The sequence below is a fragment of the Deinococcus radiopugnans ATCC 19172 genome (genome assembly GCF_006335125.1).
Taxonomy (GTDB): Bacteria; Deinococcota; Deinococci; order Deinococcales; family Deinococcaceae; genus Deinococcus; species Deinococcus radiopugnans.
The window spans coordinates 230,687-287,998 of record NZ_VDMO01000001.1 but is presented as its reverse complement, the minus strand read 5'-3'; the positions used below and the strand labels follow the sequence as shown (position 1 = coordinate 287,998).

Genomic DNA, 57,312 nt, shown 5'->3' with positions numbered 1-57,312 from the left:
GGCCCTGGGCGCACCGGGAACCGTGACGGTGGCGCTGTCTGCTGGGCCGCTGAGCTTGCCTCCCGCCTTCTCAACAGCCTCTTTCAACTGCTGGAAATCCAGATAGCTGGACGCTCCGTAGTTTTCCGTGCGACTGTAGATGCTCTGCACCTGCGCCAGCCCCTGCGGCAGCGCGGAAAAGACAGCGGTGGCCAGCAGCGCGCTCAGCACCCCGGCCTTGCCCAGCGCCGGAGCGACATGCACGTCCAGCATCCCGCCGCTGACCTGCACGGGCGCGCCCAGTTCACGCAGGGTCTGACGCTCGGCTTCCTCGGCACTCAGGCCCGCAAGCCGAAACTCCTGGCAGCGCTCGGCAATGTGGCCTTCCAGCTCCACCCGTAGTTCCCGACGTGCCCGGCCCCACAGCCCGCGCGTGGCCTGCCTGACGTACTGTTCCGTCTGGTTCATGTCCTGCCTCCACGCAGGGTCCACAGCTTGCCCAGTTGCTGCGCGAAGGTCTGGAATTCGGCGCGGCGGACTGAGAGCTCACGCCCGCCGCTCTCGGTCAGGGTGTACGCCTTGACTTGGTTGCCGCTGCGCGGGCCGCTGGTGAACTCGCTGCGGACAAAACCCGCCTTTTCCAGCCGGTGCAGCGCCGGGTACAGGCTGCCGACCTTCAGGTCAAAGTAGCCGTCGGTGGCGGTCTGGGCCAGTTTGCTGATCTCCAGACCGTACTTGGGGGTGCCCTGGATGATGCTCAGCAGGATCAGGTCAAGGTGACCGCGCAAGAGATTGGCGTCGGGTGAGGCGGGGGGCAGGCTGTTCATGGGTGGGCCTCCTGTGTATTGGATTGCTCTATCGCGTTTCTATACATTGAATGGGCAACCCACCAATGTCAAGCGCCACGGTCCTGCGTAACCCACTTCACGGTGCTGCACCGAATTCGTGCAGTACAAACTCACTTATGGCCCGCCCCCGCACCATTACCGATGAACAGATTGTGGAGGCCGCCCGCGAAGTGTTTCTGGAACAGGGGTTTGCCGCCACCACGGCCGAGATTGCCCGCCGCGCCGGGATTTCCGAGGGCACGCTGTTCAAGCGCTACGGCAGCAAGGAGGACCTGTTCGAGGCCGCCGTCGGCCTGCACGATCACGCCTACTGGCGCGCGGAACTGCTGGAGCGGCTGGGCCAGGGCGAGGTCCGGCGCAACCTGGAAGGGGCCTTCATGGCCCTGCTCAGGGAGGCGGCCGCGATCATTCCCAACCTGATGACTGTGCTGTCACGCGGTCACGATCCCGAACACAACCGGATTCTGGAGCGCCTGGGTAACCCGGTGCGCCAGGACGCCGACGTGATTGCCCAGTACCTGCGCGCCGAGCTGGAGCTGGGCCGGGTGCGCCCGCTGGACGCCGAGGTCACGGCCTTGAGCATCATGGGGGCCCTGACCACCTACGTCCATCAGGAACACATGATGCCTCAGACCGGACGCGAACCGATGGACGCCGGACGCTTCGTGCGCGGGCTGCTGGACCTGCTGTGGCCGGGGATGGCGCCATGAGGAACTTGCATCTGGCCCGGCCGCCAGGCCCACGGCGGCTGTCTGGAAGCCTCCTCCTTTGGAGGGTGGTCCGCCGGACGGGCAGGGTGTAGCATCTTGCCCGAAAGTAAGTGACCACTGCACAAACCTCGCTGACCGCTCGACCCGCCCGCCCTGCCTCCGCCCTCTGTTTGTTCGAGGTTCATTTCATGACACGACGTTTTCCCGCACTGTTTCTCACGGCGCTTCTGAGCCTGGGCCTGCCCACCACGGGACAGGCCCAGACCGCGCCGCCCCCCGTTCCCAGTCCCGCGCCGCCGCCCCTTCAGCAGACCCTTTCAGAGGTGCAGGAGCAGGCCGCGCCGCTCACGCTCAGCAGCGTCCTGACCCTGCTGCGGGGGTCACCCGGCTGGCAGTCGGCGGACCTGACGTACCGCGCCGCGCAGCTCGCGCTGGACAGCGCCCGCACCCGCGCGGGCCTGTCGCTGAGCGTGGGGGCCGACAGCAGCGTGGTTAAGGTGCCGTGGGACACCGGCGAGTGGCAGGGCAGCGCCACCCTGAATCTCGGCGCGTCCCTGAGCGTGCTGCCGTGGTCCCCCGCGCGTGAGGCGGTCCGCAGCGCCGAGCGGGCGCTGGCGGCGGCGGCCGTGGACCTGCGCAACAGCCGCGCCACGCTGACCATTCAGGCCACGCAGGCCTTTGCCGGGGCGCGCAGCGCCGTGACCGGGCTGGCCGGGGCCGAGGCGCAACTGGCCCTGAGCACCCGCCTGCGGGCCGTGGCCGACGAGCAGCGCGCCCAGAACCTGATCACCGTGGAGGCGGTTCTGGAGCGTCAAGCGGCCCTGGAGTCGGCGCAGGCGGCGCGCGATCAGGCGGCGCGAGGCGTCACGCTGGCGGCGGCCCAGCTGACCCGCGTGCTGGGCCGTCCCCTGGCCCTGCCCACGGACCCGGGCCGCGTGGGCGGCCTGCCCAACCTGACCCCCTCCGGTGACCTGGACACCCTGCTGGCCCGCGCCCTGAAGGCCCGCCCGGAGATCGCCCGGGCCGAGGTCTCGCTGGCCGACGCGCAGGCCGCGCTGGCCGCCGCCCAGCGCAGCGCCCGCCTGCCGGACCTGACGGCCGGCATCCGCGCCGGACAGCTCAGCGACGGCCAGGGCGGCTCCGGCAAGGTGGTCAGCGGCAGCCTGAACAGCAAGACCGGCGTGCTGGGCGTGCAGGCCAGCGTGCCCCTCAAGGACACCGGCGAGATCCCTGGTGGCATCGCCCTATCGCTGAGCGGCACCTACACGCTGCTGGGCGGCGCCGGGGCCGGCGAACTGGCGCAGGCTGTCCTGGGCGTGCAGCAGGCACAACTGGGCCTGAACACCGCCCGGCAGGGCGTGGAACTCGATGTTCGCACCCGCCTGTCGGGCTACCAGGATGAGCTGGGCGGCCTGACCAGCCTGGGGACCGCCCTGACGCGCGCCCAGACCGCGCTGGACAGCGCCCGAGCCCGCGTGGACGCCGGACTGGCGACGCCGCTGGACGTGGCGCAGGCCGAACTGGCCGTGACCCAGGCCCAGAACGCCGTGGAGGCCCAGGGGGCGGCGGTAGAGCTGGCCGCGCTGCAACTGTTGCAGGCGACGGGCGAGCTGGACCCGGTGCTGCTGGGCCAGCTTCCGGTGCTGCCCACGCCGACTGCGCCGCCAGCGGACGTCCAACCCACGCCAGCCCCCCTTCCCACCACACCATCCATCCCCGAATCCACCCCACCCACCGATGTCCCCGGAGGCCAACCATGACCACCCAACACCCCGTCCAGGCCCACGCGGCCCGTTTCCTGAGCGTGCTGCTCGCCCTGGGCCTGTCCACCACGCTGGGCCACGCCGCTGCGCAGGACGCCACCAAACTGACCCTGCAGGGGGCCGTGACCCGCGCCCTGGCGAGTGGGCCGGACGTGACCACCGCCCGCGCCAACCTGCAAAAGGCCCAGGCCAACCTGCGGGCGGTGCGGGCCGATCCCACCAGCATCATCACCACGCTGACCCAGGCCGAGCAGGACAACGCGGCGGCCGCCGTCACCCTGGACGGCACCAAGCTGAACGTCGCCCAGACCGTGATCTCGCAGTACCTCGCCGCCTACGAGGCTGGCGGACGCATTGCCCTGAACAGCGCGCAGGTGGCGCTGGACAAACGTAACCTGCAGATCGCCCAGGCGCGGCTGGCTGCCCGGGTGGCCACCCAGCTGGACGTCAACCGCGCCTCGACCAGCCTGAACAGCGACACCCAGGCCCTGACCGACGCGCAGGCGCAGCTGCCCGTCCTGAAAGCCGGACTGGCACGCACCCTGGGACTGCCCACCGGCACGGCCCTGACGCTGGTCGATCCGCCCGCACTGCCCAAACTGGACGTCAGTCTGGCCACCTTGCAGGCGGGACTCGAAAAACGCCTGCCGTCGCTGAGTCAGGCGGCCAGTGGCCTGAGCTTCGCCGCGCTGCAGGTCCGGCTGGCCGACAACGATTACACGCCGGCCCGCACCCTGGAAGACGCCCGCACAGCACAGGCCAACGCGCAGCGCAGCCTGGACGACGCCGTCAAGGCCGCCTCCACCGGCGTGCGTGACGCCTACCGCGCGGTGCAGAACGCCCAGGAACAGGTCGATATCGCCCGTCAGCAGAGCACCAACGCCCAGACCACCCTGACCCAGGCCCGTGCCCGGCTGAAGGCCGGCACCGCCGCCGCCGTGGAAGTGCAGCAGGCCGAGGTTCAGGCGCAGCAGGCCAGCTTCGCCGTCACCCAGGCACAGGGCGGCCTGTGGCGGGCCCTCGCGGCGCTGGGGGCAGCCTCCGGCGTGGACGTGACCGGACTGGCAAAATGAGACGGCTGACTGTCTTTCTGACGCTGCCCCTGCTGCTGGCCGCGTGTTCGCAGCCGGCCGAGGAGGGCAAGCCCGCCGGCAACGACCTGACCACCGCCCCGGCCAAGTCCACGGTGCTGAATGTGCAGGTGGTCGCGGCGAAAAAAGGCACCCTGAACGTCCAGCGCAGCGCCAGCGCGATCATCACGGCGCAAAAGGATTCACAGGTGGCCACCCAGAGCGGCGGCACGGTGACGCGGGTGCTGGCCGAGGAGGGCGAGCAGGTGAGCGCCGGGGCCGTGGTGGTGCAGCTCGACGACACCGGGCAGCAACAGGCGCTGGACAATGCCCGCCTGCAGCTGCAGCAGGCCCAGATCAACCTGCAGCAGACCCGCGACGCCACGGCCAACGCCAGCGCCTCGCTCACGGCGGCCGTGACCTCTGCCGAGGCCACACTGGCCCAGGCGCGGCAGAACGCCCAGAGCGCCGAGACGCTGTACGGCCTGGGGGGCATCAGCCTGGCCGACCTGCAGGCGGCGCGGGCCACGCTCGCGCAGGCCCAGTCGGGCCTGTCGGCGGCGAGGAACAACCTGGAGCAGAACGGACGCAGCGCCCAGGGCAGCGTGCCCCTGCAGCAGGTGGCGCTGGAAACCGCGCAGGCGGGCGTCCGGCAGGCCGAGGAGAATCTGGCCCGCACCGCCGTCAAGGCGCCCTTCGCGGGCATTGTGGCCAACATCAGCGCGAAGGTAGGTGAATTCGCCGGACAGGGCACCCCGGTGTTCCGGCTGGTGGACCCCGGCAGCATCCGCGCCAAGTTCAGCGTGCCCAGCAGCGACGCCTTCGCGCTGACCGACGGCACCAAGCTCAACCTGGGCTACGGCGGCGTCAACTACGTCGCCACCGTGCAGGGCAGCCCCGGCATTGCCGGCACGGACCGTCTGGTGCCCATCACCGCGCGCATTCAGGGCGGCGAGCAGTTGCCGGTGGGTGCGGCGGCGCAGGTGCGTTACCGCGCCGATCTGGGCAGCGGCGTGCTGGTGCCCAGCAGCGCTGTGCAGGTGGACGGCGGCGAGACGGCGGTGTTCGTGGCCGCCGGCGGCAAGGCCGAGCGCCGGGTGGTGGGCGTGATCGCCGAATCCGGCGGCCGGCTGGCCATCAGCGGCATCGACCCCGGCCAGAGCGTGATCGACCCGCTGCCCGCCAGCCTTCAGGACGGCGCGGCCATCACGGTGGACGGGGCGGCCAGGCCGGAGGCCGGCGCAGCGGAGGACAGCGGCGCGCAGGGTGACACGCCATGAGCACCCACGAATCCGGCGAGCTGAACGCCCCGCGCGGCACGCTGCCCGACGGCACGCCCGAGCCGGTGATCAATCCCTTCGTGCGCTTCAGCGTGCGCAACTACGTCTTTTCCATCGGCATCTTCGTGCTGGTGGCGCTGCTGGGGCTGGTGTCGGTGTTCCGGCTGGGCGTGGAACTGCTGCCCAATTTCGAGGTGCCGGTGCTGGCCGTCAGCACGGCCTACCCCGGCGCGAACCCCGATCAGGTCGACCGTGAAGTCAGCCGCAAGATTGAGGACGCGGTCAGCACCCTGGCAGGCGTGGTGGACATCAACACCACCTCGGTCAGCAACCAGTCGGCGGTGATCATCACCTTCTCGGACGAGACCGACATCGACTCGGCGGCCAACAGCGTGTCGCAGGCGGTGGCCGCCATCCGCGGCGCCCTGCCCGGCAGCGCCGAGGCGCCGGTGGTGCAGAAGTTCGATCCCAACGCCACCCCGATCCTGTCGCTGGCCCTGCTGGGCGGCAGCGCCCGGCCCGACGACGTGACCGCCTACGCCGAGGACACCCTGGTTCCGCGGCTGGAGCGCGTCGAGGGCGTGGCCGACGTGAATCTGTCGGGCGGGCCAGAGCGCAAGATCCAGGTGCTGCTCGATCCGGCCCGGCTGCAGAGCTACAACCTGAGCCCCGCGCGCGTCACCGGGGCCATCAATGGCTCCGCGCTGGACCTGCCGGCCGGCACGCTGACGCAGGGCGGCAGCACCACCGGCTTCAGCACCCGCAACACGCCGCGCAGCGCCGCCGACGTGGGCCGCATCATCGTCGATCCGGCCAGCGGCCTGCGCGTCAACGACGTCGCCAGCGTGCGTGACGGCAGCGCGTCGGCCACCTCGTTCGCGCGGGTCAACGGTCAGCCGGCTGTACTGCTGTCGGTGCGCAAGGCCTCGGGCACCAACTCGGTGGCCGTGACCGACAATGTGCTGGCGGCCATGAAAGAACAGCGGCTGCCGGACGGCTACAGCCTCAAGCTGGCCAGCGACACCACCCGCGAGACGCGCGCCACCGTCTCGGACACCTTCAAGGAATTCCTGATCGCGGTGGGCGCGGTGGGCGTGATCTGCCTGCTGTTCCTGGGCCGCCTGAACACGGTCTTCGCGGTGATTCTCGCCATTCCCATCTCGATCAGCGCCGCGCCGCTGCTGTTCGGAGTGCTGGGCTTTACCTTCAACATCATCTCGCTGCTGGCGATCATCGTGGCCATCGGCATCGTGGTGGACGATTCCATCGTGGTGGCCGAGAATGTGCAGCGCTACCGCGACATGGGCTACAGCCCGGTGCGCAGCGTGCTGCTGGGGGCCAGCGAGGTCTTCTCGGCCGTGACCGCCGCGTCGTTCTCGCTCCTGGCCGTGCTGATCCCGCTGAGCTTTTTCCCCGGCATCCTGGGCCAGTTCTTCAGCCAGTTCGGGCTGGGCATCGCGGCGGCCATCACGCTGTCGTGGCTGGAGAGCCTGCTGTTCCTGACCGTCCGCATGACCTACACCACCGAGACCAGGCCGGTGGCGTGGCGCGATCTGCCGGGCATTTTCGCGCGCCTGCCGGAGCTGTTCCGCCGCTCGCTGGTGGGGGTCCGGACGCTGCCCGGCCTGCTGGCCCTGGCGCTGGGCGGCGCCCTGGCCGCGGTGGCCCTGTCGCGCACGGGCCTGCCGCTGCCCGTGACCCTGGCGCTGTCGGTGGTTCTGGCACCCGTCTTCCTGACCCTGCTGCGTTACGTTCTGACGGTGCTGTACGCCGTGCTGGAAGCACTGACCGGCACGCTGCACGGCGTCACCATCAATGCCGTGATGCGCACCGCCCGCGCCTACGCCCGCAGCCTGGGCGCGGCGCTGCAACGGCCCTGGCTCGTCATGCTGGCCGCCCTGGCCTTCATGGGCAGCGTCGCGCTGATCGCCCCCAGACTGGGCTTCGCCTTCGTGCCGCAGACCGACAGCGGCATCCTGAACGTGGACCTGAAACTGCCGGTGGGCACCGATCTGGCCACCACCAACGCCCTGACCCGCCAGATCGAGAACACGCTGCTGGCGCGCGACGAGGTCCGGCTGGTGCAGACCAGCGTGGGCACCGGCAGTCTGGTGGGCGGCAACAGCGCCAACACGTCCAGCCTGACGCTGACCCTGGTGCCCAAGGAGGAGCGGCCCGGCATCGACGCCCTGAGCGCCGGGTACCGCAAACAACTGGCGCCGCTGGTCGCCAACCGCCCCGGCGCCGAACTGACGGTGGCCTCCCAGCAGGCCGGTCCCGGCGGCAGCGCCGACATGACGCTGGCGCTGACCGCCCCCAGCCAGGCCCTGCTGCTGGACCGCAACCGCGAGCTGGTGCGCCTGCTGCGCCAGGACCCGAACATCCGGACCGTGGGGAGCAGCCTGAGCGCCACCACCCAGGAACGCACCTTCGTGCCCGACGCCACCCGCCTGTCCGGCACCGGCCTGAGCGCCAGCGACGTGGCCCAGGCGCTACGCACCTACAACGACGGCGCGGTGGCGGGCAGCGTGCGTGACGGCGATCAGAGCGTGGACATCGTGGTGAGGCTGGACCCTGCGCTGATCCGTGACGAGCAGAGCCTGCTGTCCCAGACGGTCTACTCGCCGGCGCTCAACGCCAACCTGCCGCTCAGCGGGCTGGGCACCTTCCAGGTGGGTCAGGCTCCGGCCACCCTGAGCCGGCTGAACAAGGCCTACACCGCCACGCTGGACATCAACCTGATCCAGGGCGGCCCCAACCCGTTCGCGTACCAGGCGGAACTCGAAAAGCGCGTGGCCGACGCCGGACTGCTCTCGGACGGCGTGACGCTGGGCAACGCCAGCGCGTTCGGCAGCGCGGGCCTGACCCAGGATCTGGTGTTTTTCGGGCCGATCATCATGATCGCCTCGGTGCTGCTGACCTATCTGGTGCTGGGCAGCCAGTTCAACTCGTTCCGCTACCCCATCTACCTGCTGCTGCCGGTGCCGCTGGCCGTGGTGGGCGCGCTGTGGACGCTGGGCCTGTTCGGGGTCAACCTGGACGTGATCACGGTGCTGGGCATGGTGATCCTGCTGGGCCTGTCCACCAAGAATTCCATCCTGTACCTGGAATTCGTCACCGAGCGCGCCCGCAGCCTGCCGCTGCGCGAGGCGCTGATCGAGGCCGCCGAACTGCGCTTTCGCCCCATCCTGATGACCACCCTGACCGTGCTGGTGATCAGCATCCCGCTGATTCTGGGCCAGGGCGACGGCGCGGAGTTCCGCCGCGGCCTGGGCATCGTGATTCTGGGCGGCGTGGTGACCAGCACGCTGCTGACCTTCTACGTGGTGCCCACCGTGTTCTGGCAGTTCGAGCGCCGCCGGGTCCGGCCGGACGCCACGGCGGCGGTGAGCGGCACGCTGGCGCACGGCGACTGATCCCCCTTCAAAGTTGAGAGGCCCCTTCCGGCAAAGAAGGGGCCTCTCGCTTTCCCAGGTCTAGCGGATCGGGTCGATCTCCGACAGCGAGGTGGACGCCGACTCGATGCGCTGCGAGCGGGCCTGCCCCACGATCTTGCCGTCCAGCGAGTGCTGGGCCATCACGATGGTCTGGCACAGCAGCAGCAGCGAGGCGCTGACGCTGGGGCTCAGCACCCGTAGTCGGCCCGCGCGCAGCAGCACGCCCTGGTCCCCGTCGGTCAGGATCAGGACGTGCGGCCCCACCAGCAGCCCGGCGCTGTGCGGGTACGGCCAGGACCGCGCGCGGCAGGCCATCAGTTCCTGCCGCCAGGCGTCGGTGTTCTCGGCGTGTTCCTCGCCCTGGCCCGCCCGTTTGGCCCCCTGGCTGAGCTGCGTGATCAGGGTGCGGATCAGTTCCCCGGAGTCGTCGGTTACCCGGCGCAGGGCCGAGACCAGTTCCGTGCGGCCCACGTCGCCGCCGTGCCAGTTTTCCGTCAGCGTCAAGAGCGTTTGCATGTCCTGTGATTCGTCCATAGGCTGACCTCCGGGGTGCCAGACCAGGTTGCGGCCCGTCCGGCGACTCTAGAGTATCTGCAACGGGCCGCGCGCGCAGCCGGCGGGATCGGTCCCCGCCTTGCCGGCTCCTTTGCCGTAGAGTCTGACTGACCTATGCCCTTCCCCGACCTCTTCGACGCGGCCACCAACGACGCCTATATGCCCAGCCGCCGCGTGCCGGACGCCGACGCCCTCGTCGCGGCCTGGGCGCGGAACAGCGCCGCCGTGCGCGAGGCGTGCGCGCCCCAGCAACTGGCCTACGGTGCGGGCGAACACGAGCGGCTGGACGTGTTCAGCCCTGAAGGCGCGGTGCGGGCCACCTTGCTGTTCATTCACGGCGGCTACTGGCAGGCGTTCTACAAAGACACCTTCTCGTACCTGGCCCCGCCGCTGCTGGGGGCTGGTCTGCGCGTGGCGATCATCAGCTACGACCTGACCCCGGCGGTGACGCTCTCACGCATCGTGGATCAGGCCCGCCGCGCCACGGCGTTTGTCGCCGCACAGTTTGCGGGGCCGCTGGTGGTGGCCGGACATTCCGCCGGGGGCCACCTGGCCGCCATGATCCACGCCACCGACTGGGCCGCCGAGGGCCTGCCCGGGGTCACGCTGGCGGGGGGCGTCGGCATCAGCGGCCTGTACGATCTGGGGCCGCTGCGCCGCACCGAGTTGCAGCCGGCCCTGCAGCTCTCGGAGAAGGAGGCGCGTGCCCTGAGCCCCGCGTTCCTGCATCCCACCAGCGCCGCACCGTTTATCGCGGCGGTGGGGGCAGACGAATCGGCAGCCTTTCTGGGACAGTCGCTGGCCCTGGCCCAGGCCTGGCCCGGCGTGGTGGGGGGCGTCCGGCAGCTGCCGGGCCGTCATCATTTCGATGCGCCGGACGAGTTGCCCCGACTGGCCCTGGAGCTGCTGGGCCAGAACGGAGGCACGCCAGACCCCTGAATCAGCCCGGAAGACTGAGCCAACCCAGCCTCCCCAGACCAGCCCTGGATGGTCCTGGACGCCACCCACGAAATAGCACCCCCTTTGACAGTCGCGCAGGCCTCCGGTGCCCAGACTGGGGGCAGGAGAGTCCATGACCATTCCACCCGCATCGTCCCCGGCCCCGCCGGACCCCCAGCGCTACGGCTGGGCCATTCCTCCCGAGACGGGCCACACGCCCCTGAAAGCCGATGTGGCGGTCATCGGCGCCGGGTCCGCCGGCCTGACCGCCGCGCTGCTGGCCGCCACCAACGGTCAGCGCGTCGTGCTGATCGAGCGCGAGCGGACGGGCGGGGAGTGCACCTTCACCGGCTGCATTCCCTCCAAGACGCTGCTGGCGCTGGCCCGGCAGGTTCACGCGGCCCGGCAGAGCGCGGCGCTGGGCCTGAGCGTCAGCGGCGAGCCGGACTGGACCACCATCCGGGCCGAGCTGCACCGGGTCATCGACCGCTTCAGGGACGTGGACTCGCCGGAGTCCATCGAGGCGCGCGGCGTGCAGGTCATCGGCGGTCAGGCCGCGTTCGTGTCGCCGCATGTGCTGGAAGTCACGCGCGGCGGCCAGACCCGCACCGTCATGGCCGAGCGGTTCGTGCTGGCGACAGGCGCCGGGGCCACCGTCCCGGACATCGAAGGCCTGCGGGACCTTCCTTTCCTGACCCACGAGACGGTCTTCGACGTGCCGGAGCGCCCCGCGCATCTGCTGGTGCTGGGCGGCGGCCCGGTGGGCTGCGAGCTGGCCCAGGCCTTCGCCCGGCTGGGCAGCCGGGTCACGCTGCTGCATTCCGGAGAGCGCCTGATCGACCGGGACGAGCCGGAAGCCTCGGCGGCGCTGCTGCGGGCGCTGCGGGCTGACGGCGTGACCGTTCACCTGAAGGCCGACACGGTCCAGGCTGCGCGCACGGAAACCGGGGTCCGGCTGCTGCTCAGCGGCGGTCAGACGGTGGACGGCTCACAGCTGCTGGTGGCCGTGGGCAAGGCGCCGCGCGTGGAGGGTTTGGGGCTGGAGGTGATTGGGGCCGAGTTCAACCGCCAGGGCCTGAAGGTCCGGTCCAACATGCAGTCCGTCACCTGCCCTTACCTGTGGGGCGCGGGCGACGTGGTGGGCGGGCCGATGTTCACGCACGGGGCAACCGAGCGCGGCACGCTGGCCGGGCTGGGCACCCTGGCGTGGTGGGGTCAGGGGGTCGCGGCCCTGCGCGCGCCCGCCGCCCGGGTAGAGGACATTCCCTGGGTGACCTACACCGACCCCGAGATCGCCCACTGGGGCCTGACCGAGGCGCAGGCGACGCAGCAGTACGGCGCGCGCGTGACGGTGGTGGAGTACGATTTTGCCCGCCTGGACCGCGCCCGCACCGAGCAGCAGCCGGGCTTTGTCAAACTCGTCGCCTTGCAGGGGTGGTTCGGCTCCCCGCTGGGCCTGCGGGTGGTGGGCGCCCAGGTGGTGGGTCCACGTGCCGGCGAACTGATCCAGACCCTCAGCCTCTCGCCGCGCCTGCACATTCATCCGGTCAGGCTGGCGTTGCTGCCGGTCTCCTACCCCACCTTCAGCGAGGCCGTGCGGCAGAGTTATCTTGGGTTGCTGGCGGACAATCCGGCATTCGGCAGGCGCCGCCCCGGACGGGCTGCGGGGCAGGCCCAGCCTTCCGAACACCCGCGCGGTGCCGCAACCGCCACGTCCAGCTGAATGCACGGCCCTCTTCTGGACGCCGTGGTCATCGGGGCCGGAACAGCGGGGCTGGCCGCCGCCTACTGGTTGCAGCGGCGCGGGCTGACGTTCACGGTGCTGGAGGCGGGTGACACCGCCAGCGGCTCGTGGCCGGCGTATTACGACAGCCTCACCCTGTTCACGCCCGCCCGCCACTCCGCGCTGCCCGGACTGCCGTTTGGCGGCGATCCAGAGCACTACCCCTCTCGCGGAGAGATGATCGCCTACCTGCAAACCTACGCCGCCCACTTTGGTTTTCCGGTGCGGCGTGGGGCTGAGGTGGTGGCGCTGAGGCACGAAGACAGCGTGTTCCGGGTACAGGCCAGGGAGGGCCGGGCCTGGACGGCGCGGGCGGTGGTGTGTGCCACCGGCACCTTCCGGCAGCCCCACTGGCCTGAGCTGCCGGGGGCGAGCCGGTTTAGAGGCCAGGTCCTGCACTCCTCGCAGTACCGCCGCCCCGGCCCCTTCAGCGGGCAGCGCGTGCTGGTCGTCGGGGCCGGCAATTCCGCCGCCCAGATCGCCGCCGAACTGGGCCGGGTGGCGCGCGTGACGCTGACCTCGCGCCGTCCGCCACGGCTGGTTCCGCAGCGCCCGCTGGGCCATGACCTGACCGACTGGCTGGACTGGACCGGGGTGGAGTGTCTCCCGCTCGGCGCCCTGGGCCGCGTGCCAGACGTGCAGCCCGTCATCGCGGTGCCAGGGCTGCGGGCGGCGCTGCAGGGCGGCAATCCAGACCTGCGCCCGCTGTTCGGAACCTTTACGCCTGCGGGTGTCCGCTGGCCGGATGGGCAGGAGGAAGCCGTGGACAGCGTGATCTACGCCACCGGTTACCGCTGGAACGGAGGGTATCTGCCGCGTGCGGCCCTGAATCCGCGCGGCGAACCGCGGCAACGCCTGGGGGTCAGCACGGCCCTTGCGGGCCTCTTTCTGGTGGGCCTGCCGGGGCAGCGGACCGCCGCGTCCGGTACCATTCGCTCAGCCGGGCCGGACGCCGAATTCGTCGTGGCACGGCTGAGCCGATTTCTGGAGACCTCCCTTGTCTAAAGTGCTGACCGCCATCCTGACCGCCGCCCTGCTGTCCACCACCAGCCTGGCCACCCCGCTGGACGACGCCCAGGCCGCCCTGAACCGTGGGCAACCCGGCGTGACCATCGCGGCGCTCAGGGGCCGCATGGACGCGCCGGCCCTGAACCTGCTGGCCCGCGCCTACGTGGGGCAGTCGGTGCTGGTGAACAGCGTGACGGAGCGGAGCAGGCTGTACGCCGCCTCCGAGACGGCGGCGCGGTCAGCGATCGCCGCCGACGCCAGTTCCGCCGAGGCCCACGTGGAACTGGCGAACGCGCTGGCCCTGCAGCTGCAGGGGGCGGGCATGGTGCGCGCCACCCGCACCGGGCTGGAAATCCGGCGGCTGTTCGAGCAGGCCCTGGCCCTGGACCCCACGCAGGCCCGCGCGTGGATGGGGCTGGGCACCTGGCACGCGCAGGCGCTGGGCCTCGGCCCGCTGGTGGTGCTGGCCACCGGGGCCAGCGAGGAAGCCATGCGGGCCAGTCACCGCAAGGCCATCGCCCTGGCTCCGGGCGAGGTCTTCTTCCGCCTCAGCTACGCCGACAGCCTGCTGCTGCTGGCCGGCCACGACGCCCGCCGGGCCGCCACGCTGCGCGCCGAGGCCCGGCAGCTGCTCGGAGAGGCGCTGGCCCTGAAGCCGCAGACGTACTGGCAACGGCATGACCAAGAACAGGTTCGCGAGCGGCTGCGGGGGTTGCCATGAGCCGTCTCACTTCGGGACAGGTCGCGAACGGCGGCGGGCGGGGCGTCACCGCTCAGGTGCCCACGCCCCAGAGGTCCACGGCGGTGCGGGCATGACCGGCGCGCCCGGCGCGGATCCCTCGCAGCGTCAGCCGCCGCTGGACGCGCTGGCGCAGCTGACCACGCGGCTGGCACAGGTCACCGAGCGCTCAGCGCAGCTGGACATCGTGGCGGGGGTATTGAGACAGCTGCTGGGCGACGTGACGGTCACCTTCCTGTCGCTGCAGGGGGGCTGCTGGCACCCGGAACCCTGGCCTGCGGCGGCGCCGGGATCAGGGGCAGGCAGCCCGCTGGCCGCAGACACGCCCGCGCTCAGGCAGGTTTTCGAGGGTCAGCAGCCGGTCTTCTTCGGCCCGGACCAGCCGCAAGCTGAGCTGAACGCGCTGGGGCTGGCCGGTGGCGGCGCGCTGTATCCCTACGTTCAGGACGAACAACCCTGTGGCCTGCTGAGCGTCTCACTGTGGGCCGGACGCGGCTGGAACGCAGAGCAGCGCGCCCTCTTCCGCACCGTCGGGGGGGCGCTGGAGCTGGCGCTGAGCCGCTGCGCCGCACGCGGCCACCACGAGACGCTGCTCCAGCGTCTGGAAGAGCAGGCGGCGGCCCTGGAGGTCCTGACCGTGTTTACCGAGCGCGCCGCCGCCGAGGCCGACGTGGCGGCCCTCAGCCGCGAGGCCTACGCGGTGATGGACGCGCATTTTGCCGAGCACAGCAGTGCGTATTACGAGATCCGGGACGGGCGGTGGAAGGCGCTGACCTGGACCACGGACATGACCGCCGAGCAGATTGCCCTGATCCAGGCGGGACTGCCGCTGGACGTGCCCTCCTTCGCTCGGGCACTCCAGACCCGGCAGCCGGTGTTTATCGATGGCTGGGACGCGGCACGCGAACAGGTCCGGCACACCGAGGTCTTCGGGCCGGTGTGCATCTATCCCCTGGTGACCGGTCAGGAGGTGCGCGGCATCTTCACGGTGGGCCTGCGGGTGGGCGAGCAGTGGCAGGACCGGGACCGGGGGTTGATGCGGGCGCTGGGGCGCAGCCTGAACCTGGCGCTCGGGCGCGGCGAGGGGGCGCGCCAGCAGGCCGAGCAGAACGCCGAACTGCTGGCCCGGACGCGGGCGCTGGAGGCCTTCGAGACGCTGTCGCAGGAGCTGGACGGTGATCCCCACCGGCTGATTCAACGGGCGCTGGAAATCATCCTGGCCCAGCTGCCGCCGGGCTTCGCGCTGTACTACGAACTGGAGGATGCCGAACGCGGCGGCGTGTTCCGTCCCCGGGTGCAGGTCGGCTCGCTGGGCAACGACGACCTGCAGCGCGCCGTGGACGCGGGCCTGCCGTACCACTCGACCCACAACCTGCGCCGCCCGCTGGAGACCGGACAGCCGTATTACCAGCACCATTACCGGCTCGACACGGATCAGCTGGGTGACTTGGTGCGGCATGTGGGGGCCACGGCCACCCTGCCCATCCTGGTGGGCCAGCAGGTGCGCGGGGTGATGGCCCTGGCGCTGTTCATCGAGCACAAGACCTGGACGGCCACCGAACGCACCCTGCTCGAGACCATGGCGCGCAGCCTGGGGCTGGCCCTGGACCGCGCCGAGCAGACCCGGCAATTGCAGGAGGAACGCGCCGCGCTGGCGGCCTTCACGGCGCTGACCGAGCTGGTGGGCAGCGAGACCGACGTGCTGGCCCTGATCCGGCAGGCGGCGGCGGTCCTGGCCGAGGCCCACGACGTGGACGTGACGTACTCTGAACGCGAGGGCGAGGTGTTCCGGATCCGGGTCTGGCCCGCCGATTTTCCTGGAGACCTGCTGGCCGAGGCGCTGGCGGGCTACCGGCCCACCGATCCAGGGTTCGAGGAGGCGCAGCGCACCCGTCAGAGCGTCTTTCTCGAAGCCATCGACGGGCAGCTCGACGGGCGGCCCGGCGTCGCCCTGTACCATGCCGTGGCCTTTCAGCCGTTCTTTCAGGGCGAGACCATGACCGGCATGCTGATCATGGCGTCCCGCCGTCAGACCCACTGGCTGGAGCGGGAGCGGGCCGTGTTCCTGGCGGTGGGCCGCAGCCTGAATCTGGCGCTGGAACGGGCGGAGGGGGTCCGCCGGCTGGCCCGCAGCAACGCCGAGTTGCAGGTGGCGGTGGACGAGCTCGAGGCCTTCGCCTACAGCGTGTCCCACGATCTGCGGACGCCGGTGCGTCACATCAAGGGCTTTAACGCCCTGCTGCGCTCACGGCTGCCGGAGACACAGGACCCCAAAACCGGCCACTACCTGAAGGTCATCGACGACGCGGCCAGCCGCATGAACACCCTGATCGACGCCATGCTGGACCTGTCGCGCACCACCCGCCAGCCTCTGCGCGTGGAGGAGGTTGATCTGGCCGAACTGGTGACCTCGGTGCAGGCCGAACTGACCCCCGAGCATGAGGAGCGGACCGCGCAGTGGCAGCTGGGACCGCTGCCGACGGTCAGTGGTGACCGCCATCTGCTGCGCCAGGTCGTGATCAACCTGCTGGCCAACGCCCTGAAGTACTCCAGACCAAGTGCGCTGCCGCGGATCGAGATCTGGGCCGAGGAACACGCCGGCGAGTGGGTCATTCTGGTCCGCGACAACGGGGTGGGCTTCGATCCCCGCTACGCCGGCCGCCTGTTCGGGGTCTTCCAGCGCCTGCATCACGAGAACGAATTCGAGGGCACCGGCGTGGGCCTCGCCAACGTGCGGCGCATCGTGTCGCGGCACGGGGGCCGGGTGGACGCCCAGAGCCCAGGCATCGGTCACGGGGCGACCTTCAGTTTCACCCTGCCCCGGGGGCGGTGAGAGGGGCGGCGCACTCGGGCGTCACCGGCCGGGCCGCCCCCGCGCCACCAGGATAGGAGCGCGGCGCACGGAGTTCAGTCTCCGTGCGCCGCGCTCCCGGCCGCCGCAATCAGCCGATTACTTGAGCAGCTTCCAGGTGTTGTCCACAACCTGCACCATCACGCGGCTGCGGGCGTCCAGTCCCAGGTGGTCCGTGGGCGACAGGTTGAAGATGCCGTGCGCGCCGATCACGTTGCGCGAGCCTTCCAGGGCGTCACGCAGGGCGCTGCGGAACTCGGCGGTGCCAGGCTTTGCCTTTTTGAGGGCCACGGGAATGGCCTTCTGCATCAGCAGGCCCGCGTCCCACAGGTGCGCCCCGAAGGTCGAGACGCTGTCCTTGCCGTACTTGGCCTCGTACAGCGTGACGTAATTCAGGCCCACTTTCTTGTTGGGGTTGGTGTCGGGCAGCTGATCGGCCACCAGCACCGGACCCGCAGGCAGGATCGCGCCCTCCACGTCCTTGCCTCCCACCCGCAGGAAGTCGGCGTTGGCGACGCCGTGGGTCTGGTAGATCTTGCCTGCGTAGCCACGGTCCTTGAGGGTCTTCTGCGGCAGCACGGCCGGCACGCCGGAGGCTCCAACCAGCACGGCGTCGGGCTTGGCGGCCAGCACCTTCAGGACCTGCCCGGTCACGCTGGTGTCGCTGCGCCCGTACCGCTCCTCGGCCACCACCTTGATGCCGCGCTGGGCCGCGTACTTCTTCAGCTCGGCCAACCAGCCCTCGCCGTAGGCGTCGTTGAAGCCGATGTAGCCCACCGTCTTGATCTTGTTCTGCTGCATGTGCTGCACGATGGCCGCCGCCATGATCGCGTCGGTCTGCGGCGTCTTGAACACCCACTGCCGCTTGGCGTCCACCGGCTTGATGATGGCTTCGGAGGCGGCCAGGCTGATCATCGGCACTTTGGCCTCCGAGACCACGTCGATCATGGCCAGCGAGGCGGGCGTGGTGGTGGTGCCCACGATGATGTCCACCTTGTTGTCCTGAATCAGCTTGCGGGCGCTGGTCACGGCGGCGGTGGTGTCGCTGGCGTCGTCCAGAATGGTGTACACAATCTTCTGGCCGGCGATGGTCTGCGGCAGCAGGGCCACCGTGTTGCGCTCCGGAATGCCCAGGCTGGCGGCGGGACCGGTGCCGGAGACAATCACACCGACGCGGATTTCAGCGAGGGCCAGCGAGGAGCCGGCGAGCAGGGCGGTCAGCAGTAAACGGGTTTTCATGGTGAAACCTCCTGAAAGGGATGGAACAGGTTGTGGACGCAGGAATGCTACCAGACCAGACCCCGGTCTAACCGTGCCGCCGCCCCTCCACGGTGAACCCGGCCTGCGCTCGTCACGTGACGAGTGATGCTGGGCCGCTCATTTCCGCCCCGCCTGAAACGCCAGATACAGCTGGGCCAGCAGGGCCGGATCGCTCAGCCGGCCGCCCAGCGCCTCCTCGGCACGGCGCAGCCGGTAACGCAGGGTGTTGACGTGAAGGTCCAGCGCACCGGCCAGCTCGGCCAGGGTGCCGCGGTGCGCCAGGTAAGCCCGCAGGGTGTCGGCCGTGCGCCCATCGTCCCCGATGGTTTCGAGCTGCGCGCTGACCTGTGCGGCCAGCAGATCCAGCCGCCCTTCCGACACCAGCGCGTGCAGCGGATCGAGGTCGTGAAACACGCTGTAGCCCCGCGCCTGCCGGGTCAGCGACAGGGCCTGCCGCGCCTCTCCGAAGGCGCGCTGGACCTCTGCCGGCCGCGCCCATGGCGCTTCCGGATGCCGGCCGCTGACGCCCACGCGCAGGTCCAGCGCCGTCGACGCGGTGAGGGCCAAGTGCAGTTCCCGCGCCTCACGGGACAACTCCAGGGTGATCCACAGCCACACCGCCTGCCCGTCCCTGACCGTGGCGTGGCCCACCAGCCGCCGCTCGCTGAAGTAGCCCTCGCCCACCGCCGCCAGCAGGTCCAGGGCCTGGGCCTGCTCCGGCACGCTGGGGGGCAGCGTCGCCACCGCCAGCGCAAACGCCCCCTCTTCCAGCGATCCGGTGTCACCGCCGGCCTCCCGGCCCGACAGCAGGGCGTCCAGCATCCTCTCCCCCACCCGGCGCCGCGCCGCACCTGCCGCCGCCGTTCGCAGGCGGGCCAGCAGGGCATATTCGGCCAAAATGGGAGCAAGGCCGCGCCACCCAGGCGCGAAGGCCACGCTCAGGGAGCCGACGTGCCGGCCCGCATGGCTTAGCCGCAGGGTTTCCGCCACCGCTCCAGGCTGCCCCGCCCGCCGTCCTGCGGACGCGACGGTGTCGCCCCAACTGGCCACGATCTCGGCAAAGCCCCCGGTCCAGCGGGCAGCGAGTCTCACCAGTTCGCGCTCGGGGTGGGGGGCCAGGGCCGCGTCCCTCAGGGCAGCAAGCAGCCAGGAAACGCCTGGAGTGCCCAGGGCCGTCCGGGCGAGCAGGGCGGTGGCGACCCCCATCACGGCCTCGGGGGACTCGGCAGGCAGCAGGGAGACCGCCTCCTGGGGGGTGGCGAAGGTCAGGGACGGGTCCACGTCCGACAGACCAAGATCCAGCGCCAGTTCTACCAGGGTTGGCATTTGTCCAAAGATACAAAATGGGCCAGAAGAATTCACGTCGCCGACAGCCGTGGCCGGGGCTGGCGTCCTATGCTGAAGGTCAGAACAACCCCGAAACTCTCGCGCCCTAGCCCTGTGGAGTCGCCATGAAAAAAGCCCGCTTTATCGCTGGAGGCCGCAGCTTGAACGGTCAGCTCAGCAATGGAAAATTGATCGACGCTGCCGGCGTCGCGCATACCCCCGACGACGTTCAGTTCCTGCTGCCCGTCGAGCCGCCCAAGGTCATTGCCCTGGCCCTGAACTACAACGATCACGCCGGGGAACTGGGCCTCTCGCAGCCCAAGGAACCCGCGCTGTTCTGGAAGCCCAACACCACCCTGCTGCCGCACCGGGGCAGCGTCATTTACCCGCGCGGCGCGGAATTCATGCACTACGAGGTGGAACTGGGCGTGATCATCGGGCGCGACGCCCGGCGCGTGAAGGCCCACGACGCCATGGATTACGTGGGCGGCTACACCATCGGCAATGACCTCGTGGTGCGCGACTACGTGACCAACACCTTCCGCCCCCCGATGCGCGGCAAGGGCTGGGACACTTTCGGGCCGCTGGGGCCGTACTACGTGACGGCCGACGAGATCGCCGATCCGCACGATCTGAAACTGACCGCGCATGTGAACGGCGAACTGCGGCAGGAAGGCAGCACGCGCGACATGATCTTTTCCATTCCCGAGTTGATCGAGCACATCTCGCGCTTCATGACGCTGCAAAAAGACGACGTGATCCTGACCGGCACGCCCAAGGGCATCTCCCACGTCCGTCCCGGCGATGTCATGACCCTGGAAGTGGAAGGGCTGGGCACGCTGATCAACGACATCGTCGAGGAGGACGAGGACGCCGAACCCATTCAGGGCAAGGAGAGCAAGGAAGGCGAGTGGGACGGACGGTGACGCCCCCAAGGAAGCCCCAGTGAAGCCTCTCAAGGAGTGAAAATGACCCAGACCGCACCCCAGCCGAATCATGAACTCGCCGCAGACCTTCGGAACAGCCGACTCCGTCAGGGCTTAAAACATTTCATCGGCGGCCAGTGGGCCGACTCGCACGGCGGCGAGACCTTCGAGACGCACTCCCCGGTGGACAACTCGCTGCTGACGACGGTGGCCAGCGGCGACGCCAGCGACATTGACCGGGCTGCCCGCGCCGCCCACGACGCCTTCCAGACGTGGCGCGAGGTCAGTGGGCAGGAACGCAGGAAGATTCTGCACCGGGTGGCCGACTTGATCGAGGCGCGGGCGCAGGAAATCGCGGTGCTGGAAAGCATCGACACCGGGCAGGCCATTCGCTTCATGAAATCGGCGGCCACGCGCGGCGCGGAGAACTTCCGCTTCTTCGCAGACCGCGCGCCCGGCGCGGCAGACGGCCAGAGCCTGCCCGCCCCCGGCTTTATCAACTACACCCTGCGTCAGCCTATCGGCCCCGTGGGGGTGATTACGCCGTGGAACACGCCGTTCATGCTGTCCACCTGGAAAATTGCCCCGGCGCTGGCCGCCGGTTGCACGGTGGTGCACAAACCCGCCGAGTGGAGTCCGGTCACTGCCACGCTGCTGGCCGAGATCATGGACGAGGCGGGGCTGCCGGGGGGCGTCCACAACCTCGTCCACGGCTTCGGCGAGAGCGCGGGCAAGGCGTTGACCGAACACCCGCTGATCAAGGCGGTGGCCTTCGTGGGCGAGACCACCACCGGCAGTCACATCATGCGGCAGGGGGCCGATACCCTCAAGCGCGTGCATTTTGAGCTGGGCGGCAAGAATCCGGTGGTGGTCTTCGACGACGCCGATCTGGACAAGGCCCTGGACGCCGTGGTGTTCATGATCTACAGCCTCAACGGCGAACGCTGCACCAGCAGCAGCCGCGTGCTGATTCAGGACGGCATCTACGACGAGTTCACCGCCCGCATTGCCGAGCGCGCGAAGAACATCCGCGTGGGCGATCCCCTCGATCCCGACACCGAAGTCGGCCCCCTCGTTCATCCGCGCCACTTTGAGAAGGTCATGGGCTATTTCGATCAGGCGAAGAAGGACGGCGCGACGATTGCCGCCGGGGGCGGGCGCGTCGGAGGGGAAGGCAACTTCGTCTCCCCCACCCTGTTCGTGGATGCCCGCAACGACATGCGAATCGCGCAGGAAGAAATCTTCGGGCCGGTGCTGACGGCGATTCCCTTCACCGACGAAGCGGATGCGTTGGCCCTTGCCAACGACGTGCAGTACGGTCTGGCCGGGTACCTGTGGACGAACGATCTGACCCGCGCCCACCGCTTCGCGCAGAGCCTGGAAGCGGGCATGGTCTGGGTCAACAGTGAAAACGTGCGCCACCTGCCCACGCCCTTCGGCGGCGTCAAGAACAGCGGCATCGGGCGCGACGGCGGCGACTACAGCTTCGACTTCTACATGGAAACGAAGAACATCGCCATCTCGCTGGGCACGCACAAGACGGCGCGGCTGGGCGTCGGCAAGCCGCAGCCGGAGCGGGACAGGATCGACGGGCGGCTCGCGGAATGAGCGGCAGGAACCTCGGCCACCGCCTGAACCTCACGCCATTTCCGTCCGGCTCCGCCGGAAAGGAGCACTGACCATGGCCGCCATCACTGGAAAACAGTTTCTGGATCGCCTTCAGAAGAAACCGCCCACCCTCTATATCGACGGCCAGCGGGTGGAAGATCCCACCACGCATCCTTCGACCCGCAACATGTGCCAGTCGCTGGCCGGGCTGTATGACCTGCAACACCAGCCCGACTTGCGCGACGCGCTGACCTACGAGGACGGCGGCGAACGCCACCCCATCAGCTTCATGGTGCCGCGCAGCAAAGATGACCTGAAAAAGATTGGCGAGGCGCACCGCATCCGCGCCAACTACTCGCTGGGTTTCCTGGGCCGCGCGCCGGACTACATGAACGCCAACGTGATGGCGGCGGGGATGGGCGCGGACTATTTCGGGGGGTGCGACGCCAGCCGTCCCGGCAGCGAGAACCGCGACTTCGCCGCCAACATGCGCCGCTATTACGAGTTCGTGCGCGACAACGACCTGTGCCTGACGCACGCGCTGACCAACCCGCAGGTCAACCGCGCCAAGCAGGCGTCCGAGATGCCTGATCCCTACATCGCCCTGGGTGTGGTGGAGGAAACCGACGCGGGCGTGATCGTGCGTGGCGCGCGGATGATGGCGACGCTGCCGATTGCCGACGAGATTCTAATCTTCCCCTCCACCGTCCTCAAGGAAAACGCCGACAAGAGCCGCTACGCGATGGGCTTCGGCATTCCCACCAACACGCCGGGCCTGAGCTTCCAGTGCCGAGAGCCCATTGACGTGGGCCGTGATCCCGAAGACCACCCGCTGGCCAGCCGCTTCGACGAGCAGGACGCCTTCGTGATCTTCGACGACGTGCTGGTGCCCTGGGAGCGCGTGTTCCTGCTGTACGACGTGGAACTGGCGAACAAGGCCTACGCCGGCACCGACGCCGTGCTGCATATGGCCTATCAGGTGGTCAACCTCAAGATCGCCAAAACGGAAGCCTTCCTGGGCACCGCGCAGAGCATCGTGGACGCCATCGGCAGCGGGGGGTTCCAGCACGTTCAGAGCAAGGTGGCCGAGATCATCGTGATGCTGGAAATCATGAAGGGCCTGGAGGCGGCGGCGCTGGCCGGCGCGGAGCTCAACAAGTACGGCGTGATGACCCCGGCGCGCGGCCCGCTGGACGCCGCGCGCAACTACTACCCTGCCAACCACGCCCGCCTGCCCGAGCTGCTGCAACTGCTGGGCGCGTCCGGCATCATCATGATGCCCAGCAAGGCCGACCGCGAGGGGCCGCTGGGGCCGCAGATCGCCAAGTACCTGCAGGCGGGCCGCGCCACCGCAGAGGAACGCCTCAAGCTGTTCCGACTGGCCTGGGACATGTCCATGAGCAGCTTCGCCGGACGGCAGACCCTCTACGAGCGCTACTTCTTCGGCGATCCGGTGCGGATGCACTCGGCGCTGTACGAGGTCTTCGACAAGCAGCCCTACGTGGAACGTATCCACGCCTTCCTGGAGCGTGAAGACCGTAAAGAGGCGGTGGCGGCGGATGACTGAACACACCATCCGGCCCAACCTCATCCGCATCGCCCACGCCGTCTTCACAGTCAAGAATCTGGCGGCCAGCCGCGAGTTCTACGTCGATCTGCTGGGCATGAACATCCTGCACGAGGAACCAGGCGCGCTGTACCTGCGCGGCGTGGAAGACCGCGAATGGACGCTCAAGCTGGAGGAAAAAGGCACCTCCACCGTGCGTCACTTGGCGTACCGCGTGAACGGCGAGGCCGATCTGGACGCGCTGGTGGCCCTGGCCGAGCGTGAGGGTCTTCCCTACCGCTGGGAGGAGGAACTGGACCGCCCGCGCCTGCTGCGGCTGCAAGACCCGTTTGGGATTCCGGTGGCCTTCTACCACGTGAGCCAGAAGTACCCATGGCTGTTGCAGGACTTCCACCTGCACCGGGGGCCGGGGCTGCAACGCGTCGATCACGTCAACGTGATGGTGCCCGACGTGGAACAGACCATGCGCTGGTACCTAGACACGCTTGGATTCAGATTGTCCGAGTACACCGTGGACGAGCAGGAACGCTACTGGGCCGCCTGGATTCAGCGGCGCGGCGGCGTGCATGACCTGGCGCTGACCAACGGCCCCGGCCCCCGCCTGCACCACTGGGCCTACTGGATGCCCGACGCCATGTCCATCCTGCGCACCTGCGACATCCTGGCGGGGGCGCGTCAGCCCGAACGTATCGAGCGCGGGCCGGGGCGGCACGGCGTGTCCAACGCCTTTTTTCTCTACATTCGTGACCCGGACGGCCACCGCATCGAGCTGTACACCAGTGACTACATCACGGTCGATCCCGACTTCGAGCCGATCCGCTGGCTGCGCGATGATCCCAGACGCCAGACGCTGTGGGGGGCCAGGACGCCGCGCAGCTGGTTCGAGGAAGCCTCGGAGATGGAAGCGTTCGACGGCGGGGTCGTTCAGCCCGTCGCGGGTGAGTTGACGGGCATTCCGGTGCATGTGATCTGAAGGTGTCGCGGTTCCGGTTGCCGCGCGACAGGCCGAGGAAGACCTGACCTTCCCGGCCTGTCCTCATTCATGTGAAACGATGCAGACTGGAACCCACGCTGCGCCAAGACGCCCCCATCTCCCCTGTTCAGGAGGCTCCATGACCATGTCCTCAACGCCTCGCCCCGCCGCCCTGATCGTGCGGCAGGCGTCACCGCCCAACCTCGAAATGCCCTTTCATACCCTGGACGAACGCATCACGTCGGGCGCGGGGCACTATGTCCGCAGCCATTTCCCCGCACCTGAGCTGAACGCCCAGGACTGGCGGCTGCGGCTTGGCGGTCTGGTGGATTCACCGTTGGAACTCTCGCTCGAGGATCTGAAGGCCATGCCGCCCCACACGCTGACCGCCACCATGGAATGCGCAGGCAATGGCCGCCTGTACCTGTCGCCCCGCAGGCCGGGCGTGCAGTGGGATCTGGGCGCGGTGGGCACCGCCGAGTGGACGGGCGTGCGCCTGAGCGACGTGCTGGAGCGGGCCGGCGTGACGCCCGGGGCGCTGGAGGTGGTGCTGGAGGGCGCCGACTGCGGTACCCTGACCGATCCGGGAAGGACGCCGGGCGAGATCCATTACGCCCGCAGCCTGCCACTGAGCAAGGCGCTGGACGACGTGCTGCTGGCCTACGCCATGAACGGGCAACCGCTGACCCGCGATCACGGCTTTCCTGTGCGCGCGGTGGTGCCCGGCTGGTACGGCATGGCCGCCGTCAAATGGCTGACCACCCTGCACGTGACGGGGACGCCGTATCAGGGCTTCTTCCAGACGGTGGACTATTCGTTCTGGGCCTTCAGAGATGGCCTCTCGCCGCAGATGGTGCCGATCAACGCCATGCTGGTCAAGGCACAGATCGCCCGCCCGGCCCCGCACGACGCGGTCAAGGCGGACAGCAGCTGTGAGGTTACGGGCGCGGCCTGGACGGGCAACGGCAACGTGACGCGGGTGGAATTCAGCGGCGACGGCGGTCAGACCTGGGCCGACGCGGAATTGCTGGACGCCCCGCAGCCCGGCGTGTGGCGGCGCTGGCGGGCGCTGTGGCAGACCCCGGCCCAGCCCGGCCCCGTCACCCTGCTGGCCCGCGCCAGCGACTCGGCGGGGCGCACGCAGGAAGACGGATACGACGCCGGACGCGGCGGCTACATGATTAATTTTCCCCTGCCGATCACGGTACATGTCCAGACTGGAGAAGCATGACCCTGCAAGAACGCATCATCCCTGACCCTGACCTCACCTCGCTGGCGTCCGCACTGGAGGAAGCGGAACGCACTGGCGTCCAGATCCCTCCCCTGTCCGAACGCTATCCCGGCATGACTTTTGCGGATGCTTACGCCGTCCAGCGGGCCTGGGTGGGCCTCAAGCTGAAGGCTGGACGGCAGGTACGCGGCCACAAGATTGGCCTGACGTCGCGGGCCATGCAGCTGGCCTCGCAGATCACCGAGCCGGATTACGGCACGCTGCTGGACAGCATGTTCTACGAGCCGAACGGGGACATTCCCCTGTCGGATTTCGTGGCCCCCAAGGTAGAGGTGGAACTGGCCTTTCTCTTGAAGGACGATCTGCGCGGCCCAGGGGTGACCGTGTTCGACGTGCTGCGCGCCACCGAGTACGTGACCCCCGCCGCCGAGATCATTGACGCGCGCATTCAGCGGGTGAGTGCCCAGACCGGCAAACCCCGCCGGGTCTTCGATACCATCAGCGACAACGCGGCCAACGCCGGAATTATCGTGGGTGGAAGCGCAGTGAAACCTGACGCCATCGATCTGCGCTGGGCCGCGGCGCTGTGCATCCGCAACGGCGTGATCGAGGAAACCGGAGTGGCGGCGGGCGTCCTCGGGCACCCCGCGCAGGGCATCGCGTGGCTGGCCAACCGACTGGCCCCCCACGGTGAGGGGCTGAAAGGCGGGGAACTGGTGCTGGCCGGTTCCTTCACCCGGCCCGTCGATATCGCCTCCGGCGACGTGTTTACCTTCGATTACGGCCCGCTGGGCACGTTTTCCTGCCGCTTTGCCGGGCAGGCGCGGGGGGCCGTCCATGGCTAAGAACGCGTTCAAGGCCGCGCTGGCACGTGGTGACACTCTGTACGGGCTGTGGCTGGCGCTGGCCGACGCCTACAGCGCCGAGGTCTGCGCCGCCGCGGGGTTCGACTGGCTGCTGATCGACGGCGAGCATGCGCCCAATGACCTGCGCAGCACGCTGGCAAGTTTGCAGACGCTGTCGGCGTATCCGGTGACTCCGCTGGTGCGCCCGCCGTTGGGCGACGCGGTGGGCATCAAGCAACTGCTGGACATCGGCGCCCGCAACCTGCTGATCCCGATGGTAGAAACGCCCGAGCAGGCCCGCGAGCTGGTGGCCGCCACCCGGTACCCGCCGCGCGGCGTGCGGGGGGTGGGCGCGGCCCTGGCGCGGGCCAGCGGATTCGGCCGCGACGCCGCGTACCTGAGCCACGCCGACGAGGGCGTCTGCCTGCTGCTCCAGATCGAATCGGTGGCCGGGCTGGAGGCGCTGGACGAGATCGCGGCGGTGGACGGCGTGGACGGTGTGTTTATCGGCCCGGCCGATCTGGCGGCCTCGTTCGGACGGCTGGGCTATCCCGGCCATCCCGACGTTCAGGCCGCTATTCAGGACGCGGCGACGCGAATCCGGGCGGCGGGCAGGGCGGCGGGCATCCTCTCCACCGACGAGACACAGGCTCGCGTCTACCTGGAATGGGGCTACACCTTCGTCGCGGTGGGCACCGACGTCACTCTGCTGGCCCGCGCGACGACAGCGCTGGCCGCACGATTCAAGGACGGCTAAGCCCTCCTCGTCACATGACGAGCAGCATCCTTGCACGGTTGCGCCGCCCCGTCTCCTCTACGCTGCACGAATGATCGTCGCCTTCGTCAATCCAGAATCCACCCTGCATGCCCCCGAACCCACCGCAGAACAGGAACGCACCGCCGCGGGCCTTTCCACGCTGCTTCAGCATGCCGAACTGATTCCAGTCACCGGCATCGACGAGGCGGGGCTGCTGTCCGTGCCGGCGGCCTTCACTTCGTGGCAGATCCTGCGGCACGGCGCGGTGGTGATCGGCCCCGATGGGCTGGAAGACGCCCCCTGGCGGCGACTGACGCTGGAAACCCAGCACCTGCGGGCGGACGGGCTGCGGTTGGGCCATCAGGCCGCCACGCACATCAGCCAACTGGGTCAGCTGGAACTCGACGTCACGCTGCACGAGCACTCTGGCTTGCCACTGCTGGTGACCCTACAGCACCCGCATGGGCTGGAACTGGCCCTGCTGCAGGCCGAGCGCGAACTGCGCGAGTGGCTGGACGGCGGCCCGTTCCAGGCCGATCTGCGGGTGCTGCGGCAGGGGGACGGGCTGACGCTGCTGCCGCGTGAACTGACCCCTGAAAGCGCCGTGAACTACGTGCTGGGCCACCTCTCCCCCGAGGTCACCCTGACGATCGGCGTCAGCGCGCAGGAGGGGGACGGCGCGTACCTGGCCCTGTGCGATTACGCCATGGTGCCGGGAGAAAGCGCCTGGCTGAGCCGCGCCGACGTGAGTGACGAGCAGGACTAGCGTGGCGCGCTCGTCACGTGACGAGCGGTTCTATTCCTCGTCCAGCAGGGTCTGCACCTGCCGCAGCAGTTTCTCAATCCGCGTCCGCTTGCGCTCATCCAGACGTGTCAGCGTCCGGCCATCGGACAGGCGGCGGGCCAGGCCTTTCCAACCGTCAGCGTCCAGCGCCCTCCTGGGGCTGACGGCGGCCCGCAGGGTCTGCACCGTGGCCCCCGCCTGGGCCTGGGCGATCAGGGCGCCCCGCTCGCCGGCCTCCTCTACCCGCCCGATGATCAGGGCCTTGCGGTAGTCCAGGCCCTCGCGCACGGCCTGCTGAACATCGTCCGGCAGATTGAGTACGGCGGCGCGGTTGCGGATAAAGCTGTGCCACGTCTCGCGGCCCAAGGCACCGAAGGCCGCGTCCAGACGCTCCACCTGTTCCGGTGCGGTCTCGGGCCGGCGATCCAACGCGAACATGCGGGCCACGGCCTCGCTTTCCGGCACCTCCAGCAGGGCGGCGGCCACCTGCAGGCGGGCACGCACCTCCTCGATGACGTTCAGGTTCTCGCGCTGCAGGTTCTCCACGGCGGCGGCCATGCGGGCCTCCGTGTCGCCGAGGGCGCGGATCAGCACCGGCACCTCGCTCAGACCCGCCTGCTGCGCGGCCCGCCAGCGGCGCTCCCCGGCCACGATCTCGAAGGTTCCCCCACCCAGCGGCCTGACCAGCAGGGGTTGCAGCACACCCTGTTCCCTGACGCTGCGGCTCAGCTCCTCCAGGGCGTCCGGCGCGAAATACGTCCGAGGTTGAAACTGTCCGGGACGCAGCTGCGACAGCGGCAGCGTGGTGCTGGCCGGCTGGGTCAGCGAGTCGACGCCCTCCACCAGACCGCTCAGGCGAGAGCCGATGACCGGGCGGGTTTTGCGGGTCATGCCTCGACTCCTGCAATCATGATCTCAAGGCCGACAGCCTGCGCGATCTCTGCCGTGACCCTCAGCACGTCGCGGTGAACCGGCGAACCCGGCGCGTACACACCCACCGGCTGTCCCGCGCTGGAGCTGTCATTCCACACCGCGCCCCGGTCGGCAATGGGGCTGGCAAGAGGGGAGAGCAGGCCCTGCAGCGCCGCGTAGGCCTCCCGGTCATGCGAGCGACGGGCGTCGTAGAGGGTCGGCACGTACAGCGCCACGGTCAGGTCGGGGCGCAACTTGCGGTACGTCGCCATCGCCTCTGACAACCCCGCCAGGGCGTTCATGCCCTTCTGGCGGGTGGGCACCGGCACGATCAGGTGATCGGCGGCCAGCGCCCCCAGAATCGAGAGCTGGCCCAGGCTGGGCGGACTGTCGATCAGCACCACGTCGTAGCGGTCTGCAATCGCTGCCAGCGCCTGACGCAGGTGCAGGTGGGCGCCCACCACCCCCATCATCTGACCCTCGGCCAGCGCCAGCGAGACGTCGCTGGGAATCAGACTCAGGCCGTGAACCTGGGCCGGCGCTGGCAGAGGATCGCCGCGCGAGGCGGTGTCATAGACCGTCTGCTCGCGCCGCACGCCGCTGACGCCCAGCCAATCGGTCAGGTTGGCCTGCGGATCGAGGTCCACCAGCAAGACCCGCTGCCCGGCCTGCGCCAGGGTGTACCCCACGTCGCGGGTCAGGCTGGACTTCATGACCCCTCCGGCGTGGTTGAAGAGTGTCAGTGTCCGCATGGGCCTCAATCTACCGCGCCACTGGCCTCACCGGGAGACGCGTACGGCTGCTCGTCATGTGACGAGTGGTTCCCTCTGGCCGGATTCGGCGGCTTCGGAGCGGCGCACTCCACACGCCATGGATTGCCGTAGACGCCGGCAGTTGGCGCTGGACCAGGGTGGCCGGCGAACACGAAGCTGGGGCCACGCTTCTCGCGCGGCCCCAGCTCTCCCTGTCCCAAAAAAGCGGGCTAGACCTCCACCTTCAGGCGGGCCGCCTGATCGGTGATCTCGAACAACTCGCTGTGCGGCGAGACCGTGATCTGGCCGAAGTTTTCCAGCAGGTCGCGGTAGGCGTGGGCCACCGGGTTGGGCTTGCGGTCCAGGGTGTACAGGCCGTTGGTGTTCACGGTCCCTTTCTTCTCGGCCAGTTCGATGTCCCAGTCAATCTGATCGGTCAGGCTGTACCACGTGAAGCCCACCACCGGCGTGCCCTCCTGGCGCAGCCGCAGGACGTTCATCCACTGCTTCCACAGCCAGATCGGGGCCTGCTCCAGGTCGGCGACGTTGGTCTCGCTGTGAAACACCGGCTTGTGATACCGCTCGTGGTACCCCTTGACGATCTGGTACCAGCCGAAAACGTCCTCGCCGAAGACCATCTCGCCGTCGGGCTTGATGATCTTCTCGTTATGGCCGTAGTAGTCACTGCCCATGATCTGATGGCCCGGCGGCTCTCCGGCCATGAACCAGTTGTACTCCTCGCGGGACAGACCATTGTCCATCAGGTACAGCAGAACTTCCGCGTCCGGGGGCACCGCGTAGGTCAGGTCCAACGAGAGAAACCGCAGCCGGTTTTGCATGGAAATCTCGGGACGCGGCACTGGACTCGCGTCGTGCGTGTACTCGGCGCTCTCGGCCTGCACGATGATCGCGTCGGAGCGCACGCGGGCAATCGACTGGCAGGCCAGGATGTTGGCGGCCACGCTGTGCTTGAGCGCCGTCACGAACCCGCGTTCGGACTTGAGCTGCTCGTTCCACAGCCCATCCTGCGCGCTGGCCTTGGCGGTCACGTAGATCTCATTGACGGGGGTGTAGTAGCGCACCCAGGGATAACGCCGTGCCACGGCTTCGGCGTATTCGGCAAAATGAACAGGCAGCTCCGGGTTCTGGTAGTTGCCCAGCCAGTCCGGCACCCCGAAGTGCATCAGATCGAGAATGGGCGTGATCTCCAGCCGCTGCATCTCGGCCAGGACCTGATCGGCAAAGTCCCAGTCGTACTGTCCCGGTCCCTGATGCATACGGTAATAGGGCAGGCCGTAACGCAGGTACTTGAGTCCCAGGTCCTTGACCAGATGCAGGTCCTCTTCCCAGCGCTCGTAGTGGTGGCATTCGTCCAGTTCATCGCGCCGCACCTGGCCATGCTCGATGGTGGGGTATGAACACTCGATCCCCGTCGCGAACATGAAGTTGCTGGCCCGGCCCGTGGGCAGGCCCTCGCCACTGCTGCCGCTCGCCCCTCCAAACTCGTCGCCTTTGTAGTTGCCGTCCCCCAGCTCTTTTTTGATGATGTCCAGAAAGCCCCGACTCATACGCGCAGGCTCATGAAGACAGTTTGCCGCCGGTCACATGCAGCAGCGACCCGGTCACGAAAGAGCTGTCCTGACAGGCCAGGTAGACATAGGCGGGGGCCAGTTCCTCGGGCTGACCGGGGCGGCCCAGCGCCACCTCGTGGCCGAACTTCTGAACCTCTTCCAGCGGCATCGTGCCCGGGATGTTGGGGGTCCACACCGGGCCGGGCAGCACCGCGTTGACGCGCACACCATTGCCCATCTGGCCGAACTGCAGCGCCAACGATTTGGTCAGCGCGTGGATGCCGCCCTTGGAAGCCGTGTAGTCCACCAGGATGGGGTTGCCTGTCTCCCCGACAATCGAACCGGTGTTGACGATGGCGTCACCGTCTTTCAGGTGGGGCAGCGCCGCCTGGATCATGAACACGTATCCGAAGAGATTGGTTTCCAGGGTGCGCCGCAACTGCTCCTCGCTGATCTCCAGAATGCTGTCCTGCGTCGCCTGGAACGCGGCGTTGTTGACCAGCACATTCAGGCCGCCGTACCGGTCCACGGTCTGCTTCACCGCGTCGGTGCAGGCGGCCTTCTGGCGCACGTCGGCCTTGATGACCAGACACTCGCCCCCGCGCTCTTCCACCATCTCCTTCGTCTTCTGGGCGTCGCCGTCGTTCTCGTTGTACAGGATGGCCACCCTGGCCCCTTCCAGGGCGAAGGCCAGCGCCACCGCGCGGCCAATGCCGGAATCTGCCCCGGTCACCAGCGCGACCTTGCCTTTCAGTTTGTCGGCGGCGCGGTACCCTTTCAGATCGGTCTGCGGCTGAATGTCCATCTCGGACTGCTTGGCAGGGTACGGCAGGGTCTGCGCGTTTTTAAAATCTTCGGATGTGGGTCTATCGGGCATGTCGCCTCCTTTTGATGCGCCCATGCTGTGACAGGCCGCGCCCCGCCTGTGTCTGCTTCCTTACTCGCCCGGACCTTCGTCAAGGAAACCTGAAGAGCGGCAGGAGGGGAGGCAGCCCGCATAGCCCCACCATCACCGGCCGGTGATCAGCCCACGTCGATCATGACTTTCATGCTGGTCTTCTTCTCGTGATCGGCGAAGGCGAAGGCCCCCGGCGTCTGGTCAAAGGCGTAACGGTGCGTGACCAGCGCGTCCAGATCGACGGCGCCGCTGGCCACCAGCTCAATCGCCGCCGGGTAGCAGTTGGCGTAGCGGAACACGCCGCGCAGCGTGACCTCGCGGCTGGCCGCCGACACGATGTCCAGGCTGACCTCGGGATCCGGCGGCAGCCCCACCAGCACCGCCCGGCCACCGGGACGCGGCGCGGCCAGCGTCAGGCGCGTGGTCGGCAGGCTGCCGGCCGTCTCGAAGGCCACGTCCACCCCCGCGTGCGACAGCGGCAGATCACGGCGGGTCAGCTCGCGCAATACGGCCAGCACGTCCTGGTGCCGGGCATTCAGGGTGTGGGTGGCCCCCACCCGGCGGGCCAGATCCAGCCGGAAGTCCTCCAGATCCACGGCGATGATGGTGGTGGCTCCTGCCGCCTTGGCCGCCTGGATGGTGGTGCAGCCAATCGGGCCAGCGCCGAAGACCGCCACACTGTCGCCCGGTTCCACCCCGCCCTTACGCGCGGCCCACAGCCCCACGGCGAGTGGCTCCAGCAGCGCGCCCGCGTCGTCGCTGACGCTGCCCGGCAGGGGAAAGACGAAGTCGTCGGGCCACAGCACATATTCGCTCAGGGCGCCGTCCACCGGGGGCGTCGCCATGAAGGTCATGTGCGGGCACAGGTTGTACTCGCCGCGCTTGCAGTACGCGCAGCGGCGGCAGGGGAAGCCCGGCTCCAGCGCCACCCGGTCGCCCGCACGGACGCGGGTCACGCCCTCGCCCACGGCTTCAACCACCCCCATCACCTCGTGGCCCAGCACCAGCGGCGCCTGCACCACAAAGGGACCGATGCGCCCGTGCGTGTAGTAGTGCACGTCGCTGCCGCACACGCCGACGCGGCGCACGCGGACACGCACCTCATGCGGGCCGGGCGCGGGCACTTCACGCGTTTGCCAGCCCAGCTCACGGGTGCCGTTCAGGACGCTGGTGCGCGAGGTAATAGCCTGGGACCGGGGGGCAGGATGATCGGTGAGAGTCATGGCAGCGCCTCGCAGAAAGGAAGGGGAAAGGGGAGAGGAAAGATCGACGGTGCCGGACTTTACCGCGGCTGGCCGACGAACGGCCCTGCCGAAGCGGTGTGCCCGGCGGCGTGCAGCACCTTCAGCGCACCGATGGGGCCGTGCTGGCGCAGGCTTTCACGGGCGGCCAGGTACGCGGCCCGGAAGCGGGGATGCTGGCCCAGATCGCCGAACAGTTCCCTCAGGTCCAGGAATGCGCCCGACTGCGCCGTTTCGCGCCGAACAGCTGCCAGCAGCGCCGCAGCGCGCTGATCCTGCAACGGGGGTACCGGCGCGCCGCCGTCTACCGCCTCCAGATACGCGGCCCACGACGCCACCACCAGCGCGGCGTGGCTGATCTCGCCGTCAAGCGCCAGTTGCTCGCGCACCACCGGCAGCAGAAACTTGGGAATGCGCTCGGAGCCGTCGAAGATCAGCCGGGCCAGGGTGTCCTGGATCGCCGGGCTGGCAAAGCGCTCAATCAGCCCGTGCTGATAGGCGTCCAGATCCATGCCGGGCACGGGCCGCAGCGCCGGCACGGCCTCGCGGGCCATGTAGCCCAGGAGGAAGTCCTCGAAGATGGGCAGCCTGCAGACCTCGTGGACATAGGTGTGTCCGGCCAGCAGACCCAGGTAGCCCAGCGCCTGGTGCGAGGCGTTGAGCAGCCGCAGTTTCATCAGCTCGTAGGGTTCCACGTCACGAACCACCTGCACGCCCGCCGTTTCCAGCGGAGGCCGCCCCAGCGTGAAGTGGTCTTCCAGCACCCACTGCGTGAAGCTCTCGGCCACCACCGGCCAGCCGTCCTCGATACCCGACTGCGCGGCCAGGGCCTCGCGGTCACCATCGGTGGTCATGGGTGTGATGCGGTCCACCATCGAGTTGGGAAAGGCGACTTCACGAGCGATCCACGCGCCCAAGTCCGCGTCCTTCAATCCTGCGAAGGCCGAGAGCACCCCCTGGGTCACGTGGCCGTTGCCCTGGATGTTGTCGCAGGACACCACCGTAAACGGGGGGATGCCGCGCTCGCGGCGGCGGCGCAGGCCCTCGGTGATCAGGCCGAAGACAGACCTGGGCACCGCATCCGGTTGCAGGTCATGGACGATATCCGCGCCGCTGGGATCGAATTCGCCCGTCGCGTTGTTGAGGCTGTACCCACCTTCAGTGACAGTCAGCGAGACGATGCGGGTGGCCGGGTTGGCCAGTTTCTCAATCACCTGTTCAGGCTCATCCGGAGCGAACAGAAACTCGTGGATCGCCCCGATCACCCGCGTTTCAGTCTCGCCCCCAGGAGACCGGGTCACCAGCGTGTACAGCCCCTCCTGCGCCCGCAGCACGTCGCGCATCCGCACGTCGCCGGGCAGCACGCCCACCCCGCAGATGCCCCAGTCGGTGTGTCCCCCGGCGTTCAGCAGCCGGTCAATGTACATGGCCTGATGCGCGCGGTGAAAGCCGCCCACGCCGAAATGGACGATGCCGGTGGTCAGGGTGCGGGGATCGTAGCGGGGAACAGCCACATCGGGGCCGAGTTGACCCAGCGCCGAAAGCTTGAGCTTGGTCATGCAGAACGCTCCTGAAAAGTGTCGAGACGGGAAGGGAAGGGAAGGGAAAGGAAAGGTCATGCCTTGAGCTGCACGATCAGATCGGCGCGGGCACGGGTGGCATGGACGGTGGTGGCGTTTGGCCCATCCACCGCCTCCACCCAGCCCTGCGCGTCGGCGGGCGCCCGGCCGAAAGCGACGTGACGGGCCAGCAGCCGCGCGAGCCGCACGTCCTCAGGGAGCTCCAGAAACCACACGGCGTCCAGCGACGCCCTGACCCGCGCCCAGTCCTCCCCGTCCAGCAACAGGTAGTTGCCCTCGGTCAGGATCAGGGGGGTGCCGGCATGGACAGGAACGGCGCTGCCGATGGATTCCTCAAGCTGCCGGTCAAAGGTGGGGGCATAGACTGTCCGGTGCACTTCCACGCGTAGCCTTGCCAATAACGCTGCGTAGCCCCCCGCGTCGAAGGTGTCGGGGGCGCCCTTGCGCCCGCGCCGGCCCAGGCGTCTCAGTTCCGCGTTTGCCAGATGAAAGCCGTCCATGCCCACCAGCGCGGCCTGATCGCCCAGCGACTCCGCCAGCGCCGCGCAGAGGGTGGACTTCCCTGCCCCCGGCGCCCCGGCGACGCCCAGAATGCGCCGCTCGCCGGGGACGATCATGGTCTGTGCCCGCGCCACCAGTTCGGCCAGAGAACCGGATACTGTTTCTGGTTCTTTTGGGTTGGAGTAGGAATTACGGTCTGGAAGGGTCATCTCGGGGCTCCAATCAGGAGAGGGGAGGGAAGAGGGACACGGTCCAGCCTGGCCCGCTTGCCCACACCGGCGCTACTTCACCGCGCCGAAGCTCAGGCCGCGCACCAGCTGACGCTGCGCCACCCAGCCGAAGATCAACACCGGCAGCACGGTCAGCGCGGCGGCGGCGCTCATCTGCGCCCAGAACAGGCCCATGCTGGTCTTGAATGAACTGATGAACACGCTCAGCGGCGCGGCGTCCGAACTGGTGAGATTCACCGCGAAGAAGACCTCATTCCAGGCGAAGATCACCGCCAGCAGCGCGGTGGCGGCCATGCCCGGCGTGGACAGCGGCAACGCGATGCCGAAGAACTCCTGCGCCACCGACGCGCCGTCCACCTTGGCGGCCTCGTAGATGGCGAAGGGAATCTCGGTCATGTAGCTGTGCATCATCCACACCACCAGCGGCAGGTTCATGGTGGTGTACATCAGGATCAGGCCCGGCAGGGTGTCCAACAGGTGCAGGTTGCGGAACAGCAAGAACAGCGGCACGATCACGCCCACGGCGGGCATCATCTTGGTGGACAGCATCCAGGTCAGCGTCCCCTGCGCGCGGGTGGTGGGATACACCGCCAGCGCGAAGGCGGCGGGCAGCCCCAGCACGAAGGCCAGCACCGTGCTGCCGACGGCGGCGATCACGCTGTTCTTGAGCGCCGGGAAATAGCTGGGCAGCGCGTTCTTGAAGTTCTCCAGAATGGGGGTGAAGGCGAAGACGGGGGGGCTGGCGAACGCCTCAGCCTCGGTCTTGAAGGCGGCCAGGAACATCCACACCAGCGGAAACAGGAAGGCGAGGGCGACGGCGTAGGTGATGACCGTCAGCACGGTGTTGCGAACCTTGATGCGGCTCCTGTCGCGCCGGATCGGCGCACGGGTGCCGGGAACGGTGGTCATGTCAGCCTCCCTTGTTGGTCTGGTTGGTGCGGTTGATCATCCGCAGCAGGTAGATCGCCAGGATGTTGGTGAGAATCACGGTGATCACGCCCGCCGCGCTGGCCAGCCCGATGTTGTACTCGGCAAACGCCTTCTGGTAGATGAAGTACGGCAGGTTGGTGGTGGCCAGGCCCGGCCCCCCGGAGGTCGAGCCGTAGATTTCGCCGTAGACCTGCAGCAGCGCGATGGTTTCCATCAACACCACCACCTGGATGGCCTGCGTCCAGTGCGGCATCACGATGTGCCGGAATTCCTGCAGCGGGCTGGCCCCGTCCAGGCGGGCGGCCTCCAGCTGATCGTCGGGCAGGCTCTGCAGGCCGGTCAGCAGGATCAGCATGGCAAACGGCGTCCACTCCCAGGTGATCATGGCGATCACGCTGGCCATCGGGTACTGCGCCAGCCAGTCCACCGGCTGCCCGCCCAGCGAGGCCACCACCCACGAGAAGAAGCCGAACACCGGGTTCAGCAGCATGTTCTTCCACACCACCGCCGTGACGATGGGCATCACCAGAAACGAGCTGATCATCAGGGTGCGCAGCAACGAGCGCCCCGGAAAATTACGGTTCAGCAGCAGGGCCATCGCGCCGCCGATCAGCAGCGTCAGAATTAACGTGCCGCCCGCCAGCACCAGGGTGTTCCACACCACCTGCAGGTTCTGTGGGTTGGTCAGCAGCGTGGTGTAGTTGCCGAAACCGATAAACGGGCGGTCATCCGGAATCACCAGGTTGTAGCGGAAGAACGAGTAGTACACCGTCATGAAAAACGGCACCTGGGTGGTCAGGATCAGGTACAGCATGGCGGGCCAGATCAGCGCGGCGGGGGTCAGCTTGAGGCCGCGCTTGGGGGCCGGTGGGCTGGCCGTCGTCGTGGTGGGGTTGGCAACGGTGGTCATGAATTCCCCTTGTCGCGGTGGTTTCGGTGCCGGGCAGGCAGGGAGGAGACCGGGCAGCGACGCCCCGCCTCCTCCCCGCACCTGAGCCGGAAGCGCTGGGCTTTACTTCTGGTAGCCGCCTTCCTTGGCCACCTTCTGGGCGGCGTCCTGCGCCTGCTTCAGGGCCTGATCCACGGTGGTCTGCCCGCTGATCGCCCCGGCCAGGTACTGACCCACCTGGGTGCCCAGCGCCTGGAACTGCGGGATGGCCACGTACTGGATGCCGGAATACGGCACGGGCTCCTTGGTGGCCGCGTTCACGTCGGCGCTGTTGATGGCGCTCTGCACCAGCCCGCTGAAGGCGCCGGCGGCCTTCTTGTAGTTGGGGTTGGTATAGGTGCTGGTGCGGGTGCCGGGGGGTACGGCGGCCCAGGTGCCTTTCTCCTTGGCGACCAGGGCGATGTAGTCCTGACTGGTGGCCCAGGTAATGAACTTGAAGGCCGCGTCTTCCTTTTTGGTGCTTTTGGGAATCGCCAGGTTCCAGCTCCAGTACCAGTGGTTGCCCTTGGGGGTGCCGGGGCCGACCGGCGCGTTGGCAAAGCCCACGGATTTGGTGATCTTGGAACTGCTGGGATCGCTCAGGAAGCCGGCGGCCACGGTGGCGTCCACCCACATGCCGCATTTGCCCTGGCTCATCAGGGTCAGGTTCTCGGTAAAGCCGTTGCCGGTGGCGCCGGGCGGGCCGTACTTCTTGATGGTGTCCACGTAAAAGGTCATCGCATTCTTCCAGGCCGGGGAGTCGAGCTGCGCGTTCCAGTCTTTGTCGTACCAGCGCCCGCCAAAGGTGTTCATCACGGTGCTGAACACCGCCATGTTCTCGCCCCAGCCGGGCAGGCCGCGCAGGCAGATGCCGTACACGCCCTTACCGGGATTGTGGATCTTGGCCGCAAAGCTCTGAATCTGGCTCCACGTGGGGCTTTGCGGCATGGTCAGCCCGGCGGCCTTGAACAGATCCTTGTTGTAGTACGTCATGCTGCTCTCGGCGTAGAACGGCACGGCGTACAGGTTGCCGTTCACGGTCAGCGCCTTGCGGACACCGGGAATGATGTCGGCGAGGTTGTAGCTCTTGGCGATGTCGGCGTTCTTGGCGAACATCGGCGTCAGCGGATCGAGCCAGCCGTTCTTGGCCCAGATCGGCACCTCGTAGGCCCCCACCGTGGCGACGTCGAAGCTGCCCGCGTTGCTCGCGACGTCCAGCGTGACTTTCTGGCGCAGTTCGTTCTCGGGCAGCACCACCCATTTCACGTTGATGTCCGGGTACTTCTTGGTGAATTCCGGCGACAGCTTCTGCATCGTGACCATGTCCGGGTTGTTCACGGTGGCGATGGTGATGGTGGTGGCGGCCTGCGCGGCCGTGACGGTCAGGGCGAGGCTGAGCGTGAGCAGTCGTTTCATGGGTAAACCTCCGGCAACGCCGCGCACTCCGGAGCGGCGAGGGCAGGGAGCGGCAAACCCCGGCAGACGGGCCTGACGCGCTCGGTTCAACCGGGGCTATCCCCGGTCAGCTGATGAATGGTCTCGTGGCCATGATTGAACCACAGTTTTTTTCATTCGTCAAATCTGATTTTTTGGACTCAGAGCAGTGTTTACTGTTAATGGCCACGGGGCCACTCGGATTTACCTTGCCAGCGCAAACACAGTCATCTGGGACACCCATCCGGGGCGCACCCCTTACAATGGCCCGCGTGTCAACGATTCAGGATGTCGCGCGGCTGGCCGGGGTCTCGGCCACCACGGCCAAACGGGCCCTGCGCGATCCCGACAAGCTCACGCCGGACACGCTCGCCCGGGTTCAGGCGGCCATTGCGCAGTTGCACTACGAACCCGACGTGCGGGCAGGCAGCCTGCGCGGCGGCCACAGCCGCACGGTGGGGCTGGTGGTCGCCAGCATCGTCGAGCCGTTCTTCGCGCAGTTCGCCCGCGCCGCCGCCCGGCAGCTCAAGGCCGCCGACTACACCCTGATCATCAGCGAAAACGAGTACAGCGCCCGGCTGGAGTTGCCGGAACTGCGCCGCCTGTACGGCCAACGCGTGGCGGCGATCATGTTGCGCCCCGGCTACGGCCCCGACAGCCGGGAATATCTGGAGCGCCTGAGCGGGCGTGGGCTGTTTATTCTGGAGTACGACTATGTGCCGGACAGGTCAGGGTTTCCCAGCGTGATGCTGGACAATGCCCAGGCGATGCGCGAAGCCGTGGCGTACCTGCATGGGCTGGGCCACACCCGGATCGCCGCGCTGGGCACCTACGATCCGGTGGTGCACCCGGAAGGCCGCTCGCGCACCTTCCCGCAGGCCATGCGTGAACGCGGCCTGGACGTGCCGCCCGAGTACCAGCGCGTGACCCTGCTCACCGAGGAACGGGCTTATGCCCTGACGCACGAGTTGCTGGCCTTGCCCACGCCCCCCAGCGCCCTGATCGCGCTGACCGGCACTCAAGCCATCGGCGCGTTCCAGGCGATTCAGGAGCGGGGACTCCGGCTGCCCGGCGACCTCTCGCTGCTGACTTTCGACAATTATCCGTGGACCGCGTTGGTGGAGCCGCCCATCACCGTGATTGAGCAGCCGGTAGAACAGATGGCCGAGCTGGCCGTCAGCGCGGTGTTGCGGGCGCTGGAAGAGGGCAGACCGGCACACGAGCCGGCGCAGCACACGGTCCTCCCTGGACGACTGATTGTGCGAGGCAGTTGCGCCCCGCCCCGGCAGCACCAACCCGTCTCAGGCCGGTAGATCTGTAAACGCTGTCAATCTCCGCTGTCGACAAGTGAATGCTCCTGCTACTCTGCGGCCATGCTGGACATCGCGCCCGACTGGACAGGCGGCATCGACGCCTTCGTGGATACAGCCAACACCTGGCTGCCCCGTCTGCTGCCGCTGGACCGCGCCGCCCGCCCCAAGGACGAGGTGAATGCCCGGCTGGTGCGCCACTACACCACGGTGGGTCTTCTCTCGCTGCCCACCCGCGAGGGGCGCGAGGCCCGCTACGACCGGCGGCACCTGCTGCAACTGCTGGCGCTGCGCCGCGTGATGGCCGATGGCCTGAGTGGCAAGGCCCTGTACAGCGTGCTCTCGGGGCAGGACGAGGACGGTCTGGCGCGGCTGGCCGTCGAAGGGGCAACGTTGGAGCTGGAGGCGGTGGCCGCCAGCCCGGCATCCAGCGACGCGCTGTCGTACCTTCAGGAGCTGAAGGCCAGGCAGAACGCCAGCTCCAGCGCAACCAGGGAGGAGCTGAGTAAAGAGGCGGCTATGTCAGGGGCGACCAAACTGATCTCACGGCTCTCGCCTTCCCTCGCGATTCAGCCGCTGTCCTCCGCACAAACAGCCTTTTTCAATAGAGAGCCGCTCCAGCTCAATGCTGTGGCACCCGAACCCGTCCCGACACCGCCTGCCGCCGTCCCCCTGTGGCGCGTTACACCCCGTCCGGGCCTGGAACTGACGCTGGACGCGGCGTTCAAGACGCCGAAATCCGAAGCCGAATGGGAACGGCTGCTGACCGATCTGCGCGTGGCACTGGCGACGGTTGACCGGCTATGAAGCCCATGACAGGCGCCTGAGTCAGAGGCTCAGCGGCCAGCGGATACAGCACAGAAATCGGATGCAGAACGAGAACATATTTCCTTGTTGACATATCAGATTGTTGATGTAAACTGCACTCAGCTCCACCACAGATTGTCACTGTTCGCCCCCGCTCAGCCGCGTGATCTGGATACCCAGACCAAGCCGGCCGCCCTCGCCCACGCCGCAAAGGCGTGCGTCTCCAGGAGCCCGCCATGCCGCACTATTACGCCCCCCGCATCGAACTGCTGCCCCTCAAAGCCGGTGTTTCCGCCAGCCAGGACAGCGAGGTCACTGTTCTGGCCCGGATCTTCGCGGCCAGCGCCCCGCCCCCCGAGAGCAGGCGGCCGCCCCTGAACCTGTCTCTGGTCATCGACCGCAGCGGCTCCATGCAGGGGCAACCCATCGAGATGGCCCGCCGCGCCGTTCAGCTGGCCCTCCGGATGATGCAGCCCCAGGACCGCGTGAGCGTCGTCTCGTTTGACGGACACGTGGAGACGGTGGTGGCCCCACAACTTGTGGACGACCCACAGGCGCTGTGCCAGCGGGTAGAGGGGGTGACCAGCCGGGGCAGCACGGCCTTGCACGCCGGCTGGCTGGAAGGCGCGATGCTCACGGCGCAGTTCCACGCTCCGGGCGCGCTGAACCGGGTGCTGCTGCTCAGCGACGGTCAGGCCAACCACGGTGAGACGCGGACAGACGTGATTGCCGGGCATGTGCGCGGCCTGACCGCGCGCGGCGTGGGCACCAGCACGGTGGGCCTGGGCCGCAGCTACGACGAGACGCTGCTTCAGGCGATGGCCGATGCGGGCGACGGCAACTACGAACACATCGAGGACGCCTCGGCGCTGCCCGCCTTCTTCAGCGCCGAGATGCAGGGCCTGACCCGCACCACCGGCCAGACGGTCAGCCTGGGCGTCGAAGCCAATCCGGCCCTGGGCAGCCTGCGCCAGGAGATGCTCAATGACCTGCCCCAGAATGCCCTGGGCCGCTGGATGTTGCCCAATCTGGTGGACGGCCGTCCTCTGGAGGTGGTGTTCACGGTGCAGGTGCCCGCGCAGGCGGTAGGCTCCACGCTGGGCGTCACAAGGGTGCGCCTGGCCTGGACGGACCGCAGCGGCGCAAGGCATCGCCTGCGTGCTCAACTGGACCTGCCTGTCCTGGACCCACTGGCATACCAGGGTCTGGGCGAGGATCAGCGGGTCCGCGTGGCCGCCGAGCGCCTGCGGGCCGCACGGGTGCGCGAGGAAGCGGTGGCGTACGCGGCGGCCGGACAGGTTCACCTGTCACGCGAGGCACTGAGCCGCGAGCGCGGGCGCCTGATGTCCCTGAACGCTCCGGGGCTGGCCTGTGAGGCCGAGTCCCTTGGGCAGCTGGACGCCGACTTCGGCGTGGACGAGCAACTGGCCCGCAAACGGGCGGTCAGCCAGAGCTACAACACCCGGCGCAGCAAGCCCCAGTAGCTTCTTCAGGCCAGTCATCCCTTCAGGCCGCTCAGCCTAGCAGCACACTCAGCCCAGCAACACTGGGCAGGCATGGGCGGCAGGCACTGGAGATGAAGTGAAGACTGGCCCCCTTCAAACGGTTGTCGCGAACGTTCAGGGCTAGAGTGACGCGTGCCCCAGAGGAATGGATGACCCACCCCACACGCCCCTCGCCGGACCTTCAGGACCTGGGCCTGCTGAGCAACCGCCGCAGCGCCGCGCTGGTGACGTCTCTGGGCGAGGTGGTGTGGTACTGCCCCGGACGCTTCGACGCGCCCTCGCTGCTGGCGCGGCTGCTGGACGCCGCACGGGGCGGGTCATGGGCCGTCGACCTGCCGGGAGCCGTTCACGCCGGACGCCGTTATCTGGGGGACGGCGGCCACCTGGAATCGGTCCTGCGGGCAGGAGAGGGCGGCAAAAAGCTGATCATCAGCGACTTCATGCCCTTCGGGGACGATCTGCCGTGTGGCGTGTGCCGCGTGCTCTCGGCGGCCCCACAGGCCTACCGGCTGGTCCTGAAGGCCGCGCCGGATTACGCCCGGCGCACCGTGACCCTGGAGCAGGAGGGGGCCGCGGTGCAGATTGACGGCCAGCACTGGCTGTACGCCTCCCATCCGGCCCGGATTGAGGCGGACGCGGTGGTGGTGGAGGTGCCCGCAGACGAGGCGGCCTGGGCCGTGCTGAGCGACGAACGCCTGGACCACCCCGACTGGGCCACCGTGACGCGCTGGCGTGAGACGTCGCTGCTGAACTGGCAGGCGCTGACCACCCACGCGACGTATCACGGCCCCTATCAGGAGGCGGCCCGCGCCTCGCTGCGGGCGCTGCGGCTGCTGACGGACCACGTGGGCCACGCGACCATCGCCGCGCCCACCACCAGCCTGCCAGAAGTTCTGGGCGGCGAGAAGAACTGGGATTACCGCTACGTGTGGCTGCGCGACGCGGGCATGGTGGTCAGCGCCCTGACGCGGGCCGGGGGCGACGGCAGCGAGGGCCGCGCGTTTCTGGAGTTCATCTGCGCCCACGCGACGCCGCAAAACGGCCTGCCCGCCCCTCCCTTCATGACAGTGGACGGCGGCGAGCCGCCCGAGGAAACGGAACTGGATCTCGCGGGGTACGCGGGCAGTCGGCCGGTTCAGATCGGCAACGGCGCGCGAGGGCAGTTGCAGCTGGACGCCTACGGCAACGTGCTGCTGGCCGCCAAGCTGATCTACGAGCGCTTCGGCACCCGCGAACACTGGGGCGTGATCGAGCGCATGGCCGAGTTCCTGGCGGAGCACTGGCGGGACGACGATTACGGGATCTGGGAGGAACGGCGGAAGAGGCCCTACGTGGCGGGCAAGGTGCTGGCCGCCGTCGCGCTGGATTACATCGCCGAACACAGCGAAGACCCCGCGCAGGCGGCGCGCTGGAAGGCCGCGGCGGCGGACGCGCGGACCTGGGTGGAGCAGCACGCCCTGGACAGCGAGGGCGCGTATACCTATGTGGCCGGCGAGGAGGGGGTAGATGTGACGGCCGCCCTGTACCCGGTATGGGGCTTTTGCGCCCCCGACTCGCCCGAGATGCTCGCGACGATGGCGGCGCTGGAGCGCGACTCCTGCCAGGACCACCTGTACTGGCGGCATCTGGCCGATGACGACACGCAGCGGGAAGGCGCGTTCCTGGCCGGGACCCTGTGGGTGGCCCAGTACTGGGTGATGCGCGACCCGGCGCGGGCACGCGTCATTCTGGACGCGGCGCTGGCCTACGCCAATGACCTGGGCCTGCTGCCCGAGATGGCCGATCCCCGGACCCGCCTGCCGCTGGGCAACGTGCCGCAGACCTTTGTGCACGCCGCATTGGTCGGTGTGGTGGTGGATCTGGCCGAGGCGGAGCGGGCGCGAGACATGGCCTGAACCCCAGTACTGGCGGGACGCCAGAGACACGCTACCCTGGGGCCGTGCGATTTGCCGATCTGCTGCGCCTCTCCGCCCTGGGGCTGCTGCGCCGTCCGGTCAGGACCGTGCTGACCGCCCTGGGCCTGGCGGTAGCGCTGGGCAGCATGCTGCTGTTCCTGTCGCTGGGCGAGGGGTTGCGCGGCGTGTTCAACACCGAACTGGGAACGGTGGGGCCGGACCTTCAGGTGGCGAGGACACGCGCGGGAGAAACGTTGTTGCCGCACATGGACATGAATCCGGCGGTGGTGGGCGAATTGCGGCGACTTTCGGCCTCGCTGGGCATTGAGGCCGTCACCCCGGTGGCCGCCACCATCCGGCAGTCGCTGGACCCGGCGCAGAGCGCGGTGTTCTACGGCCTGCCCGCCGCGAGCGGCATCGGCGCGATGTTCACGGGCGTCACGGCGGCGCGGGGCCGCCTGCTGGAGCCGCGAGACGCTGGACAGAATGTGGCGGTGCTGGGCGCCAGGGCCGCGCAGCACCTGGGCCTGGACCTGGGCGACACGCTGGAACTGACCCGCCGGGGCCGCGCGCGAGTCATTGGCGTCCTCAAGCCTGAAAGCGCGCTGACCGACACCTTCACGTTTCTGCCCATCGAAGCCGTGCAGCGCGCCTTTGGGGTGGAAGACCGGCTCTCCCTGGCGGCGCTGCGACTGAAGAACCCGGCTGATGCGGACCGGGTGGCGGCCGCCCTGACCGGACAGCCGCAGATCGGTGGGCTGGGCCTGGAAATCAGCACCCGCGCCGACGTGGCCGGCAATCTGGGCAGACTGCTGAACAGCGCCGACATTCTGAGCCTGGCCCTGTCGTTTATTGCCCTGATCGTGGGGGGGCTGGCGGTGGTCAACACCGTGTTGATGGGCGTCTACGAACGAACCCGTGAGTTCGGCACGCTGCGGGCCATCGGGGCGCGGCCTGCCTTTGTCCGGCAGCTGGTGCTGAGCGAGACGCTTCTGCTGTCGGTGCTGGGGGGCGTGGTGGGGCTGGGGTTGGCGGGCCTGGGGGGGCGCGGCATCAACGTCTACACCCAGCATCTGGCCGGCTTCGACGGGGCGGCGCTGACCCCACGCCTGATCCTGGTGGGCCTGGGCGTGGCGCTGGGGCTGGGCCTGCTGGCCGGGCTGTGGCCTGCGCGCAGCGCCGGGCGCATCAGTGTCGTGGACGCGCTGAACCGGTTCTAGACCGTGATCCCCCTCTGGACGAAACCCGGCCTCGCGGCGCTGCTGGTCACGCTGGCCGCCTGGGGCCTGGGCCACGTCACCGGCTTCCACGGGCTTTCCTTCGCCCTGGGGGTGCAGGTCCTGCTGATGTGGTGGGCGCTGTACCTGCTGGCGGTGACAAAGCCTGCGCTGCGTGGGGGGTTCTTCACCGTCGAATCCTGGGAAGCGCCGCTTTACCGCAGGCTCGGCGCTTCAGCCTTTGACACGCTGCTCAGACTGGTGGGCTGGGAGCGGCTGCGCCGGGGTGCGCGCGGCTTCAGCGGCACTCGGGCCTCTCTGGCCAGGCTGGACCGCGCCACACGGGAGGCGGAGTACAGCCATCTGCTGCTGGCACTGATCTGCCTGGGTCTCGCGGTGGGCGCGTTCCTTCTGCGGGCCGCCGACGCCGGCGGCTGGCTGCTGCTGACCGCTGTTCCGGTCCACCTCTATCCGGTGATGGTGCAGCGGAGCCTGCGCTGGCGGCTGCAACAACTGGGCGTCAGGGACTGAGGGTGCTCTCCACCGCCCGCCCCGTGCCAGCGAGCTGTTCCACCAGCGTCGCGGCCTCGTCCGGCGCGTCGTGACGGCGCATCTCGGCGCCCAGGTCCTGCGCCCGACGCCGCTGGGGACTGTCGCCCAGCACGGCCAGCACCGCGCGGCGGATGCGCTCCGGCGTGGGCCGGGCCGTGCGCAGGTTGACGCCCACCCCCGCGTGGGCCACGCGGCCCGCCACCTCCACCTTGTCCTCGCTGCCGCCAGCCACCACCACCGGGACGCCGTGCGCCAGCGCCGATTGCACGCCGCCGTAGCCGCCGTTGGTCACGTAGACCGAGACGTGCGGCAGCAGCGCCGCAAAGGGAATGAAGGCCGCCGCGCGGGCATTGGCAGGCAGTTCGTCCAGGCCACCCGCGCCCGCCACGATCACCAGCAGATTCTCGTCTTTCAACGCCTGCACCGTCGGCACGATCAGCTCACGCGGATCGTTGGCGAGGGTGCCCTGGGTGACCAGCACCACCGGACACGGCGACCCCAGCACGTCTGCCCACCACGCGGGCAGCTTCAGCTGGGCGGGCAGCGGCGGCGTGATCGGCCCGATGAAATGCAGCGTCGGTGGCAGGTCGCTCTGGGGGTACTCGAAAGCGGCGACGGTGGGCTGGAGCATCAGGTGCGGCGAGGGCGGCAGGGCGAAAGGCCGGGGCCGCACGCCCATGCGCCCGCAGGCCGCCGCCAGATCGCGCGACGCCCCGCCGAAGACCACTTCCTGCGTCAGCCAGTGCAGCGCGCGGTTTCTGGTCCGGCCCAGAACAGTGGCGGACGGGGCAAGTCCCAACCCGAACGGCGCGGTGTCGCGGCTCTGGATGCCCAGCGGCAAGACGCCCAGCAGCGCACAGGGCGGCCCCCCCACCTCGGCGTGCAGCAGGGCGGCCACCAGCGTCTGATCGGCCAGCACCGCGTCGGCGGGCCACTCGCGCTGGAGCAGGCGCAGGTCATCCATGTTGCCCTCGATGCCGCCCACGAAAATCTGCCGCACGTCGTACTGCAACTGCCGCAAGCCGCGCCGCCGATCACGGCCCGGAAAGGTGGCGCCGAAATCGGCGTCGTCGAAGTCGCGGGCGTGGACGAAGGGCATAAATTCGGCGCCCGCCGCCGTCACGCGCGGCGCGTACTTGCGTCCGGTGTACCAGCGCAGGGCGTGCCCGCGCCGCGCCAGTTCCTGCGCGATGGGCAGCAGCGGCAGCACGTGTCCAGCGATTGGCTGCGAGGCGATCAGGATGCGCGACAGGGCGCACCTCTCCGGGGGCCGGACCACCCCGAATCTCCGCGTAATGTGGCCATTGCCAGTACTCTACAGCCAGCGCATCGTGAACGCCCGGGCCAGCAGCGGCTCGGCCGCGGGGGAGCGCAGCACCCGCCTGATCAACTGTTCCCGCCAGCGTTGCCCCCACACGCCCGCCGGACGGCCTGCCGCCATGTTCAGCTCTGCCTGATGCCCGGCGATGGCCGCAGACCGCAGCCGCGTGCGCTCGAAGTGCCGCCAGTCCACACGGCGGCCTTCCAGCGACTGTTGCAGCAGCGGGGCCAGCGCGGCGGCGTCCAGCCAGCCCAGATTCATGCCCTGCCCCCCGATGGGGCTGACCACGTGCGCGGCGTCCCCGATCAGCACCGTCCGTCCACGCACCATGCAGGCCACGCGGTGGCGGCGGACCTCGAAGGCGCTGAGCATCCGGCATTCGGCGGCAGGGACGTGCAGGCCGGTGCGCCGCTCGATCAGCGTGGTCAGGTCCCGCGCAGAGGGAGCGTCCAAAAGCCGCTTCCCGGTGTGCGCCACCCAGCGTCGGCCCGGTTCAGCTCCGTTCTGGCCCGGCAGCGGGAAGGACTCCACCACGCCTTCCCCGGTCAGCGACACCAGCGCGGCCTGCCCCAGCGGCGTGGTGTCGGGAAAGTCGCCCATCAGGTATTTGTCGGGGTAGAGCTGGCCGGGAAAGGGCTGGCCCAACGCTTCGCGCACGGCGCTGCGCCAGCCGTCCGCACCGATGACGTGGCGGGCGCGCAGTTCCAGCCGCCTGCCGTTGTCGCGGACGGTGACGTGCACGCAGTCGTTCTCCTGCCGAAGCGTCAGCACCTCTGCGCCCGCGCGGAACGAACCGGGGGCCAGCTCTGCCAGCCGACGCCGCAGCACCGCCTCCGTCTCGCGCTGAGGCAGCGAGAGGATAAAAGGAAAGTCCGCCGACGCCGCCCCGAAGCCCAGTTCGCCCAGCGGCGCGGCCTCGCCCGTGACCAGGCCGCGCGTGATGGGCAACCCGGCACTCAACAGCGGCGCCGTCAACCCGACTGCCCTGAACGCCTTCAGCGCGGGCGGATGAATGCCGATGGCGCGGGAATGCTGGCCCGGCCGCTCGCGGCGTTCCAGCACGCGCACCCCCAGGCCACGCTGTGCCAGCAGACAACCCAGAAAGAGCCCCACCGGACCGCCGCCGACGATCAGCACGTCCAGCACCGGTTCAGTCACGGTCTGAAGCCCCATATATCAGCAGGTTGCGGAAGGGAACGAGCGTCCTGACGGTCCAGCCCGGCGGGGCCAGTTTCCGCAGCTCGGCGGTGGTAAAGCTGCGGCGAATGGACCGCAGGCCGTCCTCGCCGATGAACGAACCCCGGAAGAGCGGCGCGACGCCCACCCTGAACCCCAGATAAGCCAGCGGGCTGCGCTGAAGATCGCTGTGGACGACCAGACCCGCAGACAGCGCCTCGCAGTCGCCGAGAAGAGCGCGGAGTTCTGAGCCGGTCAGGTGGTGCAGCAGGTGGTTGGAAGTCACCAGATCAAAGCGTTGTCCCTCCCGCACCAGATCGCCGCTCATGGCCCGCCGGAAATGCAGGCCGGACACGGGCGGTTGAGCCTGCGCGAAAGCGATGGCCCGCGCGTCGGCGTCGATGGCCGTGATTCGCAGCGTGAAGCCGTCACGGGCGGCCCAGCGGGCCAGGGCACGCGGGACGTCGCCCCCGCCGCACCCGATGTCCAGCAGCGTATTGGGGCGCGAGGCCGAGAGGTGAGGCCGCAGATCCTGCCGATAGACCCGGCGCCACCCGGCCACCAATCCGTTGACCGTGCCGAACTGGGCGTAGGTGCGGTTGAGTTCTCCCAGGTCACAGTGGGGATCGTCCATGCGCTCGGCCAGGTGGCTCTCACGCACGGCGAATGCAGCTGGAGAAATCACCGCACCCCAGCCAGTTGAGGCTGGGAAGTCTCCACGACTGTCTGCTCGGTGCCCACCGCGCCGCTCAGCAGGCCCATCTCCACCGTCAGGCCCGGCCCAAAGGCCATCGCACACACCCGCTCCCCTGCCGGCACCGTGTCCAGCAGCTCTTTCAGGATAAACAGGATCGTGGCACTGCTCATGTTGCCGTACTGCCGCAGCACCTCACGCGACGGAACCATCTGCGCGTCGCTCAACCCCAGGCTGCCCTGCACCTTGTCGAGAATGCTGCGCCCACCGGGATGGATGGCCCAGTGTTCCACGCCGGCATGGCGGGCATCGGCCAGCGCGGGTTCGTGGTCCAGCAGCGGCGACAGCGCTCCCTGGATGTGCGACTCGATGATGGACGGCACGTAACTGCTCAGCACCATCTCGTAGCCCTGGTCTCCGATGGTCCAGGCCATCTCCGCCTCCCCCACGCCGGGAGGCGTCAGGGTGGTCTCGAAATGATCCATGGTCAAGGCGCGCTGGCCAGCCGCCGGGGACCGGGCACTGACCAGCGCGGCGGCGCAGCCGTCGGCAAAGACCGAGGCGGCGATGATGGTATCCGGGTCTGCTGCTGCGCGCATGTGCAGGGTGCACAGCTCGGCGCTGACCACCAGCACGGCGGCGTCGGGATCGGCCTGACAGAAGGCTTTGGCCATCTTCAGGGCGGGAAAGGCCGCGTAGCAGCCCATGAAGCCCACGTGGTAGCGGCCCACGTCGCCGCCCAGCCCCAGCGCCCGCACGATGGCGTAGTCCGGTCCCGGCGCAAAAAAGCCCGTGCAGGACACGGTGATGACGTGGGTAATGTCGGCGGCCCCGAAACGGCTGTCGGCCAGGGCTTTGCGGGCGGCGTCGACGTACAGTTTGGTGGCCTCCTGCGCGTAGACGATGTTGCGTTGCCCGGTGGTGGGATTGAGCATGCGCGTGTTGGCCGGATCGTAGAACAGCCCCGCCCCTCCGTCCGTATCTGCAAATTCCTTGACCACGCTGTAGCGCTGGTCAATGCCCGAAGCGTTGAAGGCAGCTCCGGTCAGCCGCTTGGCCAGACGGTCCAGTTCCGGCTGGGCCTTGATCACGTCCCGGATCACCGACTGGGGATAGGCGGTCTCGGGCAGTGCCAGGGCAATGGTGTGAAGGTAGACGGACATGCCGTAGGCTAGGGGCTGAACCTGACCCCAAGTGCGTGAATTGCACAAGAATTGAGCAACCGTGAGGAATGGCTCAGGACATCCGTCCCTCAGCAGAAACCAGCCGCTAGAGTTCTGCATCGGCCGCCAGAAGCCTCAGGTGGCTGCCCACACGCGCTGGTGTGGCGCGGATAACGGTGTCGCGGCAGTTCACCTGACCGCTTTAGCGGCAGGCGCCGCCCTAACCGCCCAGGTAGCTGGCCGTCAGCTCCGGATTCTGGGCCAGTTCACGCGCCGGGCCGCTCAGTTTGACCTCGCCGGTTTCCAGCACGTAGCCGCTGTCGCTGATCGCCAGGCTGGCCCGCGCGTTCTGCTCGACGAGCAGCACCGTCACGCCCTCGGATTGCAGCTGCTTGACGATCCGCAGGATGTCGCGCACGATCAGCGGCGCCAGACCCAGCGAGGGCTCGTCCAGCAGCAGCAAGCGGGGTTTGCCCATCAGGGCGCGGCCAATCGCCAGCATCTGCTGTTCGCCGCCAGACAGGGTACCGGCCAGCTGTTTGCGCCGCTCCAGCAGGCGCGGAAAGCGTTCATACACGTGGTCCAGATCCCCGCGCCACTTCTCCCCACGGCGGCTATACGCCCCCAGCGTCAGGTTGTCGGCCACCGTCATGGAGGCGAACAGGTCGCGCCGCTCGGGCACCAGACTGATGCCGCGCGCCACCCGGGTTTCCAGCGGGACGCCGCGCAACGACTGCCCCTCGTAAAGCAGCTCGCCGCTGCTGGGCAGGATGCCCATCACCGAGTTCATCAGCGTGGTCTTGCCCGCCCCGTTGGCCCCGATCACGCTGACGATCTGCCCGGCCGGCACGTCGAGCGACACCCCGCTCAGCGCCTCCACGCGTCCGTAGCGGGTGTGCAGGTCCCGCACTTCAAGCAGCAGGGGAGGGGAGACCGCCGGCCCTGCGCTCACGCCGCCCCCTCCTCTTCCATGTCCACGCCCAGGTACGCCTCACGCACATCGGCGTTGTCGCGCACCTGCTGCGGCGAACCCTCGGCCAGCTTCTCGCCGTAATTCATGACCACCAGCCGGTCGACCAGGCCCATCACCAGGTCCATATCGTGCTCGACAATCAGAATCGTCACCCCCTCCTCGCGCAGGCGACGCAGCAGCGTCACCAGTTCTGCCTTCTCGCCGTACCGCAGCCCGGCGGCCGGTTCGTCCAGCAGCAGCAGGGTGGGATCAGCCACCAGTGCCCGCGCAATTTCGAGCACCCGCTGCTGCCCCAGCGCCAGGTTGCCGGCCAAGGTGTAGGCCTGGGCACTCAGCCCGACGCGTCCCAGTTGTCGCAGCGCCTCGTGTTGCAAGGCCGCCTCCTCGCCGCGTTCCAAGTGCAGCAGGCTGCGGATGATGCCCGCATGACCGCGCGCGTACCCGCCCATCATGGTGTTTTCCAGCAGGGTCAGTTCGGGCAACAGGTGAACGTGCTGAAAGGTGCGGCTCAGGCCCAGCCGGTGAATCTGCCCCGCGCTGCGGCGGCTGATGTCCTGCCCCATAAAGGTAATCTGCCCGGAGGTGGCCGGGTTGACCCCGGTAATCAGGTTGAACATGGTGCTTTTGCCCGCACCGTTGGGACCGATCAGCCCCAGGATTTCCCCGGCACTCAGGTCAAAAGACACGTCGCCCACCGCCCGCAAGCCGCCGAACTGCTTGACCGCGTGCTGAACGCTCAGTAGCGGCGTGCCGGAGGCGGGCTTCGGGCGCGGGGCGAGTGTTTGCCGTTCCGGCAGGATGCGGATCCCTTCCTGCGGCAGGAGCAGTTCGATCAGCGGCCACAGGCCACGCCGCGCAAATTGCAGCACCAGAATCACCAGCACCCCGAAGACAATGACCTCGAAATTGCCCTGCTGGCCCAGCAAGCCCGGCAACACGTCGCGCAGGACCTCGCGGATCTGGGTGATCAGTCCCGCGCCCAGCACGCCGCCCCACACATGCTGCGAGCCGCCCACCACCGCCATGAACAGGTACTCGATGCCGGCCTGCAGACTGAACGGGGTGGGATTCACGAAACGCTGGCTGTGCGCGTAGAGCCACCCCGCCAGCGCCGCCATCAGGGCCGAGAGGACGAACACCTGCACCCGCAGCCCGAAGGCAGACACCCCAAAGGCCTCGGCCACCAACGACCCGCCGCGCAGGGCCCGCATGGCCCGCCCCGTACGGCTGGAAAGCAGAAACTGCGCGCCCAGGGCCACCAGTCCCAGACAGACCAGCGTGAGGTAGGCGAAGGAGCGCGGGGAGGTCAGCTCCAGTCCGAACACGGAAATGGGCGGAATATCAGTCAGGCCGGTAAAGCCGCCCAGCGCCGGCGTGTTGCCGAACACGTAGAACAGGCTGATGCCCCAGGCGATCGTCGCCAGCGGCAGATAATGGCCTTGCATCCGCAACGTCATCAAACCGAGCAGCCACGCCACCAGCCCCGTCACCAGCAACGAAACGGGCAGCGACAGCCACGGATTCCAGCCCAGCTGGGCGGTCAGCACCGCGGTGGTGTAGGCGCCCACCCCCATGAAGGCCGCCTGTCCGAAACTGGTCAGCCCCAGGATGCCGGTCAGCAGCACCAGTCCAGTCACGACAACGGCGAAGATCAAAATATTGATCAGCAATGTGACCTGAAACAGGGGCAGCAGCAGCGGCAGGGACAGCGCAATCAGCACGGCGGCCACGCTCAGGCCCAGGCGAACGGAGAACTTCGAGGCTGTTTTGGCCGGGGTCATTCCTCATCCTCCGGGATGTGACGGGTGGTCAGCGAGCGCCACAGCAGCACCGGCAGGATCAGCGTGAACACGATCACTTCCTTCCAGGCCGACAGGCTGAAGCTGGCGAAGCTCTCGATCAGGCCCACCAGAATCGCGCCGGCCGCCGCCACGGGGTAGCTGACCAGCCCGCCGATAATCGCGCCCACGAAGCCCTTGAGACCGATCAGGAAGCCGCTGTCGTAGGTCACGGCCACGCTGGGGCCGATCAGCACACCGCCCAGGGCGCCGATCAGGGCCGCCAGCGTGAAGGTCAGCATGCCGGCCGAGGACGGACTGATGCCCACCAGCCGCGCCCCCAGCCGGTTGACGGCGGTGGCCCGCAGCGCCTTGCCCGGCATGGTGCGCTCGAAGAACAGGTACAGGCCCAGCATCAACGCCGCCGAGGCCGCGATCACCAGCAGGCTCTGCCAGCTCAGCGTGATCTGGCCCAGATTCAGGTTGCCCTCGAAGAACGCTGGGGTGCGCGACCCCTCTGGACCGAAAAAGACCAGTGCCAGCCCGGTCAGGACCAGATGCAGCGCCACCGAGGCGATCAGCAGGACCAGCACGGTGGCGTTCTGAAGCGGCTGATACACGACGCGGTAGAGCAGCGGACCCAGCGGCGCCACCAGGGCGAGGGTCAGAACCACCTGGACCCACAGCGGGGCTTTGAGTGGGGCCAGCCAGCCGGTCAGCGCCCAGAGGCCCAGGCCCAGAATGGCCGCGCCCCCCAGCGTGATCAGTGCCCGCCGCGCCTGTCCCGCACGCGTCAGCGAGAAGGCTTCCATGAGCGCGCCGAGGCCGAGCAGGGCCAGGACCAGCCACAGCGTGCCCGGGGTGCGTCCCAGTTGCAGCGCGGCCAGCGTCAGGGTCCCGAACACCACGAATTCTCCCTGTGGGATGAAAATCACGCGGGTTACGGCAAAGACCAGCACCAGTGCCAATGCCAGCAGCGCATAGACCGCTCCGTTGGTCAGCCCATCCGCCGCCAGGATTGGAAAGATGGTGGGATCAAAAATCTGCATTTATCTCCAGATCTTCCCATTCAAGGTCGCCCAACACTCGTTTGGTTGTCATTGCCAGTCACCATACGGAGTTTGAGACAGGTGAACAAGGCGCAAGAAGATTCCGTCTTCTCCTTGCGCTGCTAGGCGGTGACGGGGGGACCAACCTATCCATGGACATCAGAGGCGATTCCGGTCAAAAATCTCCTCTACTCCGGCAGATAAGACGATCTCACCGGGTTGCATGGGCTATGCAAAAAGTATGTATAAACCAGTTGCAGTTGAAATGACACCAGGAGCCCCGTAAAGGCCCCAGCAGAATCCCAGTCGCATGGGGAGGCCCAGTGATCAACGGAGGCGGCTTCACGGCGCTGCAGTGAGCTTATAGCGGGTTCTTGAATGGGGGTGGACCTCGGCGACAGTCAAAAAGACGTGAACGAGACTCTTTTGTAGGGGGCACCCTGACCGAGAGGGGATGGGTCACGACGAAATGCTCCTGATGATGTTTTTTTGATCTTTAAAAGATCTTCTAAAAGATATGATGATCATCATCAGGGGCGGCGAGCGGACCCCGAAAAACACGATGTTTTTCTGTTTTTCCGCCTGAGTAGTCCGGTACTTGTAAGACGCAATCGCCTGAGTAGTCCGGTAGTTTTGCCCCCAATCGCCTGAGTAGTCCGGTATTTGTAAGACGCAATCGCCTGAGTAGTCCGGTAGTCGAAATCGGGAATCGCCTGAGTAGTCCGGTACTTGTAAGACGCAATCGCCTGAGTAGTCCGGTAGTTGGGGACCAAATCGCCTGAGTAGTTCGGTAGTTGAAGGGGGCAGTCTAAAAAAATCAGAAGAATGCATTCAGGACAGAATTTTCGTTCGGTTCTACTTGCCAAATCGCCTGAGTAGTCCGGTAGTTGAAAAGCCAAATCGCCTGAGTAGTCCGGTAGTGGTTTTGGAGCCTCCTGTGCGGGTATTATGCATAAACACAGGCGAGAGGAGATGGCGTTGACCAGCACCAAGCGTTCTCAGAAAACCAGACCGGCCACCCCGAAGGAAATCTCGCGTATCGACGAGGCCAACGTGGGACGGCTGGGCCTGATCAGCATCCAGGAACGCGTGCCAGACAGCTTTACGTCCTGGACCGTCGACTTTCATGTCGAGGGCCGCCCTGCCCGGCTGAGTTGCGACGCGATTCCCAAGTACGGCGGTGTTCCCCATGGCCTCGACGGAGACATCTCCACGGCACTGATTGACCTGTACGTGGAGGACGGCTGCCCGGAAGACGGCACCCTACACACCACCGCCTATCAGATTCTGAAACGCGCGGGTCTGCACGATTCGGGGCGCTACTACCAGAACCTGCGCCAGACGCTGTTTCGTCTGCGCACGTCCACCTACACTGCCTCGGAGGCGTGGCGGGACCACCGACGGGGCAACTGGACCACGGTGACGTTCAACTACCTGGAAGCCCTGGAATTTACCAGTGGCGATGAGGATCTGGGCCTGAGCCGCAGCAGCACCCTCAAGATCCGGCTGGCGACGCCGATCACCAAGTCGATCCGCGCGCAGTACACCAAGCCGCTGGACCTCGAGTTCCTGACCAGCCTGGATCGCCCGCTCACCCGCGCGCTGTATCGCCTGCTGGACGCCCGGCGCTACCCGCCGGAAGACCCCCGAGAGCCCCTCGCCTCCTTTACCGTCAACCTGATTGACTGGGCCGAGGCATGCAAGATCGTGGACCGCCGGAGCAACAAGATTCGCTCGACGCTTCAGGGTGCGCACGAAGAGTTGATCGAGCGTCTGTACCTGAGCGCCGTGGAATACGAGGGCCGGGGCCAGAAGCAGCAGCTCACCTACCGTTTCGCCGATCTGGCGGATCAGGGAGAATCCACGCTGCCGGATAGCCCCCTGATCGCGGAACTCGCCGAATACCGCGTATCGGGGGCGGTGGCCCGGCGATTGATCGAGGAATACGGCGACGCGCACGTGCAGGCGCGCCTGGAGAAGTTTGTGCGGCTGCTTGCCAGCGGCTTCAAGGCGCGCAACCGTTCAGCCTTGCTGGTGGATATCATCCGCGATCAGGACAACAAATATCCGGAGCCGGAAGCGCCCAAAGAGAAGACCACCCGCAAGAAAGGCAGTCCGCCTGCTTCCAACATGCCCACGCTGGTGGAAGCCACCGACGAGCCCCAGCCGCTGGAAGCGCAGGTGGACTCGGCCCTCAAGACCCTGCAATTCCTGCTGCGCGAGCGCCTGAGCGTCAGCGAGTACGCCCTGCTGAGGATGGGCATGATCATCGGCCAGCCGGACCCGCAGGAGGTCACCCGGCTGGCCTCGCGGGCCAAGGTGGAGGGGCGATTGGACGCCTTTACCGCCGAGCTTCTCGAGCACCTGGGACATCTTCAGCTCAACGAGACCACCGGAGCTTGATGGGTCGGCCGCGTGGCCGGATACCGGACAACTCAGGCGATTGGGAACCGAAAGGCCGTCTGCTCGTCACGTGAAGAGCGGGGCTGGAGGGTGGCGTATTCTGCGGAATTTTCCCATTCTCGACGCCTATTCGAGGCGGTCAGACCGGACTGCGTCATCGTTGGCCGCCGGTTTTCCGTCCTTGCCGATAAACCGTTTGGTCAGCCAGCGGTCCAGGCGGGCGAGATTGTCGGCCTGTCGCTCGTAGGCGGCA

48 protein-coding genes (2 of these 48 only partly in view) are annotated in these 57,312 nt (G+C 68.1%); 25 read left to right on the top strand and 23 right to left on the bottom strand.

Annotation, left to right across the window (positions count from 1 at the left end; genetic code table 11):
* A protein-coding gene (locus tag FHR04_RS01190; RefSeq protein WP_139400108.1) for a permease prefix domain 1-containing protein crosses the window boundary here: on the bottom strand, nucleotides 1-447 show its 5' portion. 657 nt of this gene lie to the left of the window's left edge; only the first 447 of its 1,104 coding nucleotides appear in the window; it begins with the start codon at nucleotides 445-447; its stop codon lies beyond the left edge, outside the window.
* Nucleotides 444-806: a PadR family transcriptional regulator gene (locus FHR04_RS01185; protein ID WP_139400106.1), complete on the bottom strand. Its 363-nt coding sequence runs from the start codon at nucleotides 804-806 to the stop codon at nucleotides 444-446. The genes FHR04_RS01190 and FHR04_RS01185 overlap by 4 nt, the downstream gene beginning before the upstream one ends.
* A gap of 137 nt (nucleotides 807-943) precedes the next feature.
* Here FHR04_RS01185 and FHR04_RS01180 point away from each other — a divergent pair, with 137 nt between their 5' ends.
* The 5 genes from FHR04_RS01180 to FHR04_RS01160 all read left to right on the top strand — a co-directional run bounded on the left by FHR04_RS01180 (nucleotide 944) and on the right by FHR04_RS01160 (nucleotide 9,066).
* A complete protein-coding gene (locus tag FHR04_RS01180) occupies nucleotides 944-1,537 on the top strand; it encodes a TetR/AcrR family transcriptional regulator (protein ID WP_139400104.1) in 594 nt (197 codons plus the stop codon).
* 188 nt (nucleotides 1,538-1,725) lie between these two features.
* Complete coding sequence (locus FHR04_RS01175) at nucleotides 1,726-3,297, top strand: TolC family protein (RefSeq protein WP_139400102.1); 1,572 nt, start codon at nucleotides 1,726-1,728, stop codon at nucleotides 3,295-3,297.
* Nucleotides 3,294-4,373: a TolC family protein gene (locus FHR04_RS01170; protein WP_139400100.1), complete on the top strand. Its 1,080-nt coding sequence runs from the start codon at nucleotides 3,294-3,296 to the stop codon at nucleotides 4,371-4,373. The genes FHR04_RS01175 and FHR04_RS01170 overlap by 4 nt, the downstream gene beginning before the upstream one ends.
* A complete protein-coding gene (locus FHR04_RS01165; protein WP_139400098.1) occupies nucleotides 4,370-5,650 on the top strand; it encodes an efflux RND transporter periplasmic adaptor subunit in 1,281 nt (426 codons plus the stop codon). Before FHR04_RS01170 ends, FHR04_RS01165 begins: the two co-directional genes overlap by 4 nt.
* Nucleotides 5,647-9,066, top strand: a complete 3,420-nt coding sequence (locus FHR04_RS01160; RefSeq protein ID WP_139400096.1) for an efflux RND transporter permease subunit — start codon at nucleotides 5,647-5,649, stop codon at nucleotides 9,064-9,066. Before FHR04_RS01165 ends, FHR04_RS01160 begins: the two co-directional genes overlap by 4 nt.
* 60 nt (nucleotides 9,067-9,126) lie before the next feature.
* Here the strand turns inward: FHR04_RS01160 and FHR04_RS01155 are convergent, their stop codons facing one another.
* On the bottom strand, nucleotides 9,127-9,621 hold the full coding sequence (locus FHR04_RS01155; RefSeq protein WP_139400094.1) for a hypothetical protein: 495 nt from the start codon (nucleotides 9,619-9,621) through the stop codon (nucleotides 9,127-9,129).
* 135 nt (nucleotides 9,622-9,756) lie between these two features.
* Here FHR04_RS01155 and FHR04_RS01150 point away from each other — a divergent pair, with 135 nt between their 5' ends.
* The 5 genes from FHR04_RS01150 to FHR04_RS01130 all read left to right on the top strand — a co-directional run bounded on the left by FHR04_RS01150 (nucleotide 9,757) and on the right by FHR04_RS01130 (nucleotide 16,944).
* Nucleotides 9,757-10,581: an alpha/beta hydrolase gene (locus FHR04_RS01150; protein ID WP_139400093.1), complete on the top strand. Its 825-nt coding sequence runs from the start codon at nucleotides 9,757-9,759 to the stop codon at nucleotides 10,579-10,581.
* Nucleotides 10,582-10,714: 133 nt separating this feature from the next.
* Nucleotides 10,715-12,304, top strand: a complete 1,590-nt coding sequence (locus FHR04_RS01145) for a dihydrolipoyl dehydrogenase family protein (protein ID WP_139400091.1) — start codon at nucleotides 10,715-10,717, stop codon at nucleotides 12,302-12,304.
* Entirely contained in the window at nucleotides 12,305-13,369 is a 1,065-nt protein-coding gene (locus FHR04_RS01140; protein WP_139400088.1) for a flavin-containing monooxygenase, read from the top strand.
* Nucleotides 13,362-14,093 carry a hypothetical protein gene (locus FHR04_RS01135; RefSeq protein ID WP_139400086.1) on the top strand — a complete coding sequence of 244 codons (732 nt, stop codon included), beginning with the start codon at nucleotides 13,362-13,364 and terminating at the stop codon, nucleotides 14,091-14,093. Before FHR04_RS01140 ends, FHR04_RS01135 begins: the two co-directional genes overlap by 8 nt.
* A gap of 91 nt (nucleotides 14,094-14,184) precedes the next feature.
* Nucleotides 14,185-16,944 (top strand): ATP-binding protein, encoded by a 2,760-nt coding sequence (locus tag FHR04_RS01130; protein ID WP_139400084.1) that lies wholly within the window; start codon nucleotides 14,185-14,187, stop codon nucleotides 16,942-16,944.
* 117 nt (nucleotides 16,945-17,061) lie between these two features.
* On the opposite strand, the gene FHR04_RS01125 is transcribed toward FHR04_RS01130, so the two are convergent.
* Together FHR04_RS01125 and FHR04_RS01120 are read right to left on the bottom strand one after the other, a co-directional pair.
* Nucleotides 17,062-18,201 (bottom strand): ABC transporter substrate-binding protein, encoded by a 1,140-nt coding sequence (locus FHR04_RS01125; RefSeq protein WP_139400082.1) that lies wholly within the window; start codon nucleotides 18,199-18,201, stop codon nucleotides 17,062-17,064.
* Nucleotides 18,202-18,339: 138 nt separating this feature from the next.
* A complete protein-coding gene (locus tag FHR04_RS01120; protein WP_139400080.1) occupies nucleotides 18,340-19,548 on the bottom strand; it encodes a PucR family transcriptional regulator in 1,209 nt (402 codons plus the stop codon).
* A 125-nt stretch (nucleotides 19,549-19,673) separates the two neighbouring features.
* Between FHR04_RS01120 and FHR04_RS01115 the strand changes: the two genes are divergently transcribed.
* The 8 genes from FHR04_RS01115 (at nucleotide 19,674) to FHR04_RS01080 (ending at nucleotide 28,221) form a co-directional block, all read left to right on the top strand.
* A complete protein-coding gene (locus FHR04_RS01115; RefSeq protein ID WP_139400078.1) occupies nucleotides 19,674-20,474 on the top strand; it encodes a fumarylacetoacetate hydrolase family protein in 801 nt (266 codons plus the stop codon).
* Nucleotides 20,475-20,516: 42 nt separating this feature from the next.
* On the top strand, nucleotides 20,517-22,082 hold the full coding sequence (gene hpaE / locus FHR04_RS01110; protein ID WP_139400076.1) for a 5-carboxymethyl-2-hydroxymuconate semialdehyde dehydrogenase: 1,566 nt from the start codon (nucleotides 20,517-20,519) through the stop codon (nucleotides 22,080-22,082).
* A gap of 73 nt (nucleotides 22,083-22,155) precedes the next feature.
* Nucleotides 22,156-23,649, top strand: coding sequence for a 4-hydroxyphenylacetate 3-monooxygenase, oxygenase component (gene hpaB, locus FHR04_RS01105; protein ID WP_139400074.1), 1,494 nt, complete (start codon nucleotides 22,156-22,158; stop codon nucleotides 23,647-23,649).
* The gene (gene hpaD / locus FHR04_RS01100; RefSeq protein ID WP_139400072.1) at nucleotides 23,642-24,622 is read left to right on the top strand and encodes a 3,4-dihydroxyphenylacetate 2,3-dioxygenase; all 981 of its coding nucleotides are present in this window, start codon (nucleotides 23,642-23,644) and stop codon (nucleotides 24,620-24,622) included. Before hpaB ends, hpaD begins: the two co-directional genes overlap by 8 nt.
* Nucleotides 24,623-24,761: 139 nt before the next feature.
* On the top strand, nucleotides 24,762-25,853 hold the full coding sequence (locus tag FHR04_RS01095) for a sulfite oxidase (protein ID WP_249038909.1): 1,092 nt from the start codon (nucleotides 24,762-24,764) through the stop codon (nucleotides 25,851-25,853).
* Entirely contained in the window at nucleotides 25,850-26,698 is an 849-nt protein-coding gene (gene hpaH / locus FHR04_RS01090; protein WP_139400070.1) for a 2-oxo-hept-4-ene-1,7-dioate hydratase, read from the top strand. Before FHR04_RS01095 ends, hpaH begins: the two co-directional genes overlap by 4 nt.
* Nucleotides 26,691-27,455 (top strand): 4-hydroxy-2-oxoheptanedioate aldolase, encoded by a 765-nt coding sequence (gene hpaI / locus FHR04_RS01085; protein ID WP_139400068.1) that lies wholly within the window; start codon nucleotides 26,691-26,693, stop codon nucleotides 27,453-27,455. The genes hpaH and hpaI overlap by 8 nt, the downstream gene beginning before the upstream one ends.
* Before the next feature lie 70 nt (nucleotides 27,456-27,525).
* A complete protein-coding gene (locus FHR04_RS01080) occupies nucleotides 27,526-28,221 on the top strand; it encodes an HAD family hydrolase (RefSeq protein WP_139400065.1) in 696 nt (231 codons plus the stop codon).
* A 30-nt stretch (nucleotides 28,222-28,251) separates the two neighbouring features.
* Here FHR04_RS01080 and FHR04_RS01075 read toward each other — a convergent pair whose 3' ends face one another.
* The 10 genes from FHR04_RS01075 to FHR04_RS01030 form a co-directional block, all read right to left on the bottom strand.
* The gene (locus FHR04_RS01075) at nucleotides 28,252-29,130 is read right to left on the bottom strand and encodes a ParB/RepB/Spo0J family partition protein (protein WP_139400063.1); all 879 of its coding nucleotides are present in this window, start codon (nucleotides 29,128-29,130) and stop codon (nucleotides 28,252-28,254) included.
* The gene (locus FHR04_RS01070; protein ID WP_139400061.1) at nucleotides 29,127-29,903 is read right to left on the bottom strand and encodes a ParA family protein; all 777 of its coding nucleotides are present in this window, start codon (nucleotides 29,901-29,903) and stop codon (nucleotides 29,127-29,129) included. Before FHR04_RS01070 ends, FHR04_RS01075 begins: the two co-directional genes overlap by 4 nt.
* 230 nt (nucleotides 29,904-30,133) lie before the next feature.
* Complete coding sequence (locus FHR04_RS01065) at nucleotides 30,134-31,471, bottom strand: family 1 glycosylhydrolase (protein WP_139400059.1); 1,338 nt, start codon at nucleotides 31,469-31,471, stop codon at nucleotides 30,134-30,136.
* Nucleotides 31,472-31,481: 10 nt separating this feature from the next.
* A complete protein-coding gene (locus FHR04_RS01060; RefSeq protein WP_139400057.1) occupies nucleotides 31,482-32,351 on the bottom strand; it encodes an SDR family oxidoreductase in 870 nt (289 codons plus the stop codon).
* 146 nt (nucleotides 32,352-32,497) lie between these two features.
* Complete coding sequence (locus tag FHR04_RS01055) at nucleotides 32,498-33,595, bottom strand: NAD(P)-dependent alcohol dehydrogenase (RefSeq protein WP_139400055.1); 1,098 nt, start codon at nucleotides 33,593-33,595, stop codon at nucleotides 32,498-32,500.
* 59 nt (nucleotides 33,596-33,654) lie between these two features.
* The gene (locus FHR04_RS01050; RefSeq protein ID WP_139400053.1) at nucleotides 33,655-35,172 is read right to left on the bottom strand and encodes a mannitol dehydrogenase family protein; all 1,518 of its coding nucleotides are present in this window, start codon (nucleotides 35,170-35,172) and stop codon (nucleotides 33,655-33,657) included.
* Nucleotides 35,173-35,228: 56 nt separating this feature from the next.
* Nucleotides 35,229-35,903, bottom strand: a complete 675-nt coding sequence (locus tag FHR04_RS01045) for a nucleoside/nucleotide kinase family protein (protein WP_139400051.1) — start codon at nucleotides 35,901-35,903, stop codon at nucleotides 35,229-35,231.
* Between the two features lie 72 nt (nucleotides 35,904-35,975).
* Entirely contained in the window at nucleotides 35,976-36,833 is an 858-nt protein-coding gene (locus FHR04_RS01040; protein ID WP_139400049.1) for a carbohydrate ABC transporter permease, read from the bottom strand.
* Between the two features lies 1 nt (nucleotide 36,834).
* Complete coding sequence (locus FHR04_RS01035) at nucleotides 36,835-37,764, bottom strand: carbohydrate ABC transporter permease (RefSeq protein ID WP_139400047.1); 930 nt, start codon at nucleotides 37,762-37,764, stop codon at nucleotides 36,835-36,837.
* Between the two features lie 102 nt (nucleotides 37,765-37,866).
* Nucleotides 37,867-39,198: an ABC transporter substrate-binding protein gene (locus FHR04_RS01030; protein ID WP_139400045.1), complete on the bottom strand. Its 1,332-nt coding sequence runs from the start codon at nucleotides 39,196-39,198 to the stop codon at nucleotides 37,867-37,869.
* 281 nt (nucleotides 39,199-39,479) lie between these two features.
* Here FHR04_RS01030 and FHR04_RS01025 point away from each other — a divergent pair, with 281 nt between their 5' ends.
* The 6 genes from FHR04_RS01025 (at nucleotide 39,480) to FHR04_RS01000 (ending at nucleotide 46,481) form a co-directional block, all read left to right on the top strand.
* Entirely contained in the window at nucleotides 39,480-40,529 is a 1,050-nt protein-coding gene (locus FHR04_RS01025) for a LacI family DNA-binding transcriptional regulator (protein ID WP_139400043.1), read from the top strand.
* Nucleotides 40,530-40,589: 60 nt separating this feature from the next.
* Nucleotides 40,590-41,333 (top strand): MerR family transcriptional regulator, encoded by a 744-nt coding sequence (locus FHR04_RS01020; protein ID WP_139400041.1) that lies wholly within the window; start codon nucleotides 40,590-40,592, stop codon nucleotides 41,331-41,333.
* 236 nt (nucleotides 41,334-41,569) lie between these two features.
* Entirely contained in the window at nucleotides 41,570-42,817 is a 1,248-nt protein-coding gene (locus tag FHR04_RS01015) for a vWA domain-containing protein (RefSeq protein WP_139400039.1), read from the top strand.
* Nucleotides 42,818-42,987: 170 nt separating this feature from the next.
* Nucleotides 42,988-44,733: a glycoside hydrolase family 15 protein gene (locus FHR04_RS01010; protein ID WP_139400037.1), complete on the top strand. Its 1,746-nt coding sequence runs from the start codon at nucleotides 42,988-42,990 to the stop codon at nucleotides 44,731-44,733.
* A 44-nt stretch (nucleotides 44,734-44,777) separates the two neighbouring features.
* Complete coding sequence (locus FHR04_RS01005; RefSeq protein WP_139400035.1) at nucleotides 44,778-45,953, top strand: ABC transporter permease; 1,176 nt, start codon at nucleotides 44,778-44,780, stop codon at nucleotides 45,951-45,953.
* 3 nt (nucleotides 45,954-45,956) lie between these two features.
* The gene (locus FHR04_RS01000; RefSeq protein ID WP_139400033.1) at nucleotides 45,957-46,481 is read left to right on the top strand and encodes a glycosyl-4,4'-diaponeurosporenoate acyltransferase CrtO family protein; all 525 of its coding nucleotides are present in this window, start codon (nucleotides 45,957-45,959) and stop codon (nucleotides 46,479-46,481) included.
* On the opposite strand, the gene FHR04_RS00995 is transcribed toward FHR04_RS01000, so the two are convergent.
* From FHR04_RS00995 to FHR04_RS00965, 7 genes are all read right to left on the bottom strand, one after another.
* Nucleotides 46,471-47,781, bottom strand: coding sequence for a glycosyltransferase (locus tag FHR04_RS00995; protein ID WP_249038908.1), 1,311 nt, complete (start codon nucleotides 47,779-47,781; stop codon nucleotides 46,471-46,473). The two genes, FHR04_RS01000 and FHR04_RS00995, sit on opposite strands and share 11 nt — an antisense overlap.
* Nucleotides 47,782-47,817: 36 nt before the next feature.
* A complete protein-coding gene (locus FHR04_RS00990; protein ID WP_139400031.1) occupies nucleotides 47,818-48,996 on the bottom strand; it encodes an FAD-dependent oxidoreductase in 1,179 nt (392 codons plus the stop codon).
* Nucleotides 48,974-49,660 (bottom strand): class I SAM-dependent methyltransferase, encoded by a 687-nt coding sequence (locus FHR04_RS00985; RefSeq protein WP_249038907.1) that lies wholly within the window; start codon nucleotides 49,658-49,660, stop codon nucleotides 48,974-48,976. The genes FHR04_RS00990 and FHR04_RS00985 overlap by 23 nt, the downstream gene beginning before the upstream one ends.
* Nucleotides 49,661-49,680: 20 nt before the next feature.
* Nucleotides 49,681-50,856 (bottom strand): type III polyketide synthase, encoded by a 1,176-nt coding sequence (locus tag FHR04_RS00980; RefSeq protein WP_139400030.1) that lies wholly within the window; start codon nucleotides 50,854-50,856, stop codon nucleotides 49,681-49,683.
* 220 nt (nucleotides 50,857-51,076) lie between these two features.
* On the bottom strand, nucleotides 51,077-51,808 hold the full coding sequence (locus FHR04_RS00975; protein WP_139400028.1) for an ABC transporter ATP-binding protein: 732 nt from the start codon (nucleotides 51,806-51,808) through the stop codon (nucleotides 51,077-51,079).
* Nucleotides 51,805-53,610, bottom strand: a complete 1,806-nt coding sequence (locus tag FHR04_RS00970) for a branched-chain amino acid ABC transporter ATP-binding protein/permease (protein WP_139400026.1) — start codon at nucleotides 53,608-53,610, stop codon at nucleotides 51,805-51,807. Before FHR04_RS00970 ends, FHR04_RS00975 begins: the two co-directional genes overlap by 4 nt.
* Nucleotides 53,607-54,656, bottom strand: a complete 1,050-nt coding sequence (locus tag FHR04_RS00965; RefSeq protein ID WP_139400025.1) for a branched-chain amino acid ABC transporter permease — start codon at nucleotides 54,654-54,656, stop codon at nucleotides 53,607-53,609. The genes FHR04_RS00970 and FHR04_RS00965 overlap by 4 nt, the downstream gene beginning before the upstream one ends.
* Before the next feature lie 978 nt (nucleotides 54,657-55,634).
* On the opposite strand from FHR04_RS00965, the gene FHR04_RS00960 reads away from it, so the two are divergent.
* Complete coding sequence (locus FHR04_RS00960; protein ID WP_249038906.1) at nucleotides 55,635-57,059, top strand: replication initiator protein A; 1,425 nt, start codon at nucleotides 55,635-55,637, stop codon at nucleotides 57,057-57,059.
* Between the two features lie 126 nt (nucleotides 57,060-57,185).
* Here FHR04_RS00960 and FHR04_RS00955 read toward each other — a convergent pair whose 3' ends face one another.
* Nucleotides 57,186-57,312, bottom strand: the end of a protein-coding gene (locus tag FHR04_RS00955) for a MerR family transcriptional regulator (RefSeq protein WP_139400021.1). The gene runs 353 nt beyond the window's last position; only the last 127 of its 480 coding nucleotides appear in the window; its start codon lies off the right edge, out of view — the gene reads right to left on this strand; the stop codon is at nucleotides 57,186-57,188.

Excerpts from the sequence above, each read along its gene's own strand:
- FHR04_RS01185 (WP_139400106.1), bottom strand. The coding sequence starts at position 806 with ATGAACAGCCTGCCCCCCGCCTCACCCGACGCCAATCTCTTGCGCGGT.
- FHR04_RS01180 (WP_139400104.1), top strand. The coding sequence starts at position 944 with ATGGCCCGCCCCCGCACCATTACCGATGAACAGATTGTGGAGGCCGCC.
- FHR04_RS01175 (WP_139400102.1), top strand. The coding sequence starts at position 1,726 with ATGACACGACGTTTTCCCGCACTGTTTCTCACGGCGCTTCTGAGCCTG.
- FHR04_RS01170 (WP_139400100.1), top strand. The coding sequence starts at position 3,294 with ATGACCACCCAACACCCCGTCCAGGCCCACGCGGCCCGTTTCCTGAGC.
- FHR04_RS01165 (WP_139400098.1), top strand. The coding sequence starts at position 4,370 with ATGAGACGGCTGACTGTCTTTCTGACGCTGCCCCTGCTGCTGGCCGCG.
- FHR04_RS01160 (WP_139400096.1), top strand. The coding sequence starts at position 5,647 with ATGAGCACCCACGAATCCGGCGAGCTGAACGCCCCGCGCGGCACGCTG.
- FHR04_RS01155 (WP_139400094.1), bottom strand. The coding sequence starts at position 9,621 with ATGGACGAATCACAGGACATGCAAACGCTCTTGACGCTGACGGAAAAC.
- FHR04_RS01150 (WP_139400093.1), top strand. The coding sequence starts at position 9,757 with ATGCCCTTCCCCGACCTCTTCGACGCGGCCACCAACGACGCCTATATG.
- FHR04_RS01145 (WP_139400091.1), top strand. The coding sequence starts at position 10,715 with ATGACCATTCCACCCGCATCGTCCCCGGCCCCGCCGGACCCCCAGCGC.
- FHR04_RS01140 (WP_139400088.1), top strand. The coding sequence starts at position 12,305 with ATGCACGGCCCTCTTCTGGACGCCGTGGTCATCGGGGCCGGAACAGCG.
- FHR04_RS01130 (WP_139400084.1), top strand. The coding sequence starts at position 14,185 with ATGACCGGCGCGCCCGGCGCGGATCCCTCGCAGCGTCAGCCGCCGCTG.
- FHR04_RS01125 (WP_139400082.1), bottom strand. The coding sequence starts at position 18,201 with ATGAAAACCCGTTTACTGCTGACCGCCCTGCTCGCCGGCTCCTCGCTG.
- FHR04_RS01120 (WP_139400080.1), bottom strand. The coding sequence starts at position 19,548 with ATGCCAACCCTGGTAGAACTGGCGCTGGATCTTGGTCTGTCGGACGTG.
- FHR04_RS01115 (WP_139400078.1), top strand. The coding sequence starts at position 19,674 with ATGAAAAAAGCCCGCTTTATCGCTGGAGGCCGCAGCTTGAACGGTCAG.
- hpaE (WP_139400076.1), top strand. The coding sequence starts at position 20,517 with ATGACCCAGACCGCACCCCAGCCGAATCATGAACTCGCCGCAGACCTT.
- hpaB (WP_139400074.1), top strand. The coding sequence starts at position 22,156 with ATGGCCGCCATCACTGGAAAACAGTTTCTGGATCGCCTTCAGAAGAAA.
- hpaD (WP_139400072.1), top strand. The coding sequence starts at position 23,642 with ATGACTGAACACACCATCCGGCCCAACCTCATCCGCATCGCCCACGCC.
- FHR04_RS01095 (WP_249038909.1), top strand. The coding sequence starts at position 24,762 with ATGACCATGTCCTCAACGCCTCGCCCCGCCGCCCTGATCGTGCGGCAG.
- hpaH (WP_139400070.1), top strand. The coding sequence starts at position 25,850 with ATGACCCTGCAAGAACGCATCATCCCTGACCCTGACCTCACCTCGCTG.
- hpaI (WP_139400068.1), top strand. The coding sequence starts at position 26,691 with ATGGCTAAGAACGCGTTCAAGGCCGCGCTGGCACGTGGTGACACTCTG.
- FHR04_RS01080 (WP_139400065.1), top strand. The coding sequence starts at position 27,526 with ATGATCGTCGCCTTCGTCAATCCAGAATCCACCCTGCATGCCCCCGAA.
- FHR04_RS01075 (WP_139400063.1), bottom strand. The coding sequence starts at position 29,130 with ATGACCCGCAAAACCCGCCCGGTCATCGGCTCTCGCCTGAGCGGTCTG.
- FHR04_RS01070 (WP_139400061.1), bottom strand. The coding sequence starts at position 29,903 with ATGCGGACACTGACACTCTTCAACCACGCCGGAGGGGTCATGAAGTCC.
- FHR04_RS01065 (WP_139400059.1), bottom strand. The coding sequence starts at position 31,471 with ATGAGTCGGGGCTTTCTGGACATCATCAAAAAAGAGCTGGGGGACGGC.
- FHR04_RS01060 (WP_139400057.1), bottom strand. The coding sequence starts at position 32,351 with ATGCCCGATAGACCCACATCCGAAGATTTTAAAAACGCGCAGACCCTG.
- FHR04_RS01055 (WP_139400055.1), bottom strand. The coding sequence starts at position 33,595 with ATGACTCTCACCGATCATCCTGCCCCCCGGTCCCAGGCTATTACCTCG.
- FHR04_RS01050 (WP_139400053.1), bottom strand. The coding sequence starts at position 35,172 with ATGACCAAGCTCAAGCTTTCGGCGCTGGGTCAACTCGGCCCCGATGTG.
- FHR04_RS01045 (WP_139400051.1), bottom strand. The coding sequence starts at position 35,903 with ATGACCCTTCCAGACCGTAATTCCTACTCCAACCCAAAAGAACCAGAA.
- FHR04_RS01040 (WP_139400049.1), bottom strand. The coding sequence starts at position 36,833 with ATGACCACCGTTCCCGGCACCCGTGCGCCGATCCGGCGCGACAGGAGC.
- FHR04_RS01035 (WP_139400047.1), bottom strand. The coding sequence starts at position 37,764 with ATGACCACCGTTGCCAACCCCACCACGACGACGGCCAGCCCACCGGCC.
- FHR04_RS01030 (WP_139400045.1), bottom strand. The coding sequence starts at position 39,198 with ATGAAACGACTGCTCACGCTCAGCCTCGCCCTGACCGTCACGGCCGCG.
- FHR04_RS01025 (WP_139400043.1), top strand. The coding sequence starts at position 39,480 with ATGGCCCGCGTGTCAACGATTCAGGATGTCGCGCGGCTGGCCGGGGTC.
- FHR04_RS01020 (WP_139400041.1), top strand. The coding sequence starts at position 40,590 with ATGCTGGACATCGCGCCCGACTGGACAGGCGGCATCGACGCCTTCGTG.
- FHR04_RS01015 (WP_139400039.1), top strand. The coding sequence starts at position 41,570 with ATGCCGCACTATTACGCCCCCCGCATCGAACTGCTGCCCCTCAAAGCC.
- FHR04_RS01010 (WP_139400037.1), top strand. The coding sequence starts at position 42,988 with ATGACCCACCCCACACGCCCCTCGCCGGACCTTCAGGACCTGGGCCTG.
- FHR04_RS00990 (WP_139400031.1), bottom strand. The coding sequence starts at position 48,996 with ATGGGGCTTCAGACCGTGACTGAACCGGTGCTGGACGTGCTGATCGTC.
- FHR04_RS00980 (WP_139400030.1), bottom strand. The coding sequence starts at position 50,856 with ATGTCCGTCTACCTTCACACCATTGCCCTGGCACTGCCCGAGACCGCC.
- FHR04_RS00970 (WP_139400026.1), bottom strand. The coding sequence starts at position 53,610 with ATGACCCCGGCCAAAACAGCCTCGAAGTTCTCCGTTCGCCTGGGCCTG.
- FHR04_RS00965 (WP_139400025.1), bottom strand. The coding sequence starts at position 54,656 with ATGCAGATTTTTGATCCCACCATCTTTCCAATCCTGGCGGCGGATGGG.